Below are 57012 nucleotides of genomic sequence, written 5' to 3'. Positions count from 1 at the left end.
CGGACCGAAGGGGTAAGCGCGGCCGCGAGATCGGCTTGCAGGCCGGGCTCAACCCCTCGCCGAACAAAATCTCGAAAACAACCCCATGCACAGTAGCCAAGTCACGGCCGCACTTCGTATTTTTAAATATTCATTATTTCCGAATTAGAGCTTGACCCATCGGGCAAAACCCGTGGGGATCTCAAGGCCACATCATCCAGACTTGATGCGGGCAGGCTCAATCCTGCCCCTTCCGCGCCCGATAATGGCTCGGCGTCGTGCCGACCGCCTTGCGGAAGGCGCGGTTGAAATTGGCCTGCGAGGAAAATCCCGCGGCAAACGCGATATCGACCAGCGGGCGATCGCTGGTCGACAGGAGCCGCTTGGCGAGATCGAGGCGCTGACGGCTGACATATTCGTGCGGTGCAGTTCCGGTCGCCGCCTTGAAGCTGCGGGAGAAATGCGCCGGGCTCATGCAGGCCACAGATGCAAGGTCCTTCACGGTGAACTCGCGCTCGACGGATGCTTCGATGAATTCCGTGACGCGCGACAGGCGCCTCGCATCGAGCGGTTTCTGCACGGCATAGGATTGCTTCAGCCGGACTGAACTGGCGGCGTAGCTGTGCACCAGATGGGCGGACAAGGCCCGCCCCAGGCTTTCGATCAAAAGGCGGCCTGTGGAGGTCTCCTGCGCGAGCTCCGCGAGAATGCGGTCCGCGACGTGCTCGATGAACATGTCCCGGTCGATGCTCTCGTAGCGGATCGACATGCCCGAGGGATCGATGTCGAGATCCCTGAGCATGGTGTCGTCGAACGGCTTGCCCGGAAGAAAGAGATGCAGGCATTCCTGCATCTGGTCCTCGACGCGGATGAAGTCTTCGCGGATGCCGGCCGGGCAGAGCCAGACGGTGCCTCTCCTGCCGAAGGTGCGCTGCCGCATGCCGGCGCCTTCGCGGTCGACGACCGAGCTGCCGCGGAGCAATATCGCGATCTCGGTGTCGCGCGGCAATTGCGGAGGGAGGTCGCCCGGCTCATGACTCCATCGTTCGGCCAGGAGATGCCCCCACCGCCGGTCGTTGGACGTCTGGAGCATTCTGCCGGTCACATATTTATCGACAGAGTTGCCAAGCATACCCATCGGAAATCTCCGCCAGATCACGCGATGTATGGGTAGAGAGGTATTGCCGGTTCAGGCAATTAGCATGCCAGAGAACCGGCAGGGCGTCCACCGGCCGAGAGCAGTCCGGGACAACAACACCGCACGTTTTGAAAAGCCAGGGCGCGCCCGGCCGCCGCATCCTTCGGACCGTCTTGAATCAGGAAGCGGAGAGATCCATGGCGAGGTCCACGGTCATAGGCGCATGCCCCCACGACTGCCCCGACACCTGCTCCATCCTGACCACGGTCGAGGACGGCAAGGCGATTGCCGTCCGCGGCAATCCTGATCACCCGTTCACGCGCGGACGCCTCTGCGTCAAGGTCAACAATTACGAGGAGCGCGTCTACAGCGACAAGCGCGTCCTCTTTCCGCTGAAGCGGGTCGGCCCGAAGGGCTCCCGGCAATTCCAGCGGATCTCCTGGGACGAAGCCATCGACACCATCGCATCGCGCTGGAAATCAGTGATCGCCGAGCACGGCGCGCAGGCGATCCTGCCCTACAGCTATCTGGGCACGCAGGGCATCATCAACGGGTTGAATGTCGGAGATCCCCTCTTCAACAAGTTAGGGGCGACGGTTCTGGAGCGCACCTTCTGCGACTCTGCCTCTTGCACGGCGTACATGATGACGATCGGGCACACGCCCGGCGTCGACCCCGAAAGCTTCGTGCACTCGAAATACATCATCCTGTGGGCCTGCAACACGCTGAGCACGAACTCGCATCACTGGCCGTTCATCGAGCAGGCAAAAAAGGCCGGCGCCAAGCTCATCGTGATCGATCCCGTCCGCACCCGCACCGCGCGCCTCGCCGACTGGCACATTCCGATCCGGCCCGGCACTGACGCCGCGCTCGCGCTGGCGATGATCCACGTCATCATCAAGGAGAAGCTGGTCGATCGCGATTACGTCGACAAATACACCATCGGCTACGACGAGCTGGTGGACCGCGCGGCGAGCTACACCCCGGAATTTGCGTCGCAGGAAACTGGCATTCCCGTCGACGACATCCTCAAGCTGGCCAGAGAATTTGCGACCACACCGCCGGCCGTCATACGCATCGGCGTCGCGGTCGAGCGGCATGCCGGCGGCGGCCAGACCGTGCGTGCGATCGCCTGCCTTCCGGGGCTGATCGGCGCCTGGAAGCATGTCGGTGGCGGCCTGCTCCAGCTGCCGATCTGGGCCTTCCCGGTCAGATGGGACGTCTTGATGCGGCCCGACCTCCAGCCCGAGAAGATGCGCGTGCTGAACTCCTGGCGCCTCGGCCCGGCGTTGACCGGCGAACTCGGCTTCGATCCGCCGATCAAGGCGCTGTTCGTCTACAACGCCAACCCGATGGCGATGGTGAGCGAACAGGCCAAGCTCGAAAATGGGCTCGGACGCGAGGATCTCTTCACCGTCGTCAGCGAGCACTTCCTGAGCGACACCGCCAGATATGCCGACATCGTTTTGCCCGCAACCACGCAGCTCGAGCAGAAGGACATCATGTTCTCCTGGGGGCACCTTTACCTCTCCTACAACAACCAGGCGATCGCGCCGCTTGGCGAAGCCGTCTCCAACACCGAGCTGTTCCGCCGCCTGGCGCGCGCAATGGGCATCACCGACCCCACTTTCTTCCGGACCGACGACGAAATCATCGAAGCTTCGCTCGACTGGAGCAATCCGGTTCTCGAAGGCATCACGCTCGACGGCGTCAAGACCAAGGGCTATGCGCGCCTCAACATGCCGGCGCCCGCCGACTGGGCGCCGCATCGCGAGGGCAATTTCCCGACCGCCTCCGGCAAGTGCGAATTCAAATCGACGATCGCGGGCGGCGGCAACTTCGTGGTGCCGCTGTTCCGCCAGGGCTACAATGGCGACCAGGATGCCACGCCCGTCGATCCCCTGCCCCACTACATCCCGCCGAACGAGAACCCGCGCACGGCGCCGGTGCTCGCCACGCGCTACCCGCTCAGCCTGATCTCGCCGAAGAGCCACGCCTTCCTGAACTCGAATTACGGCAATCTTCCCGCGCAAACCGCCCAGGCCGGCGAAGAACAGGCGGTGCTTCTCAATCCCGATGATGCCGCACAGCGCGGGATCGTCGCCGGCGCGCCCATTCGCGTGTTCAACGATCGGGGCTCATTCGAAGCCTTTGCGACCGTTTCGTCCGATATCATGCCTGGAGTCGTGGTGGCGCCGTCCGGTTACTGGCAGCGGTCCAATCGCAAGGGCGCGACGGTCCACGTGCTGACGCCGCCGGCGTTCGCCGACCTCGGCCGAGCCCCGACCTTCTCCGACATCCTCGTCCAAGTCAGCGGGGCCTGACGATGACTTATGTGGTCACCGACAATTGCCGGGGGTGCCGATACACCGAATGCGTCACGGTGTGTCCCGTCGAGTGTTTTCACCTCGATGAGTCCATGACCTATATCGATCCGGAAAACTGCATCGACTGCGGCGGCTGCGCGCCGGCCTGCCCGGTCGGTGCGATCGAGCCCGACTATCGCCTCGCAGCCGACAAAAAATTCTGGATCGACGTCAACCGCAAGCGCGCTGCCGAAACTCCCGTCATCAGTGGCCGCCTGCCGGCGCTGCCCGGAGCGGACGAACGCCGGCAGGCGCTGGGCCGATGACAGGCCTCGCTGCAAGCGAAGTCCGCGTCGCCATCGTCGGCAGCGGACCGAGCGGCTTCTACACGGCCGAGGCCCTCTTGCGTTCGGGTGCATCTGTGACGGTCGACATGTTCGAACGGCTCCCGGTGCCGTACGGGCTGGTGCGGTTCGGCGTGGCGCCCGACCACCCGAAGCTCAAGCAGGTGACGGCAGCGTTCGACCGCATCGCCGCCATGCCCGGCTTTCGCTTCTTCGGCGGTGTCACGGTCGGAGACGATGTCACGGTCGACGAGCTGCGTGAGGCCTATAACGCCGTCGTGTTGGCAACGGGCGCCGAACTGAGCCGGCCGCTGGGCATTCCGGGCGAGGCTCTGCCGGGGAGCCACAGCGCCGGCGATTTCGTCGCGTGGTACAACGGACACCCCGATTTCGCCGATCTCAGCTTCAATCTCGACCATCAGGCGGCAATCATCATCGGTCACGGCAATGTCGCACTCGACGTCGCACGCATTCTCGCCAAGACCGCCGACGAGCTGCGACAGACCGACATCGCGCGCCACGCGCTCGAGGTGCTGGCGGCGAGCCGGATTCGCCAGATCTCCATCGTCGGCCGCGGCGCACCGGTGCAGGCCAAATTCAGCGCCAAGGAATTGCGCGATTTCCTCGAATTGAGGTCATGCGACACGCTCGTCGACGACCGCGATGTCACGCCGAAGGACTTCGAACCGCAGCATCCCGCAGATCCGGAGCTGGTCGAGAAGCTGTCGCTGCTGCGCGGATTTTCGCAGCAGACCGCGACCAGGCCGCGCCACTGTGTCTTTCGGTTTGGCTTCTCGCCCTTCGCGATCCACGGACGAGACCGGGTGGAGACCCTCTCGGTGACGCACCGGTCCGGCGCCGTCGAGGACATCGCCGGCGGCCTCGTGTTCGGCAGCGTCGGCCGCAGGACGGCGCCCGTCACCGGCGTACCCTACGACACACATCGCGGCGTTCATGCCAATGCCAATGGACGTGTCACGAACGGGCATTGCGTGATCGAGGGCCTCTATGCCTGCGGATGGAGCAAGCGCGGTCCGAACGGCACGATCGGCACCAATCGCGGCTGCGGCATCGCCACGGCAGAGGCCGTGCTGGCAGATCTTGCGCATCGGCGAGCGCGCCCGGACACGCCGGATGCGCTGCTGGCACGCGTCGTCGGCCGCGTCACCCGCGTCGTGAGCTATCCGGACTGGATGGTGATCGATACTGCCGAGAAATCCAGGGGAGCCCTGCTCGGCAAGCCGCGGGAAAAATTCGTCACAATCCCCGACATGCTCGCAGCGGTGGGCGCGTAACCCCGGAACCGATCGCGCCACCGGACCGCGCTAAAGCGCGATGCGATCAGGATGAATCGTCATCGCGCTTTAGGTTGTTGTTCAAGCATGATCTTTTCGGAAAACCGCTGCGCACTTTTCCGGACCACGCTCGCATCTACTCCTGATCGACGAGATCGTCCTCGAGGATCGCCATCTGGAACTGGAACGAGCGATCGTCGTCCTCGTCGTCGACGAAGAGCACGCCGATGAACTCCTCGCCGATATAGACTTCGGCGGAATCGTCCTTCTTCGGCCGCGGCACGACGCGGATCTTGGGATTGCCGAATACGCGCTTCAAATACGCATCTAACTTTCTGACTTCTTTGACGTCCACGGCAAGTCTCCGATCGAAAATGGTCGGCGGGTTTTAGGACGAGACGCGACGAACCGCCAGCATGAATTGCCAAAGAATTTGGGGACCGAAAGGGCCGGAAATCCGGCCCTTTTCGCCTTCAAAGCCAGGTCTTAAAGCCCCATCGCGTTGATCATCTGATCCATCGTGCGCGACGGTTCGGCGCAGCCGGCCTCGCCGACGACCTTGGCAGGCACGCCCGCGACGGTGACGTTGTGCGGCACGGGCTTGACCACGACCGAGCCGGCCGCGATGCGCGCGCAATGGCCGATCTCGATGTTGCCGAGGATCTTTGCGCCGGCGCCGATCAGGACGCCGTGCCGGATCTTCGGATGACGATCCTCATTCTCCTTGCCGGTGCCGCCGAGCGTGACGCCATGCAGGATCGAGACGTCGTCCTCGATCACCGCCGTCTCACCGCAGACGAAGCCGGTGGCGTGGTCGAGGAAGATGCCGCGGCCGATGCGCGCGGCGGGATTGATGTCGGTCTGGAACACCGCGGAGGCGCGGCTCTGGAGATAATACGAGAAATCCTTGCGGCCTCTCAGATAGAGCCAGTGCGCAAGGCGATGGGTCTGGATCGCGTGAAAGCCCTTGAAGTAGAGCAAGGGATCGATGAAGCGCGAGGTCGCGGGATCACGGTCGTAGACGGCCACGAGATCGGCGCGGAAGGCGTTGCCAAGATCGGGATCGTCGCGCAGCGCGTCCATATAGGCCTGGCGCACCAAGTCGCCCGACAATGCGGAGTGATCGAGCCGCTCGGCGACGCGGTGGATCACCGAATCTTCCAGCCGGCTGTGATGCAGCACGGACGAATAGATGAAAGTCGCAAGCTCCGGCTCGCGACGGACGATGTCCTCCGCTTCGCCCCGGATCCGATCCCAGATCGGATCGAGCGATGCGAGCTTTCCTCCCGGATTGACCTGATGCACTGCCATGGATTTGCTCTTTGGGATTTGCTCTTTCGAGTGGGCTCGTTTTGCCCGCTCTATAGCATAGTTTAGGCGACGAAGTCCTGACCGGCTTGCCTGGGAGTGAACAGCGCCTTGCCCCGCGAAAGCATGCCAAGACGTTGAAACAAAAGATTTTTTTCGAAGCCCCCAAGCGGCAAGGTTGGCTCAAAGTGGTCAGAGTTTTGCCAAATTCAAGTCGGGCGGCGTCAAACTATTGGTGAATTCTCTCCCGACCGTTATTGCGAGCATGGTTCGGGGCGAGGACGGGGAGCAGATTTGAGCATCACCACCGATCAATTGCGCGGGCGCGCCGCGGATACGCTTTGGCTGCGTCTGGCGGCGGTGGCCCTGCCCCTCCTGATGATCGCGCCGGCGTTCTGGAACGGCTACCCGCTGTTGCAATGGGATACCGGCGGCTATCTGGCGCGCTGGTACGAGGGCTATCTCGTCCCGAGCCGCTCCACGGTGTTCGGCCTCTATCTGCACTATGGCGAAAGTTTTGGCTTCTGGATCAACCTCGCGGTCCAGTCGCTGGCAACGCTATGGCTGTTGCAGCTCACCCTGCGCGTGCTCTCGATGATGCAGACCTTTCGCTTCGTCGCGATCAGCCTTGGCCTGATCCTGTCGACCGCGCTGCCCTGGCTTGCGAGCATGCTGCTCACCGACATCTTTGCCGGCCTCTCGGTGCTGTCGCTGTTTCTCCTGGTCGTCGGCGCAAGCCGCACCTCGGCGCTCGAGAAGATCTCGCTGTTCGTCTTCACCGCCTTTGCCGCCGCCACCCACAGCGCCACGCTCGGCGTGCTGCTCGGTCTTTGCGTCGCGGGCTGGATCGCCCGGCCGTTTCTCAAGGAGCGCCTACCGCTGGCGGGATTGGCGCAGGCCAGCCTCAGCATCGTTGCGGGCGGCCTGATGCTGGTCTCGGCGAATTATGCGCTGTCCGGCAAGCTGGCCTGGACGCCCGGCGGTTACGGCGTCGCCTTCGGCCGCATGATGCAGGACGGCATCGTCGCGCGTTACCTCGACGACCATTGCCCGCGCGAACGCTACAAGCTCTGTCCCTATCGCAATGAGCTGCCGGCGACGGCAGATGAGTTCCTGTGGGGCAAGAGCATGTTCAACACGCTTGGCCGCTTCGAAGGCATGAACGAGGAGATGGGTTACATCGTCGTGCAGTCGCTCAGGGATTATCCGGCCTGGCAGGCCGGCGCGGCGTTGCGGGCGATGGGCCAGCAATTGCTGCATGTCGCGACCGGCGAAGGCACCAATGGCTGGATCCCGCACACCCGTGGCATCATCGAGCGCTACATCCCCGCGCAGGCCGCGCCGATGCGCTCCGCGCGACAGCAGAATTGGCAGCTCGACTTCACCGCGATCAACTGGCTGCACGTGCCGGTGGCGCTGGCCTCGATGCTGGCCCTGGTCGCGCTGCTCGGCAACGCGCTGGCAAACCGCCGGCTCGACGACCTGACGCTGCTGGCGGCGACCGTGACGCTGGCCCTGCTCGGCAACGCCTTCATCTGTGCCGTCATCTCAGGCCCGCACGACCGCTATGGCGCGCGGATGGTATGGGTCGCCACCTTCGTGGTGCTGGCGGCGCTGGCGCGGCGGTTTGGCGACGACGTCAAAGCGCCATGAGATTGGAATGAAGAGTCATCGCGCTTGGTTTCGTCCGAGCAGCGAACGCTTTCATCGAAAGCAACACCCGGAACTGACTTGGCGTTCAACAGCCTATCCGCGTCGGCAAAGAACCAGAGTCCGATAGCAGCCCCTGGGCGGACTCCAATCACTCTCGAGCGACCCGCTTGCACGTCCGCTCGTGGGCCCCTTTGCCGACGTTCCAACCCGCCTCGAGCTGAGGTCCGATAACCCTTAGCGGACTCCAGGATGCCGAAAGGTCAGCGCCCGGCGCCGGAATTCCCGCCCGTTCCCAGGAACAAAATTTAATTTATTTAATTTATTTAATATGATTTAATCGCTTTTACCCCTCTGGAGACACTGCAATGCCAGACCAAGACGACGACCGACGGGAATTCTTGAAGACCTGCGGAAAGTTCGCCGCCGTGACGCCGCCGACCATCACCCTTTTGCTATCAACGTCCCTCACGTCCAACGCGATTGCACAGTCTGGCGCGAGGGCGGTTCACCACGACCATCAGCACCATGGCAACAATGGCTGGGGCAATGGCGGCCGCGATGGCAGCCCCAACGGGAAGGACGATAGAGGCCGCTGAGCCGACGCGCGGCCTCCGGAAGGAGACACAATGCACCCCAGGCGCCGCGACGTAGATTGGCACTTCGCCTCCACGATCGTCTCGTTGATATGGCTAGTGATCTTGGCTGCCGCGCTCATAGCGGTGCTCCTCCGAGCCCAATCCTGAACGCACAGGCGAAAAGGGCCTCGGGAAAGCGAGGATCGCGGCTGCCGGAACCACAAATGGGTTACCACGTGTTTCCCGATCGAGCGGAAGGACCGTGTTCCCGGGAGAGGCACCAGCTCGCATCCCGTTGCCCGCGATGGCGGCTTTCCTATCGCACGTCAGTTTGAAGGTCCGCAGGTGTGCACCGCTACCTGGCCAGCGGCGTTGAACTTCAAGACCGCGCTGACCAGGCCTTCACGCACGACGTAAGAGATCAGCGCTCCCTCCTCCGCCTGCTGTAAGTTGTCGAGCTTCGACGCAGGATATTGGATCATCCGATCGACCCAATACGCGCGATGACCTTCGGGCCCTGTAATGGTCTTCGTGCAACCGCAACCGCAGACGATGACCGCGTCTTCAGCGTACATCCGCAAGATCGTGTCAACATCGCCGGCGCGGTAGGCATCTAACCAATCGACCGCCGCGGCCATCGCGTCAAAGGACATACAAGCACCTCGATGCCAAAAATCGAGATTTGGCCGGCGTACCAGCCAAGTCTCTCTTTCGAGAGTTTTGGTGCCCTCGCCAGGTTAGGACCATATGCCGAAAGTCATAGCCTCAACGGCAAGTGGAACGGTTGGACGGGTATCCTGTTTTCCCGCCGCCCATCCCCTAGGGCAACGCAGTCGGCCCGAGCTTGGAGCGGGAGGCGTTGATGAAGGAGTCTTGCGCGATCCTCTTCGCCCAACGGCTGAACGACCTCTCTTCCCGACTCTCAGAACTGGAAGATCTCCGCCTTCGAGTCGAAGAGGCGGAGCGACGCGCCCGGGCTGGGCATAGATTACAGTCGCCTCCCAAAATAGCCGCCTCACGCGGGGGGCATCTTACGTGCAAGCGCCCCGGGTTCGCGCGGACCTGAAGGGAGCGGACAGCCCCTTGTGATGGGACATTTCAGGATAGCGGGGCAACAACCTCCTGGCCTCAGACACCATGCCTCAGCCGCGGCGCGAGAGGAAATCCAGCACGCCGGTCTTGTAGACCTTGTCGCCGACCGCGCGCATGTGGTCGCGGTTCGGAATGTCGAGCACTTCGGAGCCGGGGATGATCGCACCGAGCGCGCTGGCACTTCCTGCGACGTCGTCGGTGGTGCCGACCGCGATCAGCACGGGCACGTCGATACGCGCAGCTTCGTCCCTCGTCATGAGGTCGCGTGTGCCGCGCAGGCAGGCGGCCAGCGCACGGCGGTCGGAGCGGGTCTGATCGGCGAACGCGCGAAAGGTGCGGCCGACGGGATCGGTGACGTCGTCGAGATCTGGCGCTTCCAGCGCCTTGGCGACGTTCTCGCCGGGGCCCGTGCCCTCGATCAGGCCGCCGATGCCGATGCCGCCGAGGATTGCCGAGCGCAGGCGCTGCGGCTCGTTGAGGGAGAGCCACGCCGCCATCCGTCCGCCCATCGAATAACCCATGATGTCGGCCTGCGGGATGGCGAGATGATCCATCAGCGCAAGCACGTCGCCGGCCATGGTCGGGATCGAATACTGCGCGGGCTCGTAGAGCTTTGCGCTTTCGCCATGGCCGCGATTGTCGAGCGCAATCACGCGGCGGCCGTTCTTGCGCAGCTCCGAGACCCAGGTCGGATAGACCCAGTTCACGTTCTTGCTCGAGGCAAAGCCGTGCACCAGGATGATCGGATCGCCCTCGCCTTCATCGAGATAGGCAATTTCAACGGCGCCGTTGTGAAAGCTCGGCATCAGCAGTTCCGTGGTGTTGTGGGGAGTGATTGATCTTAGAGCACGATCCGGCAAAGCGTGCAGCGGTTTTCCGGCAACATCATGCTCAAACAATAGCCTGGAGCGCCGCGCGCCTCACGCCGTGACGGCCGCGTTGGCCAGAGCAGCTTCCGCGGCGATCCGGGCACGGCGAAGCCGCCGCGCCCGTTTGCGATCGCACCAGGCCTGGGTCAGGCGCTCGGTGGTCGCCTTGATGGAGGAGAGAAGGCCGAACAGCGTCAGTGCCGCGCTGAGCAGCCAGAGCGCCAGATTGAACGCGCCGCCGATCAGCAGCAGGGCGCCCCGACCCAAAAGCTTCATGATCGCGCGCGTCTTGCCGCCTTGCGCTTCGGCAAGCCGCGCCGCGCGCGCGACATCCTTGGGACCTTCGGCGATGCGCAGCGTGTCCATCGCCCCGCGCGTGCCGGTCTTCTCGGCGACGCGCGTGACATCCTTGCCGAGCCGGACCAGCGCACCGGCCTTCTCGGCCCGGAACGCCGCCTTGATCGCGCTGACGGTCTCGCCCGGCCGCAGCACCGAGCCTGATACCACCGCATTCCGCAGCGCCGGCGTGTCGACGACCTCGCGCGCGGAACGGCCGGCCCAGACCGCCAGCCCCTCGCCGAGCCGCCCGACTTTGCGTGCATCCTTCACCAGCGTCAGTCCGGCGCGCACCGGCGCGGCACCACCGACGGACACGTAGGTTGCCGCCGTCACCGCAAGGCCGGCCGCCGCAAGCCCGAGCACGAGCCGGTCGGTGTCCTCGCCCATGGCAAGATGCTTGCCCTCGCGCACCACGTCCCTGATGTCGCCGATCACGAAGAGATCGCCCGCCACCGTCCCCGAGAGGCTCGCGACATCGTCGGCATTGCCGGTGACGAGGCCGGTGGCGAAACGTTTGGCGAAATGCGAGGTGGAGCTTTCGGCTTTGACCGCGTCATTGACGCGGCCCAGGAGGTCGTCGGGCAGCGCGATGTTGCGGTCGCGCGCGAGCGCGACAAAACTGTCGGCGAGATCCGCATCGCCGGCGGCGAGTGCGGCCTCGATGTTGTCCTGAACCAGATGGTCGTTCTGCCGCAGCAATGCATCGAGCTTCAGCTCGGAGAGCACGGCCGGATCATCCTGGGCGGCGAGGATCGCGCCGGCCTCGCGCGCGTGCGGTGCTACCTGCGCGAGCATGAAGCCGCACGCGGCGATACCGGTCAACGCTGTGGTGATTCGCAGCCACTTCATGTGGAAAAGCCCGGAAGTCCCTGGGATCCCTTGCGCCGGTCGATTCGTCATTCGGCGCAAATTTGCTCGTCCACAGACATAGTATGCCAAAATTGCGACACAACGTCCCCGACGAAAGAAGGGCTTCTCTCAGGCCTTAAGATTGTGTCGAATTTGCATGAGCAAATGAGCATGGGGCAATTGCGAACCTTTCGGTTCCGCTGGACTAGCAATCATCCACACCCACCAGTATGGTCCGCGGCGCCTTAAAGATGCCGCGTCAGTTCGTGATTGTGTCTGCCGCCATTGCCACTCCAGGATGAGTTACGATGTCCGACCATGTCGTCCCGCACTTCCATAACGATGCCGGTGTCCCCGTCATCGAGATCGGCTCGCAAGAGTTCATGTGCGTTGGCGCCAACCCTCCGTTCGACCATCCGCACGTCTTCCTCGACCTCGGCAACGACAACGAGATCATCTGCCCCTACTGCTCGACGCTGTACCGCTTCGCGGCCGATCTGAAGGCGGGCGAAGCCCGCCCGCCGGAATGCGTCCTGAAGGACAAAGTGGCCTGACCGTTTCCATCGGTCAGGGGTGGCGCTCTCCCGCACGATTGTCATCGCCGGTGCCGGCATCGGTGGACTGACGGCCGCGCTGGCGCTGGCAGCCCGCGGCTTCCGCATCGTTGTGCTGGAAAAGGCCGAGCGGCTCGAGGAAGTCGGCGCCGGCCTGCAACTCTCCCCCAATGCCAGCCGCGTGCTGGTCGAGCTCGGCCTCACCGAGCGCCTCAGGCTGCGCGCCGTCATCCCGGAGGCGGTCTCGATCATGAGCGCGCGGGCCGGCGGCGAGCTTTTGCGCATGCCGCTCGGCGAGGCAGCTTCGCTGCGGGCCGGCGCTCCCTATTGGGTGGTGCACCGCGCCGACCTGCAATCCGCGCTGGCCGGTGCTGTCGCCGATCATCCCGACATCGACCTCAAGCTGGGCGCGACCTTCGAAGATGTCGCGCCTCATGCCAAGGGGCTGACGGTGGTCCATCGCAGCGGCACGATCCGCCGCAGCGATCTCGCCAGCGCGCTGATCGGCGCCGACGGCATCTGGTCGACGGTCCGCCAGCATCTGTTTCCCGAGGTGCAGCCGCGCTTCTCCGGGCTGATCGCCTGGCGCGGCACGCTGGATGCCACGCAACTGCCAAAGGACTACACCGCGCGCCGGGTGCAGCTGTGGATGGGGCCGAATGCCCATCTCGTCGCCTATCCGATCGCGGGCGGACGCCAGATCAACGTGGTCGCTGTGCTGCCGGGCACCTGGAACAGGCCGGGCTGGAGCACGCCCGGCGATCCGCTGGAAGTGATGGACGCCTTCGCCGCGCCGCGCTGGCCGGCCTCGGCGCGGATGATGCTGGCCACGGTCGACAGCTGGCGGAAATGGGCGCTGTTCGGCGTGCCCGACGGCTGCCCCTGGAGCAGAGGTCCGGTGGCGCTGCTCGGCGATGCCGTGCATGCGATGCTGCCTTTTGCGGCCCAGGGCGCCGGCATGGCGATCGAGGATGCCGCGGTGCTCGCCCGGCATCTGAGCTTTGAAGCCGCCGAGAGCACGGCAGGCATCAGTGCTGCGCTGACGCAATACGGCCGTGCCCGTCAGGCGCGGGTGCGGCGGGTGCAGCGGACCGCGCGGCAGCAGGGCCGCATCTATCATCTCGGCGGGCCGCTTGCGGCCGCACGCGATCTTGCGATCCGCGCGCTCGGCCCGGACCGCATGCTGGCGCGGCAGGACTGGATCTACGGCTGGCGGCCCTGATGCGAAGCGCCGCCAGCGCGGCGCCTCAGCGGGACATTTTCCCGGATTTCGAAGCGGGCTTGCCAGCCGCCGCGGGCGACAATTGCGTGGCAGGCGGGGTCGCCTCCGGCGGCGTTTCCCGGCACTTGTTGCGGCGCCAGGCGTCCTCGGCCATTTGCGCCGACCCGCGCACGGCAACATAGTCGTTGCGATAGGCGAGCTCGGACACCACGGCGCCACCCGTCCCGGTCTCCGCCTTCTCCATCAACCCCCGCAAATCGTCAGTGCGCTTGGCGAGCGACTTGCGCTCGGTCTCCAGCTGCTTGCAGTCGTACAATTCGTATTTGGCGGGATCGGCAAAGGCCGGCGCGACCGTCTCGCTCATGCCGGCGCAGCCGGACAGCGCGGCGCCGGCCGCAAGCAGCGCGAGGAGCGCGCCGAAGCCGCGCGGCGAAGTGGAAAACGAAGCAGCCATGCCGGATGAATAGTCCCCGTGGATTGAGAATGCCTAAAGCAACAACAGATGTCCGGATTGAGGCTTTGCCTTGTGCGCCCGGCTCGCTTAAGGAAGAACCGTCCCTCCGGGCTCGCAACGCGCCAATTCCAGACGGCCAGGATGGACTTAAGTGTTTGATCTCGTTGGATCAAGCGGGCATGGCGGAATTGGTAGACGCAAGGGACTTAAAATCCCTCGGTGCGCAAGCGCTGTGCCGGTTCGACCCCGGCTGCCCGCACCACGAGATTTGATGCTCCGCGATGAAGGCGGTCTACCCTCCGCTTCAGCTGAGCGATCATCGAACACGCCTCCGGTGACGTCTCGATCTGCCCAACAGCTCTGTTGCACGGCTTCAGCATCTGAAGATCGCCCTCGCCCGAGTCCAAGCAGCCGCTTCACCGAAAGCAGGCGACGGATCGATGATCGAGGCGGGATTTCAGCGCATCGAGCGCGCGTCGGAGCACATCATGTTCCTGTCGCACGAGCCGTCAACTTTAAGGCGATTGTGCTGCACATGTCCTTGAGAAATGTGGCGCTCGCTGCTAACCCGAGCGAGAACAAGGCGCAGGCTCCATGGCTCAAACCTCCTTTCCCGCCCAGTCCACGACGGAAGGCCTGAAAGTCGGGGCCGATACCTATTCGAGCGCAATCGCCGACGCGCAGAACTACATGAACTGGGTTATCGACCAGTTCCGTCCCTACCTGAAGGGTGCGATCCTCGAGGTCGGGTTCGGGCATGGGCTCTACAGCAGAGTGCTGGGCGAGCTGGGCGATTATTGCGGCGTGGACCACGACCGCGAAAGCGTCGAACGTGCCGCCAAGGCGATGCCCGATCGCAAGTTCGCCGTCTGCGACATTCTGGTCCGCGATCAGCTGAGTTCCCTGTTTCCCCAAGGCGTCGATGCGGTCTTCACCATCAATGTGCTCGAGCACATCGAGGATGACGCCACGGCGGTTGCCAATTTGGTCCAGGTGCTCAAGCCCGGCGGCCATCTCCTGATCAGCGTTCCCGCCCTGATGCTGCTCTACAACGATCTCGATCGCCTGGCGGGACACTGCCGCCGCTACACCACCGCGCGCCTCGCCAAGCTGCTCGCCGATCAACCGGTCGAGCTGGTCCGGCTGAATTACTTCAATCCGATCGGCGGGCTGGGATGGCTTGCCAATCGTCTGAAGCGGCATCAGTCGCTGAACGATGCCGCCGTCAACGGGCAGATCGCCCTGTTCGACAAATATGCCGTGCCGCTGTCGCGGGCGCTCGATCCGCTCTCGCGAAGCTTCTTTGGGCAATCCGTCACCTGCATTGCACGCCGCTTATGATTTCAGTCGTCATTCCTGCGCTCAACGAGCGCAACGGCATCGTTGAAACCATTGATCGAGCCAAGGCGGCCCTCGACGGCGCTCAGCTCACTCCCTATGAGATCATCATTGTCGACGATGGTTCGGCCGACGGCACCGGCGAGCTTGCCGAACAGGCCGGTGCAAAGGTGCTGAGGCATCCCCACAACATCGGCTATGGCCGCTCGCTGAAGGATGGAATTCGCGCTGCGTCCTACGACACGATCGTCATCAGCGACGCGGATGGCTCCTACCCGATGGAGACGATCCCGGCGCTGGTCGCGCGCTTCAACCAGGGGTTCGACATGGTCGTCGGCGCCCGGACCGGGCCCAACTACCGCGAGTCGAGGCTGAAATCGCCATTGCGCGCGATCCTCAAGGCGATCGTCGAATTCACCGCCAACCGCGAGATCCCCGACATCAATTCCGGCCTGCGCGTGTTCGGCCGGCAGGTCGCGATCTCCTATTTCGAGCATGTCAGCGACCTTTTCAGCTTCACGACGTCGCTGACGCTCGCCTACATGATGAACGCGAAGTTCGTCGACTACATCGACATCGACTACAAGGAGCGCATCGGCCGCTCCAAGGTGAACCTGTTCCGCGACTCCATTCGGACGCTGCAATACGTCCTGGAGGCCTGCACCTACTACAATCCGCTGAAGATCTTCGTGCTGCTGGCGATGATGTGCATGGCGCTCGCGCTGGTCTCGCTGATCGGCGGGATCATCCTGCAGGTCGTCAGCGCCTTCGTGCTGGGCGTCGGCGCGATCCTGCTCAGCATTCTCGTCGTCGCCATGGGACTGCTCGCGGTGCTGCTGAAGCAGATCATGAATCAGCGACCATGACCTCCCGCGGCAAGGGAACGCGATGTGCGGCATAGCGGGCATCTTTCATCGTGACGGTCGGCCCGCCGACGGCCGTGCGGTTGCGGCGATGTCGGCAGCGCTGGTCCATCGCGGGCCGGACGGCGAGAGCACCTGGCTGGACGGCCCCGTCGGCCTCGCCCACCGCCGGCTCGCCATCCGCGATCTCTCCGACGCCGGGCGCCAGCCGATGCTCGATGCCTCGGAACGCATCGTCGTCACCTACAATGGAGAGATCTACAACGATCACGAGTTGCGCAGCGAGCTCGAGCGATCGTTCGGCGTCCGCTTTCGCAGCACCTGCGACACCGAGATCCTCCCTTACGCGTATCTCGCCTGGGGTGAGGCGATGTTCGAACGCCTGGAGGGATTTTTCGCGATCGGCCTGTGGGATCGGCAGGAGCGCCGCCTGATCCTGGCGCGCGACGGCATCGGGATCAAGCCGCTGTATTATTCCGAGAACGGCAGCCGCATTCTGTTCGCAAGCGAGATCAAGGGACTTACGGCGGGCGGAGACCTCACCGCGCGGATCGATCCCGTGGCCCTGCATACCTATCTCGCCGCAGGCCATCCAGGGACGCAAACGAGCCTGTACCAGGACATCAAGCAGCTCCCGCCCGGCACGATGATCGGATTCACCGAGCGCGAGCGAACCGAGCGACGCTTCTGGCGGCCGGTGCGTGCGCCTGCGATCCGCGACCTCGACGAAGCCGTTGTCCGGCTGCAATCGACGATCGAGACCGTGGTCAAGAGCCAGATGGTGAGCGACGTGCCGCTCGCCGTGCTGCAGAGCGGCGGCATCGACAGTTCGCTGATCAGCCTGACGCTCGGCCGGCTCGGCTTGAAGCCGCCGCTGTTCACGGCCGGCTTCACCGAGAAAAGCCATGATGAAACCGCGGTGGCGCAGCAGATCGCCACCGCCGCCGGCCTGTCGCTCAACGTCATCGACGGGGAAGCGGGCGAGGATGCCGAGGCGTCGCTGCGGGCGGTGGTCTATCATTTCGACGGCCAATGCGCCGACACGGGCGCGCTCGGCTTCTATCATCTGGCTGGTGCGGTCCGCCGGCATTCCACGGTGGTTCTGTCCGGCGATGGCGGCGACGAATTCTTCGCCGGATATGAGACCTATGCCGCGACCATGATGGCGGAGCGCGCGCGCCACGTCGTTCCGCGCGGCCTTGCCGGCCTGACCGGACGCCTAGCCTATGCGTCGGTGCGCGGCAACGAGAAGCGGCTTCCGGCAGCGGCGCAACTCGCCCGCTTCGCACTCGGATTGGGCGAAGCCGGCAACAGCCCGCATCTGCAATGGCGGCGGCTCGTTCCCCGCTTTCTCGCCGAGAAGATCTATGACCGCGGGATGGCCGATCTTGCATCGACTGACCCGTTCGCGGAATACGCCGAATATTATTCGGAGCCGCATGACAACGTGCTGGATCGGGCGCTGATCGCCGACCAGCGCTTCCATCTGCAAAGCGTCCTCACCAAGGTCGATGCCATGAGCATGGCGCATGGTCTCGAAGTGCGCGTGCCGATCCTCGATCGACGGGTCATGGACCTCGCCGGCAGCCTCGATGTCTCGCTGCTCAATCCCTGGCCCAAGGGCGCACCGAAATATGTGTTGCGCAAACTCGCCGAGCGCCTGGGCATGCCGGGAGAGGCCGCATGGTCGCGCAAGCGTGGCTTCAACGTGCCGATCGCGCAACTGATGCGACGCGGTGGGCTGCGGCCGATCTGCGACCGGGTGCTCGACAGGGAGGCCGACGTTTTTGCGCCCTTCCTGAAACCGGAGGCGATCCGGCTGCTGTGGACTGCGCATCGCGAGGCCAGGAGCGACAATGCGTTCGCGCTGTGGCCGATCCTGACGCTGGGCATCTGGTTGACGGGGCTTGCGACCCCCTCGCCGCGCCGAGCGTAGGGAGCGGGCACATGCCGGACCTGAAGGACCAGACGATCAACGATTTCGGCGAGCAATGGACCGCGTTCCGCGAAAACCCCGCCTATTACGGCTCGGCGGACCTGCTTGCCGATCTGTTCGGTCCGTTGCTTTCCCTCGACGAGGTCAAGGGCAAGCGGATCGCCGATATCGGGAGCGGCACGGGACGCATCGTCAACATGCTGCTCGATGCCGGGGCGGATCGTGTCGTCGCGGTCGAACCCTCCGATGCCATGCTGGTCCTGAAGGACAACACGGCGGCCCGCGCGGAGCGCATCGACTATTTGCAGGCGCCCGGCGACCGCTTGCCGCCCGATCTCGGGCTCGACTATGTGGTTTCGATGGGGGTGCTGCATCACATCCCCGAGCCGGCGCCGGTGGTTCACGCGGCCTATGATGCGTTGCGCCCCGGCGGACGCTGCATCGTCTGGCTCTACGGCTACGAAGGCAACGAGACCTATCTGTCGCTCGCGATCCCGCTGCGCAAGCTCACCGTGCTGCTGCCGCACCGGCTGCTGGTGGTGCTGTCGCATGGTCTGGAATGGGCGCTGACAGCCTATATCGGGCTGTGCCGGATATTGCCGCTACCGATGCGGTCCTACATGCGTTCGGTGCTGGCGAAGTTTCCGCGCAGCGTTCGCCGCTTGACCATCTACGATCAGCTCAATCCCGCCTACGCGAAATACTACACGCGCGCCGAAGCGGAGGCACTGCTGTCGGATGGCGGATTCGGGGATGTTCGGCTCTACCACCGCCACGGCTATAGCTGGACCGTGTCCGGCACCCGGCCCGCATGACGGGCGTCGAGCAGCAGGACCCAGAAGAACATCAGCGCGCTGAAGAGCTGGATGGAATTGTCCTCGGGGGAACTCCCCGTCACGAAGATCAATGAGGGCATCAGGAGACCGACGGTGAGCGCGGCGGCCAGTGCCCTGGCTGGAAGATCGACCAGCAGGATCGCGGCATAGAGCGCGAGCTCGAAGAAGGCATATTCCTTGAGGCGCGGCGAGCTGAGATAGAGCGCAAACATCGCCAGCACCGTGATGCGCATGGCTGCACGGGGGTGATCCATCAGCCAGCGATCCACTCGCGCAGGAAGCGAATCTCCCTCGTGCGCCGGGCGGCTCCCGATCAAGCGCAGGATGGACAGGGCGAACGGCACGAGCACCAGTGCGGTCACGGCGAAGGCATAGGTTGCGAAGATCGCCGGTTTGCTATCGATCAGGCCCACATGCCCCATCAGATCCCGCGCCAGCAGCAGCAGGGACGGATTGCTCTCGAACAGCTCGACGAGGTGCTGGTCCGGAATCTTTCCGGCCACCGCAAGTTGCCAGCTCGCGAACAGATCGGGGTATGCCAGCCGCGATATCAGGATCGGCAAGGCGAAGCTGAACACAGCCATCGCGATCAGCATCAGCTTGCGGCGGCGCGGCAGCGGCAGGAAGTACAGCGCGGCCAGCACGGGAAAGAACACCAGCTTGAACGACATCACGAGGCCGAGCAGCGCGGCGCCGGCGAGGCGCGACGGAAAGCTGCGGTCCTCTGCCGCTCCGGATGCGGGCGGAGAAAGCAGAAGCCTCAGCGCGATCGCGGTCAGCACGCCGCTCAGGATCGCGAAGTTGCCCGACGCCTGGACCCATTCGAAACCGACGAATGCGCCGAGCGCGCAGAGCACCCTGAGCCCAACGTCGCGAGCGCTCGGGCGCGCTCGGCCAAGACCGGGCACGCCAAGACCGGGCAAGCCAAGACCTGGCAAGAGAAGGCCGCAGAGCACGGCCAGCACGGGAAAGATAGTTTTGTAATGAGCGACCAGAATGCCATCCGCGCAAAAGGGACGGAAGGCCTCCAGCGTCACCGGCAGATAGGGGTAAGAGAGCTTGGTGCCCTTCAGGTTCTTGACGAAGTAGGGATCGAGTCCGCCGGCATAGGCATCCACCGCCGCGCAATTGACGCGAGTGTCCCAGCCATATTTCACATCGAGCCCGACGTCGCTGGCGAGATTGCCGATCACCAGAAGCGCGGTCAGTGCGATCAGGCAGGCAAGCCAGAGGTTACGCCTCGAAGCCATGTCGGCCGAGGGCTCCAACCAACGTGCTGTACCGCTGACATCAGACACAATCGGATACCTTGTTTGGCCTGGTTTCTCTCGGCGCCGGCGCGGCGCCTCATCGATCGGCCGCCACAGTGGACAGGAGGCGTTTCCGTTTCATCCCGCCGGACCCGACCTGCCCCGCTCGGCGCCGATCTTTAGGGAGGGATGGTGAATCACTGGTTTCCGGGCCATAGCAGGACCCGCGGTCGGCTCGCGCGGGGGGCTTCCCCTCACCAATTCTTGTCCGCCCCTCCTCCGCCTGCCAGCCATCCCGAAACATGGGTTGTGCAACGCAGCATGAGCGATGGATAAAGTCGCTCAATTTCAGAGGTGAGCTTCTTGTCTGACGTCAATGCCGACGATTGGGTGTCCGCGGGACACCGCCCGATGGGATTTCCAGAATTCGTCATCGTGATCGCGTCGATCATGGCGCTGAATCCGCTTGCGATGGACATGATGCTGCCTGCACTGCCCAATATCGGGGCAGCCTTCAACATTCCCGTCGCCAACCATCTCCAGCTGGTGCTGTCGACCTTCCTGATCGGTTTCGGCGCCGGCCAGTTCGTCATGGGTCCCCTGTCGGACCGCTTCGGCCGCCGGCCGGTGCTGCTCGGCGGCATGGCGGTCTATGCGGTGGCGAGCGTGCTGGCGGTCGCGGCACCCTCATTCGAGACGCTGCTGCTGGCGCGCGCGCTGCAGGGGCTCGGCACCTCGGCCACGCGCGTGATCGCGACCTCGATCGTGCGCGACTGCTATGTCGGCCGCCGCATGGCGAGCGTGATGTCGCTTGCCATGATGGTGTTCATCGCGGTGCCCGTGATCGCCCCCTCGTTCGGACAGGCGGTACTGCTGGTGACGGCGTGGCGCGGCATCTTCGTCGTACTGATGCTGTACGGCCTGCTCGCACTCGCCTGGTGCGTGCTGCGGCTGCCGGAAACCCTCCCCGAGTCCGGACGTAGATCGCTGGCGCCCGCCGATGTGCTCTCGGCATTCCGGCAGACCCTGACCAATCGCCAGACCATCGGCTATGCCACGGCCGCCGGCAGCGTCATCGGCGCGCTCTTTGCCTTTGTCTTCTGCGCCCAGCAGGTCTTCACCGGCATCTATCACCTCGGCCATTACTTCCCACTCGCCTTTGCCGCGATTGCAGCCGGCACGGCCGTCGCCGGCTTCCTCAATGCGAGACTGGTCGAGCGACTCGGCATGCGCGTGATCTCGCATGGCGCGCTGACGCTCTACACAATCGTAGCTGCCGTGATGCTGCTGACGGAAATGCTCGGCATCCTGCCGCTTGCCCTGTTCATGGTGCTCTCGGCTCTGATGATGTTCTCGTTCGGCATGATGGTTGCCAACTTCACGGCGCTCGCGATGGAGCCGCAGGGCCACATCGCCGGGACCGCCTCCTCGCTCTACGGCTCGATCACGACGCTGATCGGAATCGTGGTCGGCATGGCGATCGGACAGAGCTTCGACGGAACGCTATTGCCGTTCTCGATCGGCTTCTTCCTGTCGACGCTCGCTGCGCTCGCGATCGTGCTGGTGGTGGAAAAGGGCCGGCTGTTCAAGCCGCATCATCGTCCCGTCGCTTAAGGAACTTCCCGATCGCCTCGATGTTGTCCTGCAGCAATTCGAGAGGTCACATTCAATGGAACCGGAACACCGGGACGACCACCACGTCGTCGAACGGCGGAAGACGGAACGTTCGGAGCCGAGCGCAGAGCAGGCCACGTTGACGACGCCTTTGGCGAGCGAGGGCCTCGAGCAGATCCGCGACAGTCATTGCTGAGCGCGGAGCCTATTCCGAACCGCGCCTGCTGGCGCTGAAATCATCCGCAGCGCTCTTGGGTATCATCCGCATTCCCCGGGGCCGCACGATCAGAGCGACCACCTCCCGCGAGAGACCGGGCCGCCCCCACAGGGTGGCCCGCACGGTGAACTCGCGCCTGACGAAGTGCCCGGTCTGCGAGGACGCCCACGCCATCCACCGCGTGCAAGATTCCTGGTCGCGGAAACACAGCGCGGCCCAGCCGCGGTCGAGCGACGTCTTGCGCGGCAAGCCCAAGGTCTGTTCGTACTCGAAGGGCGCCGCATGACGTGGATGGTCGGGGCTGTAGAACGCGGAGGCGAAGGCCAGCGAACCATCACCACTCACCGCGCTCAGCGGCACGCCGGTCTGCTCCCGCCACTCGCGCGTCAATTCACTAGCCGCCTGGGCGTAAAGATTCCGGCCCTCCTCATACCCGTGATCATTGCGATAGACGGCATGGATCGGCGCGGCGATCAGGACGGCCGCGAGCGCGACGCCGGCCACGATCACGGTGAGGTTGACCGTGTAGAAGCGCTCGATCGGGTAGCTCGTCCCGCAGACCACGAGAACGGTGAAGAGGAACAGTCCCTGCAGCGCCCATAGCGACGGCAGATCGGTGCCCATCACGAGCGACGTCACCACCGGCAGCACGATCGTGCCCATCGTGACGTAGAACAAGAGCCGCAGGCCCGGGCCCATTGCGGCGAAGTCCGCGGGAAACCGCTTCAAGCGCGTTCCTGCGACGAGCACCCAGAACACGGCCGACATGCTCATCGCCGCCGCCAGCCCCAGCAGAAAGTTTCTCGCCTCGCCGAGTGAGGTCGCAGCGTTGCCGCCGGTGTGCGCCAGCGCGTAGGTGAAGGTCGACGCGCCCGTCGTCGCGAGCCAATAGACGTGAGGTGACAGCGCCGCGAGCCCGACGACGACCGAGATCCAGGGCGAAGCGGAGGTGAAATAAGCGCGCCGCGCCGGGTGCGCCAGCGCGGCAAACGCGAAGCTCGTGACGAGAAAGATCGAATAATATTTGCCGACCATCGCCAGCGCCGTCGTGCATCCCATTGCGACCGCCCACAGCGGGGCGCGCGTCTCGAATGCGCGCAGGAAGCACCAGGTCGCCAGCGGCCAGACCGCCAGCAGCACCGAATTGGCATTGAAGCGCTGGGCATGGAATTGATAGACCGGCGTCAGCATCAGGAGCAAAAGCACCAGGATGCGCTTGTGCCCGGTCACGAATTGCCGCGCGATCCGATCAACGAAGATCAGCGCAAGCCCGGCATTGGCCATCGCCATCAATTGCAACGACCAATCGCTGAGCGGAAAGACAGAGGTCCAGCTGGCGGCAATCCAACCGGTCAAGGGCGGATGCTTGTGATAGCCCCAGGCGAAATGCTGCCCCAGCATCCAGGCCTCGAGCGTATCAGGGTGCAGGCCGCCGCCGGCATAGGCGATCGCCAGATAGAGCGTCCAGATCGCGACGAAGCAGCCGATGAGGAGCGGAACGGCCCAGCCCGCCTCGACGCCATCGAGCCAATGCAGGAAAGGCCGCCGCCAACGTGCCGGCGCGCGATCGGACCGTTCGGCCATCGCCTGGAATGCAAAATCGATCGGCACGGGAATCAGGTTGAGGAGGGAAAGTGATGCGTAAGGACGACGCATCTATTTCAAGATTGAAACAAATAGCAATGACTGGAAACTGGAAAGGTTAAAAGCCGCAACGCCTTTTCCGCCGGCGCAAGACCACAAAAGACAACGGCGCCGCTGATGACAGCGGCGCCGCGTGGTGAAGACGACGAAGGCTACGTGAATTCGCCTCCCTTACTCCGACTTGTCGACGTTCCAGAACAGCGGCGTCGCCGGGCCGTCGAGCACGCCGGTCAGCGATTTGCGCCAGCCGCTCGGCAGCAGGTATTGCCCCAGCGGGATGTAGATCACCTGCTCATAGGCTTCCTTCTGGATGTCGGCGGCGATCTTCTTCTGCTCGTCGATCGACGGCGCGCGGACGAACGCGTCCTTGAGCTGCTCGATCTTGGCGCTTTCCGCCCAGCCGAACCAGCCGCCCTTCTTGCCCTGGCCGCCGATCGAGAGATTGGCGATCGGGTTGGAGACGTCGGCCGCGACCCAGTTGGTGAAGAACATGTTCCAGCCACCCTCCTTCGGCGGCTTCTGACTGGCACGGCGGCTCACCACCGTCTGCCAATCGGTCGCTTGCAGATCGACCTTGAAGCCGGCTTCGCGCAGCAGCTGGGCCGCGACGATGGGCTGGGCCTTGAGCGTGGTGACGTCGCCGGGCGCCATCACCACGACCGGGGTGCCGTCATAGCCTGACTCGGCGAGCGCCTTCTTGGCCTCCGCCATGCCATTGCCCTTCACCAGGGTCTCGGCGCCGACCTCGGTCGCGAACGGCGTATCGCAAACGAAGAACGCACCGCAGATCTTCTGGTACTTGGCATTGCCGACCAGCGCGTCGAGAACGTCCTTCTGGTTCATCGCCAGAAGAGCGGCACGTCGCACCTTCACGTTGTCGAACGGCGGATAGAGGAAGTTCATCCGGCCGAGCGTCTGAAAGCCGAACTTGTTCGAGACCTCGATCGTGATCTCCTTGTTTGCCTCCAGCACCGGCAGCATGTCGTAGGGCAGGTTTTCCATGAAGTCGATGTCGCCCGACTGCAGCGCGTTCACGGCGGTCTGCGAGTCCGGCATGGTGATCCATTCGACGCGGTCGACCTTCGCCACCTTGCCGCCGGAGGTCCAGCTCGCCGGCTCCTTGCGCGGCACGTAGTCGGTGTTCTTGACGTAGACGGCCTTCACGCCGGGCTGGAATTCCGATGCCACGAACTTGAAGGGGCCCGAGCCAATCTGCTCGGGGATCTGCTTGTCCGGCGGCGTCTCGGCGAGGCGCTTCGGCATCATGAAGGCGACGCGCGAGGACGGCTTGCCGATGGAATCGAGCACGAGGCCGTAGGGCTCCTTCAGCTTCAGCGTGATGGTCTTGGCGTCGGTCGCCTCGATGCTCGCGGTGAAGTCCAGGAGCTTCTGGCCCATGCCGTCGACCGCGGCCCAGCGCTTCAGCGAAGCGACGCAATCTTCCGCCGTCACCGGCGCACCGTCATGCCACTTCAGGCCGTCGCGCAGCGTGAAGGTGTAGGTGAGCTTGTCGTCGGAGATCTTCCAGTCCGCCATCTGCGGCTGGATCTTGAAGCTCGAATCGGGAGCCACCAGCGTGTCGTAGACCATGTAGCCATGGTCACGCGTGATGTAGGCCGTGGTGAAGATCGGATCGATGATGCGCAGATCCGAATGCATCACCGCCGTAATGGTCTTGCCGGCTGCAAGCACTGGCGAGGCAAGCGCCGTCGAAAGCGCAACGACAGACAGCGCAAGTTTGGAGGCAAACGCGCGAGGCCCCCGGCGCATGAAGTGGAACATAAAAAGTTTCTCCTGACGTGAAACTGTTCAAAGGCAGGTTATTGGTTAAGCATGCGGCTCGTTCCTTGGGCGAACTAACCTCATGCAATGCCTTTATCTTTCGAGACTTGCAGACAGTGCCGAGCGCGTCAATCCGGTTTCGCTGCAAGCCCTGGCGGCGCGGGCACGGGCTCCACAAGGATCGGTTTGGCTCTACAACACTCTCCACTCGTCCTGCCCCGCAGCAATGCAATGCGCATTCCATCTTTCGAAGCTTGAGAGACATTGAGATGAATCCAGCCAATCTTCCTTTCGATTCCGAGGCGATGCTCCAGGGTCTGCGCGGCTGGGTCGAATGCGAAAGCCCGACCTGGGACGCCGGTGCGGTGAATCGCATGCTCGATATCGCAGCGCGGGATATGGCGATCATGGGTGCGACGATCGAGCGCATCGCCGGCCGGCAAGGTTTCGGCGGCGTGATCCGCGCGCGCTTTCCGCATCCGAAACAGGGCGAGCCGGGCATCCTGATCGCCGGCCATATGGATACCGTCCACCCGGTCGGTACCATCGAGAAGCTGAAATGGCGGCGCGAGGGCAACCGGTGCTACGGCCCCGGCATCTACGACATGAAGGGCGGCAACTACCTCTCGCTGGAAGCGATCCGGCAACTGGCGCGTGCATCCTTCACCACGCCGCTGCCGATCACCGTGCTGTTCACGCCGGACGAGGAAGTCGGCACGCCCTCGACGCGCGACATCATCGAGGCGGAAGCCGCGCGCAACAAATATGTGCTGGTGCCCGAGCCCGGCCGTGCCGACAACGGCGTCACCACCGGACGTTACGCCATCGCGCGCTTCAATCTCGAGGCGACGGGCCGGCCGAGCCACGCCGGCGCGACGCTGTCGGCGGGACGCTCGGCGATCCGCGAGATGGCGCGGCAGATTCTCGCCATCGACGCGATGACGACGGAGGACTGCACCTTCTCGGTCGGCGTCGTGCATGGCGGGCAATGGGTCAACTGCGTTGCCACGACCGCCACCGGCGAAGCGCTCTCCATGGCCAAGCGGCAGGCCGATCTCGATCGCGGCGTCGAGCGGATGCTGGCGCTGTCGGGCACGGCCAACGATGTCTCCTTCAAGGTCACGCGCGGGGTGACGCGTCCGGTGTGGGAGCCGGATGCCGGCACCATGGCGTTGTATGAGAAGGCGCGCGGCATCGCCAAGTCGCTTGGCGCCGAACTGCCGCATGCGAGTTCCGGCGGCGGCTCCGACGGCAACTTCACCGGTGCGATGGGAATCCCGACGCTCGACGGCCTGGGCGTGCGCGGAGCCAATGGCCACACGTTAGAGGAGTATATCGAAGTCGAGAGTCTCGTTGAGCGCGGCCGGCTGATGGCCGGGCTGCTTGCGACGTTGGAGTGACCGGATTGGATGAGCGCGCGTGGCGCGCCGCGATATTTCGTCTGGCGGGCACGCTCCGCTGGCCCCCTTGAAGAGGGGTCGCCAAAACAGCTGACCGCACTGCAAAAACTGTGGCCCTGATGGCACGGGAATTGCTGAAATGTTAGGCTGGTGGCAGAACAGGCTATGACCGCTGCCGCCGATTTACTCTAATCTGACGGATCCAACTTGCTCGGATATCTCCTTCGCCGAATCTTCGCCGCCGTGCCCGTGATGGGCGTCGTCGCGCTGTTCGTCTTCCTCCTGCTCCGCCTCACCCCCGGCGATCCCGCCGCGATCCTCGCCGGCGACAATGCAACGCCGGAACGGCTCGAGCGCATCCGCACCTCGCTCGGCCTCAACGAGCCCTTGATCGTGCAGTTCATCACCTGGGTGAACAAGCTGCTGCACGGCGATCTCGGGACCTCGCTGATCTCCAATCTGCCTGTCATGAAGATGATCGGCCAGCGCGTCGAGCCGTCGATCTCGATTGCGCTGTGTACCATCATCCTCGCCGTGATCGTGGCGGTTCCCCTCGGCGTGATCGCCGCGTGGAAGCACGGCACCTGGATCGATCGCTTCGTGATGGGGCTTTCCGTGCTCGGCTTCTCGGTGCCGGTGTTCGTGGTCGGCTACATCCTGATCCAGATCTTCGCGATCGAACTGCGGTGGGTGCCGGTGCAGGGCTTCCGCAGCATCTTTAACGGCTTCGGACCGTTTTTCGAGCGCATGATCCTGCCGACCTGCGCGCTCTCCTTCATCTACATCGCGCTGATCGCGCGCATGACGCGCGCGGCGATGCTCGATGTGCTCGGCGAGGACTATGTGCGCACGGCGCGCGCCAAGGGCATCAACGAGGTCGCCGTGATGATGCGGCACGCGCTGCGCAACGCCGCCGTGCCCGTCATCACCGTGATCGGCACCGGCTTTGCGCTGCTGATCTCCGGCGTCGTCGTCACCGAGAGCGTGTTCAACATTCCCGGCATCGGCCGCCTCACCGTGGATGCGGTGCTGGCGCGCGACTATCCGGTGATCCAGGCGATGATCCTGCTGACGTCGCTGATCTATGTCGTCGTCAACCTTCTCATCGACGTCGCCTACACCCTGCTCGATCCCCGGATCCGGTACTGAGGCAAGGATAAGGACAAACATGTCGGTCGATACCCTTCCCCAGTCCTCCATTCCGATCACGTCGCCGCTACGGCCGCGCTTCGGCTTCCTCACCTCGACGCCGATCATCGCCACGGCGACAGTCTTGCTCGCACTGATCATCCTGATCTCGATCCTGGCGCCGCTGATCGCGCCGCATGATCCGATCCAGCTCGCGCCGTCGCAACGGCTCAAGCCGTCGTCCGCGCAATTCCTGCTCGGCACCGATGCCTATGGTCGTGACCTGTTGTCGCGCGTCGTTTATGGCGGCCGCATCTCGCTGCTGATCGGTATCGGCTCGGCGATCCTGTCGATCGTCATCGGCCTTGCGATCGGCCTCGTCTCCGGCTTCTTCAAGCTGGTCGATGCCGTGCTGATGCGGGTCATGGACGGCCTGATGGCGATGCCGAGCATCCTGCTCGCGATCGCCGTGGTGTCGCTGTCCGGTGCCAGCCTCTGGACCGTGCTGATCGCGATCACGATCCCCGAGATTCCGCGCGTGGCGCGCCTGGTCCGCTCGGTCGTGCTGTCGGCGCGCGAGGAGCCTTACGTCGAGGCGGCGATCTCGGTCGGCTCGTCCTTGCCGAAGATCATGTGGCGGCATCTGATGCCGAACACGGTGGCGCCGCTGATCGTCCAGGGCACCTATATCTGCGCCAGCGCCATCCTCACCGAGGCGATCCTCTCCTTCCTCGGCGCCGGCATCTCGCCGGAGACGCCGACCTGGGGCAACATCATGGCCGAGGGCCGCCAGTACTTCCAGATCAAGCCGTCGCTGATCTTCTGGCCGGGCCTTCTGCTCTCGATCGCCATCCTCAGCATCAATCTGATCGGCGACGCCGCCCGCGACGCACTCGATCCGCGCATGAAGCAGCGGGAAGGCAAGTGATTTGTCTCGCCGGCCCTGCCCCTTATTCCGTCATTGCGAGCGAAGCCAAGCAATCCAGTCTGCATCCGCGGAAGGACTTCTGGATTGCTTCGTCGCTTCGCTCCTCGCCATGACGATGGAGTGACCTGATGACCAACACCGTCCTCGACATCAACAACCTCGTCGTCTCCGTCGGCAAGAAGCCGGGTGGCCCAAAGATCATCGACGGCATCTCGATCCAGGTCCGCGAGCGCGAGACGCTGTGCCTCGTCGGCGAAAGCGGCTCGGGCAAGTCGGTGACCTCGCTGACCACGATGGGCCTCTTGCCGAAGGGCACGCTGGTTCCGACCAGCGGCAGCATCAAGCTGGTCGGCGAAGAGCTGCTCACCGCGACCGACCGCCGCTTGCGCCAGCTCCGCGCCACGCAGATGGCGATGATCTTCCAGGAACCGATGACCGCGCTCAATCCGGTGGTGCCGGTCGGCCGCCAGATCGACGAGGTGCTGCGCGCGCATACCAATCTCGACGCCAGGGCCCGCAAGAAGCGCATCCTCGACATGATGGAGCAGGTCCACCTGCCCCAGGTCGAGCGCATCTTCGCCTCCTACCCGCACCGCCTTTCCGGCGGTCAGCGCCAGCGCATCATGATCGCGATGGCGCTGGTGCTGGAGCCGAAGCTCTTGATCGCGGACGAGCCGACGACCGCGCTCGACGTCACCACGCAGAAGCAAATCCTGTCCCTGATCCGCGAGCTCCAGCGCGATCACGGCACGGCCGTTCTGTTCATCACCCACGACATGGGCGTGGTCGCCGAGATCGCCGACCGCGTCGCGGTGATGCGGCAGGGCCGGCTGGTCGAAACCGGCCCGCTCGAGACCGTGCTGCGCAATCCGACCATGGAATACACCCGCAATCTGCTCTCGGCGGTGCCGAGCCTGGTGCCGCGGCCGCCGCGCGAGGAGAGCCGCGAACCGGTGGTGCTGGAGGCCAACGATCTCAGCAAGGTCTATAAAGAGCGCGCCTTCTTCGGCAAAGGCCGCGAAGTCGTCGCCGCCGACAAGGTGACGCTGACGCTGCGCAAGGGCCGCACGCTCGGCATCGTCGGCGAAAGCGGCTCCGGCAAGTCGACCGTGGCGCGCTGCATCGTCCGCCTGATCGATCCGACCTCCGGCGGCGTGCGCCTCGCCGGCCGCGAGATCGCCGGCATCTCGCGTCGCCTGCTGCAGCCGCACCGGCAAAAGATCCAGATCGTGTTCCAGGATCCCTATCGCTCGCTCAACCCGCGCGTCACCGTCGGCGAGAGTATTGCGGAGGGCCCGATCAATTACGGCGTCGCGCATGCCGATGCGATGAAACGTGCCCGCGAGCTGCTCGAGCTCGTCGGCCTGCCCGCTGACGCGGTATCGCGCTATCCGCACCAGTTCTCCGGCGGCCAGCGCCAGCGCATCGCCATTGCGCGCGCGCTCGCGCTCGATCCGGACGTGCTGGTCGCGGATGAGGCTGTCTCCGCGCTCGACGTCTCGGTGCAGGCGCAGGTGCTGGAACTCTTCGACGAGATCCAGAAACGTCTCGGCATCGCGATCCTGTTCATCACCCACGATCTGCGTGTCGCAGCGCAGATCTGCGACGAGGTCGTGGTGATGCAGCACGGCCGCGTCGTCGAGCAAGGCCCGGCTGCCGAGGTGCTGACGCATCCGAAGGAGGCCTACACCAGGGCTCTGCTGGACGCCGCTCCGGGGCGCGACTGGGATTTTGCGAACTTCCGGCCGGTGTCGGAGGGCGTGGCGGCCACGGCGTAGCGACACTCACCGCTGTCATTCCGGGGCATCGCGAAGCGATGAGCTACGGTGCGCAATTGCGCACCTGAGAATCCATCGCGCCTCAGAGTCTGTCGTCGGATGGATTCCGGGCTCGCGCCCAAGCGGGCGCGCCCCGGAATGACGGCGGAGCAGCATTCCCAAAACAGCTTGACCCTATGCGCGGCGCGAGTGCGTCCCACCTTGCTCTCGCCGCAGGGCCAAGGCTAACGTCGCGCCCTCTTGATTGATTGGACCGAACTGAATGACACGCATCGCCGTCGGCGGCTTCCTGCACGAGACCAACACCTTCGCTCCCACCAAGGCGACCTTCGCCGACTTCCAGCATGGCGGCGGCTGGCCGGCGATGACTGAAGGCGCCGACGTGCTGAAGGTGATGCGGCGCATCAATGTCGGCCTTGCCGGCTTCGTCGACAGCGCCGAGGCCAACGGTTGGGAACTTGTTCCGACGATCGCCTGCGGCGCGAGCCCGTCGGCGCACGTCACCAGGGACGCCTTCGAGCGCATCGTGAAGGTGATGGTCGACGGCATCAAAGCTGCCGGCCCGCTCGATGCGGTCTATCTCGACCTGCACGGCGCGATGGTGACCGAGCATCTGGACGACGGCGAAGGCGAGATACTGGCGCGCGTGCGCCGCGTCATCGGCAAGGACGTTCCGCTGGTCACGAGCCTCGATCTGCACGCCAACGTCACGCCCGAAATGATCGCGCATGCCGACGCGCTGATCGCCTACCGCACCTACCCCCATGTCGACATGGCCGAGACCGGCCGCGCCTCTGCGCGACATCTCGCGCTGCTGCTCAAGTCCAAGCAGCGCTTTGCCAAATCGTTCCGGCAATTGCCGTTCCTGATCCCGATCAGCTGGCAATGCACCAACGACCAGCCGACCAAAGGCATCTACGAGAAGCTCGCCGTGCTGGAGAGCGATGCGGTTCCGACGCTGTCTTTTGCGCCGGGCTTTCCCGCCGCCGATTTCCGCGATTGCGGCCCCAGCGTGTTCGCCTATGGCAGGACGCAAGCGGATGCCGACCGCGCCGCCGACGCGATCGTCAAGCTGATCGAAAGCCATGAGGATGATTTCGACGGCAAGATCTGGTCGCCCGACGAGGGCGTGCGCCAGGCCATGGAACTTTCAAAGAGCGCGAGCAAGCCGATCATCATCGCCGACACCCAGGACAATCCCGGTGCCGGCGGCGATTCCGACACGACAGGCATGCTGCGCGCGCTGGTGCGCAACAAGGCGAGCGCCGCGACCGGGGCGATCTACGATCCGGTCTCGGCCAAGGCCGCGCATGATGCCGGCGTCGGTGCCACCGTGACGCTGTCGCTCGGCGGCAAGTCAGGCATCCCCGGCGACGAGCCCTATCGCGAGACCTTCGTGGTCGAAAAGCTGTCCGACGGCCGCTTCATCGCGCCGGGCCCTTACTATGGCGGCCGCGAGATGGAGATGGGTCCCTCGGCAGCCTTGCGCATCGGCGACGTCCGCGTCGTCGTCTCCTCGCACAAGGCGCAGCTCGCCGACCAGGCGATGTACCGCTATGTCGGCATCGAGCCGACCGAACAGAAGATTCTGGTCAACAAGAGCTCGGTGCACTTCCGCGCCGATTTCGAGCCGATCGCGGAAAAGCTGATGATCTGCGCCGCGCCCGGCGCGATGCCGGCCGACACCGCCACCCTGCCCTGGACGCGTTTGCGGCCGGGCATTCGCATCAAGCCGAACGGCCCCGTTTTCTCGCCTCCCTCAAGCTAACTGGACAGAACCCATGCCCACGATCGACCGCATCGACGGTTACGCCGACGAGCTCACCGCCATCCGCCGCGACCTGCACGCCCATCCCGAGATCGGATTCGAGGAAGTGCGCACCTCCGGCATCGTCGCCGACAAGCTGAAGAGCTGGGGCATCGAGGTGCATCGCGGTCTCGGCGGCACCGGCGTGATCGGCGTGATCAAGGGCAAGGGTTCGGGCAACAAGCGCATTGGCCTCCGCGCCGACATGGACGCGCTGCCGATGGAAGAGAACACCAATCTGAAGTGGAGCTCGAAAATCCCCGGCCGCTTCCACGGCTGCGGTCATGACGGCCACACCACCATGCTGCTCGGCACCGCGCGCTACCTCGCCGAGACCAAAAACTTCGACGGCACCGTCCACCTGATCTTCCAGCCGGCCGAGGAAGGCCTCGGCGGCGCCCGCGCGATGATCAAGGACGGGCTGTTCGAAAAATTCCCCTGCGACGAGCTGTACGGCCTGCACAACGCGCCCGACCTCAACCACGGCGAGATCGCGATCCTGCCGGGCCCGGCGATGGCCAGCGCCGACTTCTTCGACCTGCGCATCACCGGCTATGGCGCGCATGGCGCGATGCCCGAGCGCTCCAAGGACGCGGTGGTCATCGCGACCACGCTGGCGCAGGCGATCCAGACCATCGTCAGCCGCAATGTCGAGCCGCTGCAGGCCGCGGTGGTGTCGATCACCCAGATCCACGCGGGCTCCGCCTACAACGTCATTCCCGGCGACGCGCATCTTTGCGGCACCATCCGCACCTTTTCGAAGGAAGTTCGCACCCTGGTCAGCGAACGCATCCGCACCATCTGCGCAGGCATCGCAAGCGCCTACCAGTGTGTGATCGACGTCGACATCCGCGACACCTTCGGCGTTCTGGTCAACCAGGTCGAGCAGTCCAAGGTGGTCGAGGACGTCGCGCGCACCATCGTCGATCCCGCCAACGTGATCACCCGCGCCCAGCCCAAGATGGGCAGCGAGGATTTCGCCGACATGCTGGAGACCATTCCCGGCGCCTATTTCTGGGTCGGCCATGATGGCAACGTGCCCGTGCACAATCCCGGCTTTGTGCTCGACGACAAGATCCTGCCGATCGGCGCCAGCATGTTCGCCCGCATCATCGAAACGCGCATGCCGGTGGGCTAGCGATGCATAAGAAGAGCGTCGAAGATGCCGTCACCTCGCTGCACGATCTGTCCGCGGTCGATCTGATCGCAGGCTATCGCGCCAAGCAATTCTCGCCGAGCGAGGTGCTGGAGGATTTGCTCACGCATGTCGCTGCGTGGGAGCCGCATCTGAAGGCGCTCTATGCGTTCGATCCCGACGGCGCACGCGAGGCCGCCAAGGCCTCGACCGCGCGCTGGACCGGCGGCGAGCCGTCCGGCGCGCTCGACGGCGTGCCGGTCACGGTGAAGGACAACATCGCGACCAAGGGCGTGCCGGTGCCGCTGGGCGCTGCCAGCGTCAAGCTCGTGCCGGCCGAGAAGGATGCCCCGCCCGCCGCGCGCCTGCGCGAGGCCGGCGCGGTCATCTTCGCCAAGACCACCATGCCCGATTACGGCATGCTGTCGTCCGGACTCTCCAGTTTCCACGCACTCGCGCGCAATCCTTGGGATCTCTCGAAGAATCCCGGCGGCTCCAGCGCGGGCGCAGGCGCTGCGGCCGCGGCCGGCTACGGTCCGCTGCATCTCGGCACCGATATCGGCGGCTCGGTCCGCCTGCCCGCGGGCTGGTGCGGCCTCGTCGGGTTGAAGCCGAGCTTCGGCCGCGTGCCGATCGACCCCACCTATGTCGGCCGCGTCGCCGGTCCGATGACCCGCACAGTCGACGATTGCGCGCTGATGATGAGCGTGATCGCAAAGCCCGACCGGCGCGACGGCATGAGCCTGCCCGCCGAGCCGCTGAACTGGAAGGGAGCAGAGAAGTCTCCGCGCAAACTCCGCATCGGGTTGATGCTCGATCCCGGCTGCGGCCTGGCGCTGCAGAAACCAGTGCGCGAGGTCGCGGTGAAGGCGGCGAAAGCGTTCGAATCCGCGGGCAGCGTCGTGACCGAGGTCGACGGCATCCTCACCCGCGAGATGCTCGACGGCCTCGACAACTTTTGGCGCGCGCGGATGTGGGATGATCTGGCCAGGTTGACGCCGGCCGAGCAGGCGAAGGTGCTGCCTTATATCTTCAAATGGGGCGCATCCGGCGCAAAGCTGTCGGGCGTGGATGTCATCCGCGGCTTCAACCAGACCATGGCGATCCGCGCGGCGGCGTCGAAGCTTTTCTGCGAGCTCGATTACGTGATCTCCCCGACCGCACCGAACGTGAACTATCCGGCGGACTGGGCCTCGCCGACCAACGACCCCATGAAACCGTTCGAGCACATCGCCTATACCGTGCCATGGAATATGTCGGAGAACCCTGCCATCTCGATCAACGGCGGCTTCGACGCCAAGGGTTTTCCCATCGGCGTGCAGATCGTCGGCCGCCGCTTCGACGACATCGGCGTGCTCGGCATGGCCAAGGCTTTTGAGGGCCTACGCGGGCCGCAACGACCCTGGCCGAAGCCGCCGGCTAACTAATCGCACCGTCGTCATTCCGGGTTGCGCCCTCTTGGCGCAAGCCCGGAATCCATTCATCAGCACTACTGATGCCGAGAGATGGATTCCGGGCTCGCGCTTCGCGCGCCCCGGAATGACGTGGTAGAGAGACCGATAAAGAAACAAGGAAGGAAACCGCCATGGCGTATGAGACGATCAAATACGAGGTCGCCGAGCAGATTCTCACCATCACGCTGAATCGGCCCGACAAGCTCAACGCCTTCAACGCGCAGATGCAAGGAGAGCTGATCGACGCGTTCGACGCCGCCGACAAGGACGACAACGTCCGCGCCATTATCGTCACCGGCGCCGGCCGCGGTTTTTGCGCCGGCGCGGATCTGTCGTCCGGCGCCGACACGTTCGACCGCGACGCGCGGCGCGGCCCCGTCAAACGTTTCGCCGACGGCAAGGTGGACTACAGCGATCCGCAGGTGCGCGACGGCGGCGGCCAGGTGACCTTGCGCATCTTCAAGTGCCTCAAGCCCGTCATCGCCGCAGTGAACGGTCCTGCGGTCGGCATCGGCGTCACCATGCAGCTCGCGATGGACATCCGCATCGCTTCGGATGCCGCGCGGTTCGGCTTCGTGTTCTCCCAGCGCGGCATCGTGCCGGAGGCGGCCTCGAGCTGGTTCCTGCCGCGTATCGTCGGCATCTCGCAGGCGCTGGAATGGTGCTATTCGGGCCGCGTCTTCCCGGCGCAGGAGGCACTGGCGGGTCGTCTCGTCAGCAAGGTCGTCGCCCCTGACGATCTCCTGCCGACCGCCCGCGCGCTCGCCAAGGAATTCGCGGCGAAGACCGCACCGGTGTCGGTCGCGCTGATCCGCCAGATGATGTGGCGCATGATGGGCGCCGACGATCCCATGGAAGCCCACAAGGTCGACAGCCGCGGCATCTACGCCCGCGGCCGCTCCGACGACGTCAAGGAAGGTGTGGTGTCGTTCCTGGAAAAGCGCCCCGCGCAGTTCAAGAACAAGGTGTCCAGCGATATGCCGGACTATTTCCCGTGGTGGACGGAACGGGAGTACAAGTAACGCTCTCGTAGGGTGGGCAAAGCGAAGCGTGCCCACGCACTTTTCGCCATCGAGAGAGATGGTGGGCACGGCGCAAGAGCGCCTTTGCCCACCCTACGGCACTTTCACTCCATCACCAGCGCCACGCGCCCGATCGCCTTGCGGTCGAGCAGCAGCCGCATCGCCTTTGCAAACTCCTCCAGCGGCAACCGATGCGAGACGTTGGGGCGCAGCTTGCCCTCCTCCGCCCATTGCAGCAGCGCCTTCAGGCGCGCCTCTCCCAGCGCAGGGTTCTTTCGTACCGCCTCGCCAGCGCGCACGCCGAGCACGCTGGCGCCCTTGATCAGCAGGAGGTTGGTCTTGGCCGAGCCGATGCCGCCGGTGAAGCCGATCACCAGCAGCCGCGCGCCCCAGGCGATGCAGCGCATCGAGTCTTCAAAAACCTGACCGCCGACGGGATCGAACACGACGTCCGCGCCGCGACCGTCGGTGATGCGTTTAACGGCGTCGCGAAACGGCTCGCGGTCATAGCGGACGAGATGATCGGCGCCGCGGGCCTTGGCGATGGCGAGCTTCTCGTCGCTGGACGCCGTCGCGATCACGGTCGCGCCCAGCATCTTGCCGATCTCGACGGCCGCCAGTCCCGTGCCGCCGCCGGCGCCATGCACCAGCAGCACCTCTCCCGGCTCGATCCGCCCGCGATCGATCAGCGCATGATAGGCCGTGCCATGGCCGGCAAGATAAGTCGCAGCCTCGGCGTAGTCGAACGTCGACGGCTTAGGGGTGAGCTGCGACGGCGCGACGATGGCTTCGTCGGTGAATGCGCCGTGCCGCATCTTCACGATGACCTTGTCGCCAACAGAAACGCCCTTCGCCTCCGCACCCAATTCGGTCACGTCACCGGCAGCTTCCATGCCGGGCGTGAACGGCAGCTCCGGCTTGAGCTGATATTGGCCGGCGGCCATCAGCACATCAGGAAAATTCAGCCCGGCCGCGCGGATCGCGACCCGCACCTCGCCCGGCTTCAGAGCGCGCGACGGAAACTCTTCCAGCCGCAAGGTTTCGGGCTCGCCGAGCGAGTGGCAGACGACGGCGCGCACCATCAGGCCGCACTCGCCTTGCTGCGCTTGAGCGCCTCGCGGATCAGCGGCAGCCGGTCATTGCCGAAATACATGTCGGTCTTGTTGACGAAAATCGTCGGCGAGCCGAAGCCGCCGCGCGCGACGACCTCTTCCGTATTCGCCTTGAGCTGATCCTTGATCGCTTGCTCGGCGATGCCGGCGAAGAATTTCGGCTCGTCGATGCCGACCTTCCTGCAGATCTCGGCGAGCACGGAGTCCTGCGAGATATCTTTGTCCTCGCCCCAATAGGCCTCGAACACGGCGGTCGCGAACGGCACCATGTCCGCGGCCAGCCAGATGCAGCCGCGCATCGCCTTGACGCTGTTCACCGGAAACACCGTCGGGGGCATCTTGATCGCAAGGCCAGCCGACCGCGACCAGTCCTGAAGATCCTTCTTCATGTAGCGCGCCTTCAGCGGCACCGGCGTCTCGCGCTGCGCGTAGACGCTCGGATTGACCGTGTTGAAGATGCCGCCGACCAGGATCGGCCGCCAGACGATCTCGACGCCCAGCTCCTTGGCGAGCGGCCGGATGTTGTGGAAGGCGAGATAGGTCCAGGGGCTGGAGCAGTCGAAGAAGAACTCGATCATGGCGTTTCCTTTGCTCTCGTCATTCCGGGGCGCGCCCTCTTGGGCGCGAACACGGAAACCATTCGCTCCTGGCTCTACGGCCCGATGGATTCTCGGGTGCGCAATTGCGCACCATAGCTCGCGACTTCGTCGCGCCCCGGAATGACGGCGTGGCCGTCACTTCCTTCCCAACACTTCCTTAGCCCTTTGGCCGAACATGATCTTGCGTGATTCATCGTCGAACGGCTCTTTCACGAATTTTCCGATCGCAAGCCCCGCCTGCACCTGCGGCCTGGCGCGGACCTCGGCATACCAGCGTTTGACGTTCGGATAGTGGTCGAGCGTAAAGCCCTGCGCCTTGTGGGTCATGGTCCAGGGGAAGCAGGCGATGTCGGCAATGGAATAGTCGCCGGCGACATAGGCGCCGGTCTTCTCCAGCTGCCGATCGAGCACGCCGTAGAGCCGGGCCGCCTCGTCGCGGTAGCGCTCGATCGCATAGGGGATCTTCTCCGCCGCATAGAGCGCAAAATGCCCGTGCTGGCCGAGCATCGGCCCGAGGCCGGCCATCTGCCACATCACCCATTGAATTGTGGCGGAACGCCCGCGCAAGTCGGCGGCCAGGAAGCGGCCGGTCTTTTCCGCGAGATAAATCAGAATTGCGCCGGTCTCGAACACAGAGAACGGGCCGCCACCGTCGGCGGGTGCGTGATCGACGATCGCGGGGATGCGGTTGTTCGGGGAGATCGCCAGAAACTCGGGACTGAACTGCTCGCCGGCGCGGATGTCGACGGGCTTCACCTTATAGGGAAGTCCGAGCTCTTCCAGCATGATCGAGATTTTCCAGCCGTTCGGCGTCGGCGCGTAATGGAGATCGATCATGACCTTTCCCTCGGCATCCTTTGGCCTTCCCTGTCGATGCCGCCAGCTAAAATAACGACTTTTGTTGTTCTGTACCTCGACGTTAGGACATGGCAGGAAGGGGCGCAACACAACCTGCCGGGAGGGCCGCCATGCTGTTTCCAACCACGATCGCCGGCTCCTTGCCGAAGCCGGAATGGCTTGCCGAGCCCAATATGCTCTGGGCGCCCTGGAAGTCGCAGGGCGACGAGTTGCTCCGCGCCAAGCGCGACGCGACATTGATCTGGCTGAAGATCCAGGAGGACGCCGGAATCGACATCCTCACCGAGGGCGAGCAGGCCCGCCAGCATTTCGTGCACGGTTTTCTGGAGAAGATCGACGGCATCGATTTCGCGCACAAGGTCGAGATGGGCATCCGCAAGGACCGCTACAAGGCGATGGTGCCGCAGGTGGTCGCCCCGCTCCGGCTCAAGGGCCGCGTCCATGCCTTCGAGGCGCGCGCGGCGCGCACGCACACGAAGAGGAAGCTGAAGTTCACCCTGCCCGGCCCGATGACCATCATCGACACCATTGCCGATCGCTACTATGGCGATCGCGTCAAGATGGCGTTTGCCTTTGCCGAGTTGCTCAACGAGGAGGCCCGGGCGCTGCAGGCCGACGGCGTCGATCTCGTGCAGTTCGACGAGCCCGCCTTCAATGTCTACATGGACGAGGTCAACGATTGGGGCATCAAGGCGCTGGAGCGCGCTGCGCAGGGCCTCACCTGCGCCACCGCCGTGCACATCTGCTACGGCTACGGCATCAAGGCCAACACCGACTGGAAGGAAACGTTAGGCAGCCAATGGCGGCAGTATGAGCAGATCTTTCCGGCGATCGACGCCAGCCCGATCCAGCAGGTCGCGATCGAATGCCGCAATTCGAAAGTGCCGCTCGATCTGCTGGCGCTGCTCAAGAACAAGATCGTGCAGGCCGGCGTGATCGACGTTGCCAGCGACACCGTGGAGACCGCAGAGGATGTCGTGAGGGTGATCGACGCGGTGTCGAAATTCGTGCCCAAGAGCAACATCATCGCCACCACCAATTGCGGCATGGCCCCGATGCGGCGCGAGATCGCCGAAGCCAAGCTGATGGCGCTCGGCGCCGGCGCCGCGCTGGCGCGCGAGAGGCTGGGGTGATGGCGGTGATCCGCCGGCCGCCCTGCTAGTCCAGCGCGGTCGGATGCAGCGCCGGTTGATATCCGGCGCGCAACGCATGCAGTGTGGACGGGGGCGTCAGCAGCATTGGGCTGTCCAGCTCGGTCCTTGCGCGGGCATAGCCGGCTGGCGACCATAACAGCGCCCTTCCCTGCACCACCAGAAAGCTCTCCTCGCCCCGTTGAACCATCGCGCCGTCGGGCAATTCTGCCAGCGGCACCGGCACTGCGTGCAGGCGCTTGCGGCCATGATCCAGACGCTCGAGGTGGAGCTGGGCGTCCATCGCCTTCGCACTCACCTTGCTGACGCCATTCCCCGTCTCCCACGCCGCGCGGAAGCGGTTGGCATCCTCGCGCCGGCAGAAGAAGCAGGGTCGGTGACCGGCGGCGAAGGCGGTAGCTTCATCGAGGAAGAACAGCTCGGTCCAGCTTCTGCGCGCCATCACCGGGCGTCGCCAGCCGCGGAATTCGCACAGGCATGTGATCCAGGCCGGCGACGACCAGCGCTTCTTCAGGAGCGTCTTCGTCGCGGGATCGTGGATGATGCCGCGATTGCCGGTGAACGTGCCGCGATGCGGGGTGGCGATGATGTCGCCGAGCGGTGTGACGCGGTTTTGCAGGGGCATGGCCGTCTCTCCCCGTCATTGCGAGGAGCGAAGCGACGAAGCAATCCAGACTGCTTCTGCGGATACATCTCTGGATTGCTTCGCTTCGCTCGCAATGACGACGGCAGTCACGCCGCGCCGTCGCGCAGCGGCGGATGGTAGGACAGCGCGGTGTCCCAGGGGAAGAAGATCCAGGTGTCCTGCGAGACCTCCGTGATGAAGGTGTCAACCAGCGGGCGGCCCTTCGGCTTGGCGTAGACGGTGGCGAAATGCGCGTCGGGCAGCATCTCGCGCACCAGCTTGCCGGTCTTGCCGGTGTCGACGAGATCGTCGACGATCAACAGCCCCTTGCCAGTGCCACCACCAAGCTTCATGGCCTGTTCCGAAATACCCTTGAGAACCTGGAGGTCCCCCTGCTTGTCGTGGTCGTAGCTGGCGACGCAGACCGTATCGATGATGCGCACGCCGAGCTCGCGCGCCACGATCGCGGCCGGCACCAGGCCGCCGCGGGTGATCGCGATCACGGCGTGGAACGGGCCGACCTCGTTGAGCCGCCAGGTCAGCGCCCGACAGTCGCGGTGGAACTGGTCCCACGAGACCGGGAAGGCCCTGCCCGCCCGCTCCTGCGCACTCAGTTCCGGTGCTTCACCTGCCATTGTCGTCTCCTGCTTCGCCTGCCGGCAAATTCCCTGCTAACGAGTGATGTTCAATCCTGCCAGCATTTCCTTCACCGCGCTCATGGCTGCCGCGAGCTTGTCAGCATCGCGCGAGCGCACCACGAGGTTCGTATTCGGCTTCTGCTCTTCGTCCATGAAGGGGTAGCTGCCGATGATGGTGTCGGGATGGGCGGCGGCGATCGCGCGCAAGGGGCTGCCGATGTCGCCTTCCCGCGCATTGGCGCGGACCGATTCGGAGAGCATGCGCACGCCCGATTTCAGCTTGGGCGAGACGATGTCCATCATCGCCTGCATGATCGAGGGCACGCCGGCCATCACGATGACATTGCCGATCTTGAAGCCGGGCGCGAGGATGGTCGCGCTCTGGATCAGCTCGGCACCGTCGGGGATGCGGGCCATGCGCAACCGGGCCTCGTTGAGATCCTGCTCGCTCCAGCGCTCCTTGAAACGGGCGACCACCTCCGGATGGTGGTCGATGCCGACTCCGAACGCCTTGGCGACGCTGTCGGCGGTGATGTCGTCATGGGTCGGCCCGATGCCACCGGTGGTGAAGACGTAGGTGTAGCGATGCCGCAGTGCATCCAAGGCAGCGATGATATCGGACTCGTCATCGGAGACGACCCGGACCTCCTTCAGGTCGATGCCGATATTGGTCAGGTATTCGGCGATGAAGCCGATATTCTTGTCCTTGGTCCGGCCGGACAGGATTTCGTCCCCAATGACCAGAATGCCCGCCGTGACGATCTCGCTCATAACTTAAGTCCCTCACCTGTGGCGCCGACTTTGCCGAGGTAACGCGTTGAAGTCACGCGGTTTTGCTGTCGAAATAAGCAGTCCTCAGCCATTTTTTCAGGCAAGCCGCCGGCCATCCCCGACAAATGCTGCCAGTCCATGCTTATCGCGCTGGCCCGGCCCTTGCTACCACATGAAAGTCATGCACTCTTGCCGCATGGTCAGGACGTTGCGGCTTCACCAGGGCCTGGCGACCTGTCCATTGGCGCAACGCCTTGCGGAGAACAGTCGGCATCTATGGCAGTCGCGTTTGATGAAATGAATATTCCGGGCGGGGACCTTCGCCCCGCCTACCAGGAGCTGGCGCGCTGGCTCAAGGAGACGCCTCCCGAGGCGCTTGAATATCGCCGCCAGGAGGCCGAGCTGCTGTTCCGCCGCATCGGCATCACCTTCGCGGTCTATGGAGAGGCCGAATCCACCGAGCGCCTGATCCCCTTCGACGTGATCCCGCGGATCATGTCGGGCAAGGAATGGGCACTGCTGGAGAAGGGCCTGAAGCAGCGCGTGCGCGCGCTCAACATGTTCCTGCGCGACATCTATCATGGCCGCGACATCCTGCGCGCCGAGATCGTGCCCGACGATCTGATCTTCCAGAACCCGGTGTTCCGGCCCGAGATGAACGGCCAGCAGGTGCCGCACGACGTCTATGTGCACATCGCCGGCATCGACATCGTCCGGGTCGATGCCAACGACTTCATCGTGCTGGAGGACAATGCGCGCACGCCGTCCGGCGTGTCCTACATGCTGGAAAACCGCGAGATCATGATGCGGTTGTTTCCGGATCTGTTCGCCCGCCACAAGGTGGCGCCGGTCGAGCGCTATCCGGACGAGCTGCTCTCGGCGCTCCGCTCCGTCGCGCCGCTCAGCGCCTCGGGCGAGCCGACGGTCGCCCTGCTCACCCCCGGCGTCTACAACTCGGCCTATTACGAGCACTCCTTCCTCGCCGACAAGCTCGGCATCGAGCTGGTCGAGGGCCGCGATCTCATCGTCAAGAACAACGAAGTGTTCATGCGGACGACCGAGGGCGTGAAGCGGGTCGACGTGATCTATCGCCGCGTCGACGACGACTTCCTCGATCCCCTCACCTTCCGTCCCGATTCCGCGCTCGGCGTGCCCGGGCTGATGTCGGCCTATGCGGCCGGCAACATCACGCTCGCCAACGCCGTCGGCACCGGGATTGCCGACGACAAGGCGATCTACTCCTACATGCCGGACATCGTGAAATTCTATCTCGGCGAGGAGCCGATCCTGAAGAACGTGCCGACCTGGCGCTGCCGCGAGCCGAAGGACCTCGCCTATGTGCTGGATCATTTGAGCGAGCTCGTCGTCAAGGAGGTGCACGGCTCCGGCGGCTACGGCATGCTGATCGGGCCCGCCGCGACGAAGGCGACGATCGAAGCGTTCCGCGAGAAGCTCAAGCGCGAGCCCGAAGGTTTCATCGCGCAGCCGACGCTGGCGCTCTCGACCTGCCCGACTTGCACCGCAAGCGGCCTCGCCCCGCGCCACGTCGATTTGCGCCCCTTCGTGCTCACCGGCAGCAAGAGCACGACCATCGTGCCGGGCGGCCTGACACGCGTCGCGCTGAAGGAAGGCTCCCTGGTGGTGAATTCGAGCCAGGGCGGCGGCACCAAAGACACCTGGATCCTGGACGAGTAGTCAGATGCTGTCGCGTACCGCCGAAAACCTCTACTGGCTCGCCCGCTACGTCGAACGGGCCGAGTATCTCGCGCGCACCATCGATGCGACGCTGCGCGTCACCGCGCTTCCCGCCGCCTATATCGGCAAGACCAATGAATGGGACTCGGCGCTGCTCACCGCCGGCGTCGCTGCCAGCTTCTATCAGACCTACGAGGAAGCCAACGAGCACAACGTCGTCGACTACCTCTCGTTCTCCGTGGACAACCCATCCTCGATCAGGAACTGCATCGAGGCGGCGCGGCTGAACTCGCGCTCGGTCCGCACCGCGCTGACCAGCGAGATGTGGGACACCATCAACTCGGCCTGGATCGAGCTTCAGGCGGTCTGGAGCAAGGGCACCTCGACGCGCGAGGACCTCGCAAAATTCCTGCGCTTCGTGCAGGAGACCTCGCTGCGCTTCGACGGCTCGGCGTACCGGACCATGCTGCGCAACGACGCCTACTGGTTTTCGCGGATGGGCGTGCATCTGGAGCGCGCCGACAACACCGCGCGCATTCTCGACGTGAAGTATCACGTGCTGCTGCCCGAGGAGGAGCATGTCGGCGGCCCGCTCGATTTCTATCAGTGGAGCTCGATCCTGCGCTCGGTCTCGGCGCTGACGGCCTATCACTGGGTCTATCGCGAGACGCTGAAGCCGTGGCTGATCGCGGACCTGCTCATCCTCAACGACACGCTGCCGCGCTCGCTGGCCAGCTGCTACGGCAATCTCGTGCGCAACCTCGACCAGATCGGTGTCGCCTATGGCCGCCAGGGCCCGGCCCAGCGCCACGCCCGCGGCATCCGCAACCGGCTGGAACACAGCAATATGAACGACATTTTCCAGCATGGCGTGCATGAATTCATTCAGGAATTCATCACCGACAATTCCAGGCTGGGCGAAATCATCACGAAGCAGTATTTGATCTGATGTCACCCGGCTGACGACATGGGATACCGTCATGGCCGGGCTTGTCCCGGCCATCCACGTTCTTGCTTTCGCGCGACGAGGAAGAAAGTGGATCCCCGGGACAAGCCCGGGCACGACGAGCTTCTTTGCGGCGACAGTCGGGCCTAACCACTAACGACACGGTCCACCATGCGCCTGCGAATCCTGCACACCACGACCTATCGCTACGAGCCGGCGGCCACCAGCGTGATCCAGATCCTGCGCATGACGCCCGGCAGCCATGACGGGCAGTATGTGGCGGAATGGCAGATCGACGTCTCCACCGACACCAAGCTCGACACCCACGAGGACGCCTTCGGCAACGTCACCCATGTGCTGTCCTGCGGGCCTGTCGGCGACATCAAGATCACCGCAGAAGGCCTGATCGAGACCCACGACACCGGCGGCGTGCTGCGCGGGACCGACGAGCGTTTTCCGGCCGGCATGTTCTTGCGCGCCACCGATCTCACCTCGGTCAATCCGGCGATGATGGCGGTTGCGCGCCAGTTGCGCAGCGAGGCCGAGAGCGACACGCTCGGCTTCCTGCATACGCTGATGACCGAGATCGGCGATCACATGACCTTCGACGAGGACCCGACCAACAGCGGAACCTCGGCGGCGGAGGCGTTCACGCTCAAGCGCGGGGTCTGCCAGGACTACGCGCACATCTTCATTGCCTGCGCCCGCACCGGCGGCGTACCGGCGCGCTTCGTCTCCGGCCACTTCCTGCGCTCGGACGGCACGGTGCATCAGGACGCCGGCCATGCCTGGGCTGAAGCCTACGTTCCCGATCTCGGCTGGGTCGGATTCGATCCCGCCAACAGCATCTGCGCCACCGACGCCCATGTCCGCGTCGCGATCGGCCTCGACTATCTCGGCGCAGCCCCGGTGCGTGGCACCCGCTATGGCGGCGGCGCTGAGACGCTGGCCGTGGCCGTGAAGGTCGAGCAGGCCGGCCGCGGCGGGCCGTCGCAATCGCAATCCCAACGGCAGAGCTAGGCGCAGCCGTCCGAAGCATGGGTCGTGCTACACTCGCGGGGATCGAAGCTGCCCCCCGCGAGGTACCAATGGCCACTGTAAAGCTGCTTTCGGACGATGAACTCTCCACCGAAGCGCGCGCCGTCTTCGACGATATCCGCAAGGTGCGGAAGTCGGACTTCGTCAACAATTTCTGGCGCGCGTTGGCGCATGATCCGAAGACGCTGCGCAGGACGTGGGAGAGCATCAAGGAGGTGATGGCTCCCGGCGCACTCGATCCCAAGGTCAAGGAAATGCTTTATGTCGCGGTTTCCATCGCGCATGGCTGCAGCTACTGCATCCATTCGCACACCGCCGCTGCACGGGCCAAGGGCATGACGGAGGCCGAATATGCCGAGATGCTCGCCATCGTCGGCATGGCCGCGGAGACCAACCGGCTGGTCACGGCACTCGGCGTGCCGGTTGACGAGGCGTTTCTCGTGGATGCGGCGGATTGAGTGACAGAGCTAGCTGCCGCTCCCCGGAATGACGACCTTCCCATGGGAATCGGGGGTTGGACCGGCCTCCGAAATTGGCTAGTAATTCCGCGCAAACGCGTTCGGGGACTGGAAATGACCTATTGTTGCGGAATCCTGGTTCGGGACGGTCTGGTGATGATCGCCGACACCCGCACCAATGCCGGCCTCGACAACGTCTCGACCTTCCGCAAGCTGCACATCTTCTCGAAGCCCGGCGAGCGCATCATGGCGATCGCCAGCGCCGGCAACCTCGCCATCAGCCAGTCGGTGCTGTCCACGCTGACCGAAGGCCTGGAGGACCCCAACACGGGTGAGGTCGAGACGCTGATGAACGCGCCGACCATGTTCCAGGCCGCCCAGCGCATCGGCCGGGCGATCCGCGCCGTGCACGCCACCGAAGGTCCCGCGCTGAGATCCGAGGACGTCTCGTTCGACGTCTCGTTCCTGTTCGGCGGCCAGATCAAGGGCTCGCGCATGCGCCTGTTCATGATCTACACCGCCGGCAATTTCATCGAGTGCACCACCGATACGCCGTACTTGCAGATCGGCGAGCACAAATACGGCAAGCCCGTGCTCGACCGCGCCATGCATTACGACGTCGAGCTGTACGAGGCGCTGAAGACCGGCCTGATCTCGATGGATTCGACCATGCGCTCCAATCTCGGCGTCGGCCTGCCGATCGACGTGCTGGTGGTGCGCGCCGATGCCTGCGAGGCCGATCTCAACCATCGCATCGAGGCGGGCGAGCCCTATTTCCACGATCTGCGCTCGCGCTGGTCGGCGGCGCTGCGCGCGGCGCACCAGAACATTCCGCGGCCGCCCTACAAGAACGAAAAAGAACCCAAAACCTGACAGCATGAGAAAAGGCAGGAAACAATGAGCGAAGCAAAGAAGATCGCAGTGGTGACGGGCGCCGGCACCGGTGTCGGGCGCGCCGCGTCGCTGGCATTGATGAACACCGGCTTCACCGTGGTGCTGGTCGGCCGCCGGCTCGACATGCTCGAGGAGACGGCAAAGCTCGGCCCCGCCGGCAAAAGCCTGTGCGTCACCGCCGACATGACCAAGCCTGATTCGATCGCGGCACTGTTCGACAAGGTGAAGGCGACCTACGGCCGCCTCGACGTGCTCTTCAACAATGCCGGCATGGGCGCCCCCGCCGTCAACTTCGAGGATCTCGGCCTCGAGCAGTGGCAGGCGGTGGTGAACACCAACCTCACCGGGCCGTTCCTGTGTACCCAGCACGCCTTCCGCATCATGAAGGACCAGACCCCGCGCGGCGGCCGCATCATCAACAACGGCTCGATCTCGGCGCATGCGCCGCGGCCGTTCTCGGCGGCCTACACCTCGACCAAGCACGCCATCACCGGCCTGACCAAGGCCAGCAATCTCGACGGCCGCATGTACGACATCGCCGTCGGCCAGGTCGACATCGGCAACGCCGCGACCCCGATGACCGATCGCATGGTCAACGGCCCCGGCGTGCTGCAGCCTGACGGCACCACCAAGCACGAGCCGCGCATGGATGCGAAAGCGGTCGGCGATGCCGTGGCCTACATGGCCGGCCTGCCGCTCGATGCGAACGTGCTGACCATGACGGTCATGGCGACCAAGATGCCGTTCGTTGGACGGGGCTAAAGCTAAAATTGCGAAAACAACCCCATGCACAGTAGGGATCTCTTTGATTCCTCTGTGCTTTGTCCGAGACTTTCGGGGGGCATCCAGTCCCGTGCCCCGGACGCTGCGCGGCATGCAATGACGCGCTGCTGAGCCGGGGCCAATGCCTCCGCGATCTCGTGCTTGGCCTCCTGGGTCCCGGCTCAGCGGCGCGTCACTTCGTGCCGCACCGCGTCCGGGACACGAGACATTCCCCTACTCCAAGCTCTCCACCTGCCGCAGGCTCGGAAACAGCTTCATCCACAAAAGCGCCACCGCAACGGTGGCAACGCCGCCGAGCACGGCGGCCGGCATGGCGCCGAGCAGTGCGGCGGCCACTCCGCTTTCGAACTGGCCGAGCTGGTTCGAGGCGTTGATAAAGAGGAAGTTCACCGCGCCGACCCGGCCGCGCATCTCGTCGGGTGTGGACAGCTGCACCAGCGAGAAGCGGATCACGACGCTGATCGTGTCGGCAGCACCGAGCACGGCGAGCGCGAGCACCGACAGCCACATCCAGGAGGACAGCGCGAATACGATGGTGGCGAGGCCGAACACGATCACGGCCTGGAACATGCGCAGGCCCACGTGCCTCGAGATGGCGTGACGTGCCAGCACCATGGTCATCAGGAGCGCACCGACCGCCGGCGCGGCACGGAGCACGCCGAGCCCGACCGGACCGGTCTGCAGGATGTCGCGGGCATAGATCGGCAGCAGCGCGGTGACGCCGCCGAACAGCACCGCGAACAGGTCCAGCGAGATGGTGCCAAGGATCGCCGGATTGCTGCGAATGAAGCGAACGCCGGCAAAGATGTTGTCCGAGTCCATCCCCTGCTTCGCGATCGCCTGCGGACGCGGCCGGATGAAGCCGGTCAGGATCATGCCGAAGATCCAGAACAGCACCATCATGGCATAGGCAAGATGCGGGGCGACCGCATAGGCGAAGCCGCCGAGCGCCGGGCCGGTGATGGTCGCGACCTGCGCCGCCCCGCTGGAGACTGCGGTGGCACGCTGAAGCGAGCCCTGCGGCGCGATCAGCGGCAGCAGCGCCGCCGTGGTCGGGCTCTCGAACGCGCCGGCAATGCCGAGCACGAAGGTCGCGATGAAGATCTGGACTTCGCCGACCGCGCCGAGATAGGTGATGATTGCGAGATAGAGCGCGGTCGCCGCTTCAACGAGCTGGCAGAGCTGGACCACCCGCTTGCGCTCATAGCGGTCGGCGGCGTGGCCGGCGACGAACACCAGGAGCGCGGTGGGCAGGAACTGCACGAGGCCGACCATGCCGAGGTCGAAGGCCGAGCCGGTGAGATCGTAGATCTGCCAGCCGATCGCGACCGCCGCGATCTGGCTGGAAAAGCGCGACAGGCTGCGCGAGAGCAGGAAGAACAGGAACGCGCGATGGGCGAGGAGCGCGCGGGCGCTGACCGGCGGATGTCCGGAATTTAGCTGCTCTGGCATCGCCTTTTGGGTCACCCTCGGACCGCTCTCCCCCTCACTGTCGAAGGCCCCCGCGTGGCCGAGGTGGCCCCGCTTGTCAACAGTGGGCCGCTTCTGGCGGCTGCCGGCATTGCCTTTGCAGCGCCGGCCCGGCCATAATCATTGAGGGTTTGGGGACATCATGCTGCGTTTGCAATCGGCACTCGGCATTTTCGCATTGCTGTTGATCGCCTTCGCATTGGCGGAGAATCGGCGCGCCGTGTCGCTGCGGCAGGCGGCGATCGGCCTCGTCGCCACGTTCGTCACCGCGATCGTGCTCCTGAAGCTGCCGGTCGTCGCGCACGCCTTCGGCGCCATCAACGATGCGGTCGGCGCGATCTCCGCGGCCTCGCGCGCCGGCTCCGCCTTCGTGTTCGGCTATGTCGGCGGCGGCGCCCTGCCCTTCGACCTCAAGGTGCCTGGCGCCGATTTCATCCTGGCGTTCCAGGCGCTGCCGATCGTGCTGGTCATGAGCGTGCTGACGACGCTGCTGTTCTATTGGCGCGTGCTGCCGCCGATCGTGCGCGGCATGGCCTGGCTGCTGGAGCGGACGCTCGGCGTCGGCGGCGCGGTGGGCCTCTCGACCGCCGCCAATATCTTTCTCGGCATGGTCGAGGCGCCGCTGTTCGTGCGGCCGTATCTGAAGCAGATGACCCGCAGCGAATTGTTCCTGGTGATGACCGGCGGCATGGCCGGCATCGCCGGCACCGTGCTGGTGCTCTATGCGACGCTCCTTGCTCCTCTCATTCCCGACGCGGCCGCGCACTTCGTCATCGCCTCCGTGCTGGGCGCGCCGGCCGCGATCCTCGTCAGCCTGATCATGGTGCCTGAAACCTCCAACACGCGTACCGGCGGCACGCTCGAAGATCCGGAGATGGAAGTCTCCAGCACGATGGATGCGATCGTGAAAGGCACCAGCGCGGGGATCGAGCTGCTGATCAATATCGTCGCCATGCTGCTGGTGCTGGTGGCGCTGGTCTATCTCGTCAACGCCATGCTCGGCCTGCTGCCGAATGTTGGCGGCGCCGCGATCTCGTTGCAGCGCCTGCTCGGTCTCGTGATGGCGCCGGTGTGCTGGCTGATGGGGCTGCCATGGGATCAGGCGGTGACGGCCGGCAGCCTGATGGGCACCAAGACCGTGCTCAACGAATTGATCGCCTATGTCGACTTTGCGAAGCTGCCGGGCGATGCGCTCGACCCGCGCTCGCGACTGATCATGCTCTACGCGATGTGCGGCTTCGCCAATTTCGCCAGCCTCGGCATCATGATCGGCGGCTTGGGCGTGATGGCGCCGGAGCGGCGCGAGGAGATCAACGCGCTGGGATTGAAGTCGATCGTATCAGGAACGCTGACGACGTGCTTGATGGGGGCGGTGGTGGGGGTCATCACGTGACCCGTGGTGATGCCGTAGCCTGGTCAACTGCACAATTTCGACTTCTGCAAGATGCGGCGCACCTCGGCCAGCTTGGCACGGCAGGGCTCGACCGCCATGGCCTTCGCCTCGCTCGTTCGTCCCTGCGCCCACAGCAACACCGCCATCAAGCCCTGCGCCCCGGAGCGCACCGGCCCACCCGCCACATCTGAAGCGGCGAGCGACAGGGCGGTTCGCGCTTCCGTCTCGGCGGCACTGAGGTTGGCTTGTTCCAGGAAGAAGACCGCACGGAACACGTGGGCCCGCGCGTCTTTTGGGTAGCGGGTGACGAGATCGAACGACCGGCTGACCATCTCGTCAGCCTTCGTCGGCACTTCCGACGTGCGGATATAGTGCACGGCATCGGCCATGTAGGACGAATAATGAACGGCGGCGAAGCCGGCGCAAATCAGAGATCCGAGGGATGCTGCAAGCAACGTCATGCCGGCGCTCCGCGGCAGGCTGTCATAGGACCAGAAGGCGAGCCACGGCGTGATCGCAAGCGCGGCACCGGCCACCGCACCGCCTGCATGGGCATAATAGTTGACATTGCCCGAGGCGCCGAAGGCCAGCGGCAGCAGTGCGGGAACACCGAAGAAGAGCGACGTCTTCAGTCTCGATATGGTTTGATCGGCGTCCGCTTCGGGCTCGAAGCTCGCGACGAACAGCGCGGCGATGAGCCCGGTGATGGCGCCGGACGCGCCCACGCCCACCGTGCCGGGGCCATTGCCCAGCAGAGAGCCGACCTCGCCCGCCACTGCACTGGCGACGAAGATCAGCGCAAACCAGCCACGGCCGATCAGAGACTCCAGCCTGACGCCGACGATGAACAACCCAATGCAGTTGCTGACGAGGTGCCACCCGCTGCCGTGCAGCAGCGGCGCAAGGCCAATCCTCCACCACTCTCCTCGTCCGACAACGAGATCGTAGCCCGACGCGCCCTGGGCGATCAGCGAGCGGACGTCGAGGTCACCATCCCGCGCAACGTCGATGGCCAGACTGCGTTGCAGAGCGAAGATCAAAAGCAGACCGAAAATCAGGCCAATGGTGAGGAAAGGGATATCGGCCAGAAGCCTGTTATCGCCAAAAAGCGTCCCTTCGCTGGGCAAGGGCCGAGCGGGGTCGCGCACGATCTCCCGCACGGTCGGCGCGGCGACGGGTTGAAACGACGCTCTTGACGGCGGCGCCGTAACGCCGCGTCGGCCAAAAGTGTTGGTCGCCATGAAAGCACTCCCGCGTTTTCACATCCTTGAGTTGCCGCGAGAGGTATTTTCGATTGGTTAGCGCCCGCCCTGCAGGTCAGCTGAAACCATCCGACTGGTAATTGCCCGGTTTCCCAGATCGCGTGCTTTTTAGCGATCGTGACGGGAACGCTGACGACGTGCTTGATGGCGGTGTGGGGGCTGGAGTCGCGACGGTCCTGCAGCCCGGATGGAATGCAGCGCAATCCGGGCTACGTACCCATCACAGCAATGACGTAGGAGAGAGATCGGCCTACGCCTTCAATTCCACCGTCCTGAACTCCGCCGGCAGGATCACCTCCAGCAGTTCGACGTCATCCGAATAATCCAGGATCATGTGCTTGATCTTCGGCGGCTGGGTCCAGGCGCTGCCTTCTTTCATCAACGTCTCGCCCTGCCCGTCCATATAAGTCTTCACCCAGCCCTTGAGCACGTAGACCATCTGGAAGTCGACGTCGTGAAAATGCAGCTTTGACACCTCAGCCGGATCGCAAGGACCTTGCAGCCGGATCACGTGCGCTTGCGCGAGGCCATGGCTAGCGTCGGCGATGCCGAGGTCGCGGTATTTCGCGTAAGCGCGCAGGCCATCGGCCTTGAAGTCTTCCTTGCGGTGATGGCTGATCGCGATGCGCTGCCTGGGACGTGCGGGCTTCTTCGGTACGGCAGTGCGAGCCTTTGCCTTCACCGCCTTGCGTGCCGAGGATCGCGCCGCCGCTTTGGCGCCGCTCCGCTTCTTCACTGCGGTCTTCGTTGCGGGTCTTGATGCCTTTTGCTTGACCATTGTCTGCCTCCCTGATCTGAGCGCGCCCGCCGGACGGGTACAACCCGAGCACAGATTATCCAGTCTTGGATGAGGCGGCAATTGCCGGGCGCAAGGCTAGCGGCTCGATGACCCGATCGGTCGTAGCTTGTCCCAAGCTGTCGTGGCGAACGGCCGTCGTCTCGTATTCGTCCTCCCGCTGAATTAATCTCGAAGAGAGATTCTGGGGGATTGAAGCCATGGGCAACAGCGTAGGTCAGCGTGCATTTCAAAATGCCCGGCTTCAGAAACGGCAAAAGGCCGAAGTGCTGCCGTTGCTCGGGCATGCGCTCCAGCTACACAAGATCGGGCTTCTCGCCGAGGCCCAGGCTGCCTATCGGCAACTCCTGCAGCTCGCGCCCAACCAATTCATGGCGCTGCACATGCTCGGTGCTTTGGAGTCCGACGCCAAGAATTTTCAGCAAGCCGAAATCCTGCTGAGCCGGGCGGTCGCCGTGGATCCGCAATCTGCCGATGCTCATATGAGGCTGGGCGTCGCGCTCAACGGGCTGCGGCGTCACGACGAGGCCTGCGCGAGCTATCGAAAGGCCCTCGCCTTGCGGCCCAACCACGCCGCAACCCTCTCCAATCTCGGTAACGCGAGCGTGGCCCTCGATCTTCACGAGGAGGCGCTTCACAGCTACGACAAGGCGATCGCACTCGACGCAAGCCTTGCCGAAGCCCACAACGGCCGGGGTTGGGCGCTGTGCCGTCAACGCAATTATGACGAGGCCGTCGCAAGCTTGAACCGCGCGCTGTCGATCAAGCCCGACTATGCCGCGGCGCTGGCGAACCGTGCCACGGCTTTACGGGAACTTCAGCGATTTGACGAAGCGCTGGCAGACGGCAATCAGGCAATTGCGCTGGCACCCGACGACGCGAATGGGTGGCTCGCGCGGGCCAGTGTCCTGCTCCAGATCCAGCAAATTGCCCACGCATCCCACGACTGCCAGCAGGCGCTGGCGATCGATCCCGATTCCATTCAAGCTCACCTGGTGCTGGGTCTTTGCCTCGCCGGACTTGGCCGGGTCGACGAAGCCCTCGCCAGTTTCGACAGAGCCCTCGACATCCAGCCTGACCTGCAGAGCGCGATCTCCAACAAGATATTCACGCTCGATTTTGCGGGGGACGCCACCGTTGAACGGCATCAGCAGGCGCGTCAGGTGTGGTGGGAGCGTGTCGGCGCGAAAATCGCTTCAGGCGCGGCGGGCCCGCATGACAACAACCGCGATCCGGACCGCCGTCTGGTGCTCGGCTATGTCTCGTCGGATTTCAACGCGCATTCGGCTGCGTTGATTTTCAAGCCGGTGCTCCAACACCATGACCGGGCACAGTTCGAGGTCGTGTGCTACGCTTGTTCGTCGAAAGTGGATGCGACGACCGGTGAATTTCAGGGGATCGCCGATCGCTGGCGCGACGCCTCGCAATGGACCGAAGATCGCCTCACCGCCGAGATCCGCGCCGACGGCATCGACATCCTGATCGATCTGTCCGGCCATACCAGAGGCAACCGCCTCGGCGTGTTTGCGCGCAAGCCTGCACCGATCCAGGTGCACGGCTGGGGTCACGGCACTGGCACCGGGCTGCCGACGATCGATTATCTGTTCTCGGACCCGGTCGCGATTCCCTTCGAGGTTCGGCATCTGTTTGCGGAGACCGTTGTCGACCTGCCGTGCTTCGTGACGCTGGCCTCGCTGCCGACCGAGATTCCGCGGGCACCTACGCCGGCGATCTCGAACGGCTTCGTCACCTTCGGCGTCTTCAACCGCATCAGCAAGATTTCGGACGAGGCGGCGCAAGTCTGGTCCAGGATTCTCGAGCGGGTGCCGGGCTCGCGACTGCTGATCAAGGATGTTGCGCTGGACGACCAGCTGGTCCGCGAAAATTTGCTGGCGCGGTTCGAGGCTTGCGGATTGCCGGCCGAACGCGTCGATCTGCTCGGCGCCACCTTGCGAAGCGAACATCTGGCATCGTTCAATCGCGTCGATATCTGCCTCGACCCGTTCCCGCAGAACGGCGGCGTCAGCACGTGGGAAGCCTTGCAGATGGGCGTGCCGGTGGTGGCGAAGCTCGGCAACAGCCTGCCCAGCCGTGCTGCCGGCTCCATCCTCACCGCTCTCGGCTTGCCGGACTGGGTCACGGACAGCCATGAGGCGTATATCGAAATCGCAACGAGCCGAGGTTCTGAGATCAGCGAGCTCGACAGGTTGCGCCGCGAGCTGCCCGACAAGATCCGGGCCGCAGCCGCCAGCAACCCCGTCTCATACGGGCGAGCGGTCGACGAGGCCTATCGCGCGATGTGGAGACGCTATTGCAGCGAGGGCGCCTGATCGCCCCTCAGGCGATCCCGGGAATAGTGCGTTCGTCCGACGAGCTGCAAGGGAGATATCGGTAGGGTTGGCAAAACGACTGGTCCGCCATAGCTCGAAGAGCGACGGCGGAAGCGTGCCTACCTTCCGCGCGCGATCATGGAGAGATGGTGGGCACGGCGCTTAAGCGCCTTGGCCCACCCTACGAGACCGATATTCGTCTCAATGCAGCCGGAACACGCCATCCACGGCGCGCAGCTCGGCCGGCTTGATCAGCTTGGAGTGCGCGACGGTGACCGAATGGAGGGGACCGTCCAGCTTTTCCTGCCAGAAGGCCAGGAAATCCTTCAGCGCCGGGAATTTCGGAAACATGTCGTAGTTCTGCCAGACGTAGGTCTGGAGCAGCGAGGGATGATCCGGCATCCGGTAGAGGATTTGTGCCGTCGTCAGCCCGTAACCTAAAAGCTGTTTCCGAAAGTCCTCGGAAACGCCCCCACTCCGCACGCCCATGCCAACCTCCTTTGCAGGAGCGCATTCAAGGGGCGGCCTGGTCGGTGTGCGCCTTACGAGCCACCCGGTACTGATGCGCTCACATGAGAGAAATGTGACGCAAACTGACAACCCATCTCAAGCCCAAAAGTTTAACAAGCTGTTGAAATTCAATGCGTTAGCAGCAGATGGATCACCGTGCTAATACGGCTCGGCCTCGGTTAACGATGGAAAAGAGATTCTGGCAGTCCGCGCTTCCGGGTGCTGATTTTTCTGCTAGAAGCCCTTGCTCCCGCAAAATTCCTGTCCTATTTCAGCCTCGCCTGTGCTAGCACTCGCGGGCACAGATTGCTAACAGACGAAAATCATCAACTCGTGCAAATGCTTAGGAGAGCTGCATGAAATTCCGTCCGCTTCACGACCGCGTCGTGGTCAAGCGCATCGACGCAGAAGAGAAGACCGCCGGCGGCATCATCATCCCCGACACTGCCAAGGAAAAGCCCTCCCAGGGCGAAGTCGTCGCCGTCGGCCCCGGTGGCCGCGACGAAGCCGGCAAGCTGATCCCGATCGACCTCAAGGTCGGCGACCGCGTGCTGTTCGGCAAGTGGTCCGGCACTGAAGTCAAGATCGACGGCGTCGATCTCTTGATCATGAAGGAAAGCGACATCATGGGCGTCCTCGACGTCCCCGCTTCCAAGAAGAAGGCGGCCTAAGAGCCCCTCTCTCCCTCCAGTCAACCTCAAGGAAAATTCCAGATGGCAGCCAAAGAAGTCAAATTCTCGGTTGAAGCGCGCGACAAGATGCTGCGCGGCGTCGACATCCTCGCCAACGCGGTAAAGGTCACGCTCGGTCCGAAGGGCCGCAACGTCGTGCTCGACAAGTCGTTCGGCGCTCCCCGCATCACCAAGGACGGCGTCACCGTCGCCAAGGAGATCGAGCTCGAGGACAAGTTCGAGAACATGGGCGCCCAGATGGTGCGCGAAGTCGCCTCCAAGTCCGCTGACGCGGCCGGCGACGGCACCACCACCGCCACCGTGCTGGCCCAGGCGATCGTGCGCGAAGGCGCCAAGTCGGTTGCCGCCGGCATGAACCCGATGGACCTCAAGCGCGGTATCGACCTCGCGGTCGAGGCCGTCGTTGCAGACCTCCAGAAGAACTCCAAGAAGGTCACCTCGAACGACGAGATCGCCCAGGTCGGCACCATCTCGGCCAACGGCGACCAGGAGATCGGCAAGTTCCTCTCCGACGCCATGAAGAAGGTCGGCAACGAGGGTGTCATCACCGTCGAGGAAGCCAAGTCGCTCGAGACCGAGCTCGACGTCGTCGAGGGCATGCAGTTCGACCGCGGCTACATCTCGCCCTACTTCGTCACCAACGCCGACAAGATGCGCGTTGAGATGGACGACGCCTACATCCTCATCAACGAGAAGAAGCTCTCCTCGCTGAACGAGCTGCTGCCGCTGCTCGAGGCCGTGGTGCAGACCGGCAAGCCGCTGGTCATCGTCGCCGAGGACGTCGAAGGCGAAGCCCTCGCGACCCTGGTCGTGAACCGCCTGCGCGGCGGCCTGAAGGTCGCGGCCGTCAAGGCTCCGGGCTTCGGCGATCGCCGCAAGGCC

Annotated in this window: 52 protein-coding genes and 1 tRNA gene (1 of these 53 only partly in view); 33 read left to right on the top strand and 20 right to left on the bottom strand. The window is 64.4% G+C overall.

The genetic code is table 11. The features are described from left to right. Positions 1–16, top strand: partial view of a hypothetical protein gene (locus XH81_RS14460; RefSeq protein WP_028141156.1) — the 3' portion only. The gene continues 692 nt to the left of window position 1, outside the view; 16 of the gene's 708 nt are visible here — the last part of the coding sequence; its start codon lies beyond the left edge, outside the window; its stop codon occupies positions 14–16. A gap of 201 nt (positions 17–217) precedes the next feature. On the opposite strand, the gene XH81_RS14455 is transcribed toward XH81_RS14460, so the two are convergent. Beyond that, positions 218–1117, bottom strand: a complete 900-nt coding sequence (locus XH81_RS14455; protein WP_244429180.1) for an AraC family transcriptional regulator — start codon at positions 1115–1117, stop codon at positions 218–220. A 197-nt stretch (positions 1118–1314) separates the two neighbouring features. Between XH81_RS14455 and XH81_RS14450 the strand changes: the two genes are divergently transcribed. Genes XH81_RS14450 through XH81_RS14440 form a run of 3 tightly spaced genes read left to right on the top strand, consistent with a single transcriptional unit; the run spans position 1315 to position 5062 of the window. Further along, on the top strand, positions 1315–3441 hold the full coding sequence (locus tag XH81_RS14450; protein ID WP_028141158.1) for a molybdopterin-containing oxidoreductase family protein: 2127 nt from the start codon (positions 1315–1317) through the stop codon (positions 3439–3441). Between the two features lie 2 nt (positions 3442–3443). Next, positions 3444–3749, top strand: a complete 306-nt coding sequence (locus XH81_RS14445; RefSeq protein ID WP_028141159.1) for a ferredoxin family protein — start codon at positions 3444–3446, stop codon at positions 3747–3749. Then, on the top strand, positions 3746–5062 hold the full coding sequence (locus XH81_RS14440) for an FAD-dependent oxidoreductase (protein ID WP_028141160.1): 1317 nt from the start codon (positions 3746–3748) through the stop codon (positions 5060–5062). Before XH81_RS14445 ends, XH81_RS14440 begins: the two co-directional genes overlap by 4 nt. Before the next feature lie 136 nt (positions 5063–5198). On the opposite strand, the gene XH81_RS14435 is transcribed toward XH81_RS14440, so the two are convergent. Continuing rightward, a complete protein-coding gene (locus XH81_RS14435; protein WP_007602550.1) occupies positions 5199–5417 on the bottom strand; it encodes a DUF3126 family protein in 219 nt (72 codons plus the stop codon). Positions 5418–5548: 131 nt separating this feature from the next. Continuing rightward, positions 5549–6373 carry a serine O-acetyltransferase gene (gene cysE / locus XH81_RS14430; RefSeq protein WP_028141161.1) on the bottom strand — a complete coding sequence of 275 codons (825 nt, stop codon included), beginning with the start codon at positions 6371–6373 and terminating at the stop codon, positions 5549–5551. 291 nt (positions 6374–6664) lie between these two features. On the opposite strand from cysE, the gene XH81_RS14425 reads away from it, so the two are divergent. Then, positions 6665–8023, top strand: a complete 1359-nt coding sequence (locus XH81_RS14425; protein WP_028141162.1) for a hypothetical protein — start codon at positions 6665–6667, stop codon at positions 8021–8023. Between the two features lie 365 nt (positions 8024–8388). After that, positions 8389–8619, top strand: coding sequence for a hypothetical protein (locus tag XH81_RS14420; protein WP_038949924.1), 231 nt, complete (start codon positions 8389–8391; stop codon positions 8617–8619). Positions 8620–8924: 305 nt separating this feature from the next. Here the strand turns inward: XH81_RS14420 and XH81_RS14415 are convergent, their stop codons facing one another. The 3 genes from XH81_RS14415 to XH81_RS14405 all read right to left on the bottom strand — a co-directional run bounded on the left by XH81_RS14415 (position 8925) and on the right by XH81_RS14405 (position 11747). After that, on the bottom strand, positions 8925–9251 hold the full coding sequence (locus XH81_RS14415) for a nuclear transport factor 2 family protein (RefSeq protein ID WP_028141163.1): 327 nt from the start codon (positions 9249–9251) through the stop codon (positions 8925–8927). A gap of 489 nt (positions 9252–9740) precedes the next feature. Next, entirely contained in the window at positions 9741–10496 is a 756-nt protein-coding gene (locus tag XH81_RS14410; protein WP_028141164.1) for an alpha/beta fold hydrolase, read from the bottom strand. 114 nt (positions 10497–10610) lie between these two features. Beyond that, positions 10611–11747 carry a hypothetical protein gene (locus XH81_RS14405; protein ID WP_028141165.1) on the bottom strand — a complete coding sequence of 379 codons (1137 nt, stop codon included), beginning with the start codon at positions 11745–11747 and terminating at the stop codon, positions 10611–10613. 308 nt (positions 11748–12055) lie between these two features. Between XH81_RS14405 and XH81_RS14400 the strand changes: the two genes are divergently transcribed. After that, on the top strand, positions 12056–12301 hold the full coding sequence (locus tag XH81_RS14400) for a zinc-finger domain-containing protein (RefSeq protein ID WP_007602543.1): 246 nt from the start codon (positions 12056–12058) through the stop codon (positions 12299–12301). 19 nt (positions 12302–12320) lie between these two features. Next, the gene (locus XH81_RS14395) at positions 12321–13523 is read left to right on the top strand and encodes an FAD-dependent monooxygenase (RefSeq protein ID WP_028141166.1); all 1203 of its coding nucleotides are present in this window, start codon (positions 12321–12323) and stop codon (positions 13521–13523) included. 25 nt (positions 13524–13548) lie between these two features. Here XH81_RS14395 and XH81_RS14390 read toward each other — a convergent pair whose 3' ends face one another. Next, positions 13549–13977 carry a hypothetical protein gene (locus tag XH81_RS14390; RefSeq protein WP_028141167.1) on the bottom strand — a complete coding sequence of 143 codons (429 nt, stop codon included), beginning with the start codon at positions 13975–13977 and terminating at the stop codon, positions 13549–13551. Between the two features lie 173 nt (positions 13978–14150). On the opposite strand from XH81_RS14390, the gene XH81_RS14385 reads away from it, so the two are divergent. The 5 genes from XH81_RS14385 to XH81_RS14365 all read left to right on the top strand — a co-directional run bounded on the left by XH81_RS14385 (position 14151) and on the right by XH81_RS14365 (position 18929). After that, a tRNA-Leu gene (locus XH81_RS14385) sits at positions 14151–14239 on the top strand. A gap of 332 nt (positions 14240–14571) precedes the next feature. Then, on the top strand, positions 14572–15318 hold the full coding sequence (locus tag XH81_RS14380) for a class I SAM-dependent methyltransferase (protein WP_049802007.1): 747 nt from the start codon (positions 14572–14574) through the stop codon (positions 15316–15318). Beyond that, positions 15315–16181, top strand: coding sequence for a glycosyltransferase family 2 protein (locus tag XH81_RS14375; RefSeq protein ID WP_028141168.1), 867 nt, complete (start codon positions 15315–15317; stop codon positions 16179–16181). The genes XH81_RS14380 and XH81_RS14375 overlap by 4 nt, the downstream gene beginning before the upstream one ends. 22 nt (positions 16182–16203) lie before the next feature. Further along, positions 16204–18114 (top strand): asparagine synthase (glutamine-hydrolyzing), encoded by a 1911-nt coding sequence (gene asnB, locus XH81_RS14370; protein ID WP_028141169.1) that lies wholly within the window; start codon positions 16204–16206, stop codon positions 18112–18114. A gap of 11 nt (positions 18115–18125) precedes the next feature. Next, positions 18126–18929 carry a class I SAM-dependent methyltransferase gene (locus XH81_RS14365; RefSeq protein WP_028141170.1) on the top strand — a complete coding sequence of 268 codons (804 nt, stop codon included), beginning with the start codon at positions 18126–18128 and terminating at the stop codon, positions 18927–18929. On the opposite strand, the gene XH81_RS14360 is transcribed toward XH81_RS14365, so the two are convergent. Continuing rightward, positions 18893–20200 carry a hypothetical protein gene (locus XH81_RS14360; protein WP_049802011.1) on the bottom strand — a complete coding sequence of 436 codons (1308 nt, stop codon included), beginning with the start codon at positions 20198–20200 and terminating at the stop codon, positions 18893–18895. The two genes, XH81_RS14365 and XH81_RS14360, sit on opposite strands and share 37 nt — an antisense overlap. Positions 20201–20563: 363 nt before the next feature. Here XH81_RS14360 and XH81_RS14355 point away from each other — a divergent pair, with 363 nt between their 5' ends. Then, positions 20564–21814: a multidrug effflux MFS transporter gene (locus XH81_RS14355; RefSeq protein WP_271596262.1), complete on the top strand. Its 1251-nt coding sequence runs from the start codon at positions 20564–20566 to the stop codon at positions 21812–21814. A gap of 205 nt (positions 21815–22019) precedes the next feature. Here the strand turns inward: XH81_RS14355 and XH81_RS14350 are convergent, their stop codons facing one another. Both XH81_RS14350 and XH81_RS14345 read right to left on the bottom strand, forming a co-directional pair. Further along, the gene (locus tag XH81_RS14350) at positions 22020–23687 is read right to left on the bottom strand and encodes a glycosyltransferase family 39 protein (protein WP_049802010.1); all 1668 of its coding nucleotides are present in this window, start codon (positions 23685–23687) and stop codon (positions 22020–22022) included. A 159-nt stretch (positions 23688–23846) separates the two neighbouring features. After that, entirely contained in the window at positions 23847–25457 is a 1611-nt protein-coding gene (locus XH81_RS14345) for an ABC transporter substrate-binding protein (protein WP_028141174.1), read from the bottom strand. Between the two features lie 269 nt (positions 25458–25726). Here XH81_RS14345 and XH81_RS14340 point away from each other — a divergent pair, with 269 nt between their 5' ends. The 8 genes from XH81_RS14340 (at position 25727) to XH81_RS14305 (ending at position 36109) form a co-directional block, all read left to right on the top strand. Further along, positions 25727–26857, top strand: a complete 1131-nt coding sequence (locus XH81_RS14340; protein WP_028141175.1) for a M20/M25/M40 family metallo-hydrolase — start codon at positions 25727–25729, stop codon at positions 26855–26857. Between the two features lie 207 nt (positions 26858–27064). Further along, positions 27065–28006: an ABC transporter permease gene (locus tag XH81_RS14335; RefSeq protein ID WP_028141176.1), complete on the top strand. Its 942-nt coding sequence runs from the start codon at positions 27065–27067 to the stop codon at positions 28004–28006. A gap of 19 nt (positions 28007–28025) precedes the next feature. Continuing rightward, on the top strand, positions 28026–28913 hold the full coding sequence (locus XH81_RS14330) for an ABC transporter permease (RefSeq protein ID WP_028141177.1): 888 nt from the start codon (positions 28026–28028) through the stop codon (positions 28911–28913). Positions 28914–29041: 128 nt separating this feature from the next. Continuing rightward, the gene (locus XH81_RS14325; protein WP_095426169.1) at positions 29042–30691 is read left to right on the top strand and encodes an ABC transporter ATP-binding protein; all 1650 of its coding nucleotides are present in this window, start codon (positions 29042–29044) and stop codon (positions 30689–30691) included. 262 nt (positions 30692–30953) lie between these two features. Next, complete coding sequence (locus XH81_RS14320) at positions 30954–32459, top strand: M81 family metallopeptidase (RefSeq protein WP_028141179.1); 1506 nt, start codon at positions 30954–30956, stop codon at positions 32457–32459. Between the two features lie 13 nt (positions 32460–32472). Continuing rightward, the gene (locus XH81_RS14315; RefSeq protein WP_028141180.1) at positions 32473–33636 is read left to right on the top strand and encodes a M20 aminoacylase family protein; all 1164 of its coding nucleotides are present in this window, start codon (positions 32473–32475) and stop codon (positions 33634–33636) included. A 2-nt stretch (positions 33637–33638) separates the two neighbouring features. Further along, a complete protein-coding gene (locus tag XH81_RS14310; RefSeq protein WP_028141181.1) occupies positions 33639–35060 on the top strand; it encodes an amidase in 1422 nt (473 codons plus the stop codon). A 158-nt stretch (positions 35061–35218) separates the two neighbouring features. Next, positions 35219–36109 (top strand): crotonase/enoyl-CoA hydratase family protein, encoded by an 891-nt coding sequence (locus XH81_RS14305; RefSeq protein WP_028141182.1) that lies wholly within the window; start codon positions 35219–35221, stop codon positions 36107–36109. A 104-nt stretch (positions 36110–36213) separates the two neighbouring features. On the opposite strand, the gene XH81_RS14300 is transcribed toward XH81_RS14305, so the two are convergent. From XH81_RS14300 to XH81_RS14290, 3 genes are all read right to left on the bottom strand, one after another. Further along, positions 36214–37191 carry an NADPH:quinone oxidoreductase family protein gene (locus XH81_RS14300; protein ID WP_212475387.1) on the bottom strand — a complete coding sequence of 326 codons (978 nt, stop codon included), beginning with the start codon at positions 37189–37191 and terminating at the stop codon, positions 36214–36216. Beyond that, on the bottom strand, positions 37191–37799 hold the full coding sequence (locus XH81_RS14295) for a 2-hydroxychromene-2-carboxylate isomerase (RefSeq protein ID WP_095426165.1): 609 nt from the start codon (positions 37797–37799) through the stop codon (positions 37191–37193). The genes XH81_RS14300 and XH81_RS14295 overlap by 1 nt, the downstream gene beginning before the upstream one ends. Positions 37800–37955: 156 nt before the next feature. Next, positions 37956–38657 carry a glutathione S-transferase N-terminal domain-containing protein gene (locus XH81_RS14290; protein ID WP_271596261.1) on the bottom strand — a complete coding sequence of 234 codons (702 nt, stop codon included), beginning with the start codon at positions 38655–38657 and terminating at the stop codon, positions 37956–37958. A 131-nt stretch (positions 38658–38788) separates the two neighbouring features. Between XH81_RS14290 and XH81_RS14285 the strand changes: the two genes are divergently transcribed. Further along, the gene (locus XH81_RS14285) at positions 38789–39811 is read left to right on the top strand and encodes a methionine synthase (protein ID WP_038973673.1); all 1023 of its coding nucleotides are present in this window, start codon (positions 38789–38791) and stop codon (positions 39809–39811) included. 25 nt (positions 39812–39836) lie between these two features. On the opposite strand, the gene XH81_RS14280 is transcribed toward XH81_RS14285, so the two are convergent. From XH81_RS14280 to XH81_RS14270, 3 genes are all read right to left on the bottom strand, one after another. Further along, a complete protein-coding gene (locus XH81_RS14280) occupies positions 39837–40454 on the bottom strand; it encodes a hypothetical protein (protein WP_038973674.1) in 618 nt (205 codons plus the stop codon). A 107-nt stretch (positions 40455–40561) separates the two neighbouring features. Beyond that, positions 40562–41089, bottom strand: coding sequence for a xanthine phosphoribosyltransferase (gene gpt, locus XH81_RS14275; protein ID WP_028141188.1), 528 nt, complete (start codon positions 41087–41089; stop codon positions 40562–40564). Positions 41090–41125: 36 nt separating this feature from the next. After that, the gene (locus XH81_RS14270) at positions 41126–41863 is read right to left on the bottom strand and encodes a competence/damage-inducible protein A (RefSeq protein ID WP_038949938.1); all 738 of its coding nucleotides are present in this window, start codon (positions 41861–41863) and stop codon (positions 41126–41128) included. Between the two features lie 276 nt (positions 41864–42139). Here XH81_RS14270 and XH81_RS14265 point away from each other — a divergent pair, with 276 nt between their 5' ends. The 6 genes from XH81_RS14265 (at position 42140) to XH81_RS14240 (ending at position 47656) form a co-directional block, all read left to right on the top strand. Then, a complete protein-coding gene (locus XH81_RS14265) occupies positions 42140–43558 on the top strand; it encodes a circularly permuted type 2 ATP-grasp protein (RefSeq protein ID WP_038949939.1) in 1419 nt (472 codons plus the stop codon). Positions 43559–43562: 4 nt separating this feature from the next. Then, positions 43563–44507, top strand: a complete 945-nt coding sequence (locus XH81_RS14260; RefSeq protein ID WP_028141191.1) for an alpha-E domain-containing protein — start codon at positions 43563–43565, stop codon at positions 44505–44507. A gap of 168 nt (positions 44508–44675) precedes the next feature. Further along, complete coding sequence (locus XH81_RS14255; RefSeq protein WP_038949940.1) at positions 44676–45524, top strand: transglutaminase family protein; 849 nt, start codon at positions 44676–44678, stop codon at positions 45522–45524. 68 nt (positions 45525–45592) lie between these two features. After that, complete coding sequence (locus XH81_RS14250; protein WP_028141193.1) at positions 45593–46000, top strand: carboxymuconolactone decarboxylase family protein; 408 nt, start codon at positions 45593–45595, stop codon at positions 45998–46000. A gap of 114 nt (positions 46001–46114) precedes the next feature. Next, entirely contained in the window at positions 46115–46873 is a 759-nt protein-coding gene (locus tag XH81_RS14245) for a proteasome-type protease (RefSeq protein WP_028141194.1), read from the top strand. 24 nt (positions 46874–46897) lie between these two features. Continuing rightward, on the top strand, positions 46898–47656 hold the full coding sequence (locus tag XH81_RS14240) for an SDR family oxidoreductase (protein ID WP_028141195.1): 759 nt from the start codon (positions 46898–46900) through the stop codon (positions 47654–47656). Positions 47657–47890: 234 nt separating this feature from the next. On the opposite strand, the gene XH81_RS14235 is transcribed toward XH81_RS14240, so the two are convergent. After that, positions 47891–49129, bottom strand: a complete 1239-nt coding sequence (locus XH81_RS14235; RefSeq protein ID WP_271593537.1) for an MFS transporter — start codon at positions 49127–49129, stop codon at positions 47891–47893. Positions 49130–49289: 160 nt separating this feature from the next. On the opposite strand from XH81_RS14235, the gene XH81_RS14230 reads away from it, so the two are divergent. After that, positions 49290–50540 (top strand): NupC/NupG family nucleoside CNT transporter, encoded by a 1251-nt coding sequence (locus XH81_RS14230; RefSeq protein ID WP_038949944.1) that lies wholly within the window; start codon positions 49290–49292, stop codon positions 50538–50540. A 23-nt stretch (positions 50541–50563) separates the two neighbouring features. On the opposite strand, the gene XH81_RS14225 is transcribed toward XH81_RS14230, so the two are convergent. Continuing rightward, positions 50564–51781, bottom strand: coding sequence for a rhomboid family intramembrane serine protease (locus XH81_RS14225; RefSeq protein ID WP_271596260.1), 1218 nt, complete (start codon positions 51779–51781; stop codon positions 50564–50566). A 271-nt stretch (positions 51782–52052) separates the two neighbouring features. Beyond that, complete coding sequence (locus tag XH81_RS14220; RefSeq protein ID WP_271596259.1) at positions 52053–52580, bottom strand: cupin domain-containing protein; 528 nt, start codon at positions 52578–52580, stop codon at positions 52053–52055. Positions 52581–52798: 218 nt separating this feature from the next. Here XH81_RS14220 and XH81_RS14215 point away from each other — a divergent pair, with 218 nt between their 5' ends. Then, positions 52799–54928, top strand: a complete 2130-nt coding sequence (locus tag XH81_RS14215; protein WP_152102737.1) for an O-linked N-acetylglucosamine transferase, SPINDLY family protein — start codon at positions 52799–52801, stop codon at positions 54926–54928. 201 nt (positions 54929–55129) lie between these two features. Here the strand turns inward: XH81_RS14215 and XH81_RS14210 are convergent, their stop codons facing one another. Beyond that, complete coding sequence (locus XH81_RS14210) at positions 55130–55417, bottom strand: usg protein (protein WP_028141201.1); 288 nt, start codon at positions 55415–55417, stop codon at positions 55130–55132. Between the two features lie 377 nt (positions 55418–55794). Between XH81_RS14210 and XH81_RS14205 the strand changes: the two genes are divergently transcribed. Together XH81_RS14205 and groEL are read left to right on the top strand one after the other, a co-directional pair. Further along, the gene (locus XH81_RS14205; RefSeq protein ID WP_014494241.1) at positions 55795–56109 is read left to right on the top strand and encodes a co-chaperone GroES; all 315 of its coding nucleotides are present in this window, start codon (positions 55795–55797) and stop codon (positions 56107–56109) included. A 42-nt stretch (positions 56110–56151) separates the two neighbouring features. Further along, on the top strand, positions 56152–57012 hold an 861-nt coding region (gene groEL / locus XH81_RS14200), incomplete at its 3' end, for a chaperonin GroEL (protein ID WP_271596258.1).

Source organism: Bradyrhizobium sp. CCBAU 25360, from assembly GCF_028128695.1.
GTDB classification, from domain to species: Bacteria; Pseudomonadota; Alphaproteobacteria; order Rhizobiales; family Xanthobacteraceae; genus Bradyrhizobium; species Bradyrhizobium ottawaense.
This window is presented reverse-complemented; position numbering and strand designations above follow the sequence as displayed.

Bases quoted from the DNA above. Each gene is read 5' to 3' on its own strand.
- XH81_RS14365 (WP_028141170.1), top strand. From the start codon at position 18,126: ATGCCGGACCTGAAGGACCAGACGATCAACGATTTCGGCGAGCAATGG.
- XH81_RS14455 (WP_244429180.1), bottom strand. From the start codon at position 1,117: ATGGGTATGCTTGGCAACTCTGTCGATAAATATGTGACCGGCAGAATG.
- XH81_RS14220 (WP_271596259.1), bottom strand. From the start codon at position 52,580: ATGGTCAAGCAAAAGGCATCAAGACCCGCAACGAAGACCGCAGTGAAG.
- XH81_RS14310 (WP_028141181.1), top strand. From the start codon at position 33,639: ATGCATAAGAAGAGCGTCGAAGATGCCGTCACCTCGCTGCACGATCTG.
- XH81_RS14225 (WP_271596260.1), bottom strand. From the start codon at position 51,781: ATGGCGACCAACACTTTTGGCCGACGCGGCGTTACGGCGCCGCCGTCA.
- XH81_RS14290 (WP_271596261.1), bottom strand. From the start codon at position 38,657: ATGATCGATCTCCATTACGCGCCGACGCCGAACGGCTGGAAAATCTCG.
- XH81_RS14380 (WP_049802007.1), top strand. From the start codon at position 14,572: ATGGCTCAAACCTCCTTTCCCGCCCAGTCCACGACGGAAGGCCTGAAA.
- XH81_RS14255 (WP_038949940.1), top strand. From the start codon at position 44,676: ATGCGCCTGCGAATCCTGCACACCACGACCTATCGCTACGAGCCGGCG.
- XH81_RS14360 (WP_049802011.1), bottom strand. From the start codon at position 20,200: ATGGCTTCGAGGCGTAACCTCTGGCTTGCCTGCCTGATCGCACTGACC.
- gpt (WP_028141188.1), bottom strand. From the start codon at position 41,089: ATGGCAGGTGAAGCACCGGAACTGAGTGCGCAGGAGCGGGCGGGCAGG.
- XH81_RS14230 (WP_038949944.1), top strand. From the start codon at position 49,290: ATGCTGCGTTTGCAATCGGCACTCGGCATTTTCGCATTGCTGTTGATC.
- XH81_RS14235 (WP_271593537.1), bottom strand. From the start codon at position 49,129: ATGCCAGAGCAGCTAAATTCCGGACATCCGCCGGTCAGCGCCCGCGCG.
- XH81_RS14210 (WP_028141201.1), bottom strand. From the start codon at position 55,417: ATGGGCGTGCGGAGTGGGGGCGTTTCCGAGGACTTTCGGAAACAGCTT.
- XH81_RS14320 (WP_028141179.1), top strand. From the start codon at position 30,954: ATGACACGCATCGCCGTCGGCGGCTTCCTGCACGAGACCAACACCTTC.
- XH81_RS14325 (WP_095426169.1), top strand. From the start codon at position 29,042: ATGACCAACACCGTCCTCGACATCAACAACCTCGTCGTCTCCGTCGGC.
- XH81_RS14405 (WP_028141165.1), bottom strand. From the start codon at position 11,747: ATGAAGTGGCTGCGAATCACCACAGCGTTGACCGGTATCGCCGCGTGC.
- XH81_RS14205 (WP_014494241.1), top strand. From the start codon at position 55,795: ATGAAATTCCGTCCGCTTCACGACCGCGTCGTGGTCAAGCGCATCGAC.
- XH81_RS14285 (WP_038973673.1), top strand. From the start codon at position 38,789: ATGCTGTTTCCAACCACGATCGCCGGCTCCTTGCCGAAGCCGGAATGG.
- XH81_RS14260 (WP_028141191.1), top strand. From the start codon at position 43,563: ATGCTGTCGCGTACCGCCGAAAACCTCTACTGGCTCGCCCGCTACGTC.
- XH81_RS14350 (WP_049802010.1), bottom strand. From the start codon at position 23,687: ATGCGTCGTCCTTACGCATCACTTTCCCTCCTCAACCTGATTCCCGTG.
- cysE (WP_028141161.1), bottom strand. From the start codon at position 6,373: ATGGCAGTGCATCAGGTCAATCCGGGAGGAAAGCTCGCATCGCTCGAT.
- XH81_RS14240 (WP_028141195.1), top strand. From the start codon at position 46,898: ATGAGCGAAGCAAAGAAGATCGCAGTGGTGACGGGCGCCGGCACCGGT.
- XH81_RS14315 (WP_028141180.1), top strand. From the start codon at position 32,473: ATGCCCACGATCGACCGCATCGACGGTTACGCCGACGAGCTCACCGCC.
- XH81_RS14340 (WP_028141175.1), top strand. From the start codon at position 25,727: ATGAATCCAGCCAATCTTCCTTTCGATTCCGAGGCGATGCTCCAGGGT.
- XH81_RS14295 (WP_095426165.1), bottom strand. From the start codon at position 37,799: ATGATCGAGTTCTTCTTCGACTGCTCCAGCCCCTGGACCTATCTCGCC.
- asnB (WP_028141169.1), top strand. From the start codon at position 16,204: ATGTGCGGCATAGCGGGCATCTTTCATCGTGACGGTCGGCCCGCCGAC.
- XH81_RS14280 (WP_038973674.1), bottom strand. From the start codon at position 40,454: ATGCCCCTGCAAAACCGCGTCACACCGCTCGGCGACATCATCGCCACC.
- XH81_RS14420 (WP_038949924.1), top strand. From the start codon at position 8,389: ATGCCAGACCAAGACGACGACCGACGGGAATTCTTGAAGACCTGCGGA.
- XH81_RS14215 (WP_152102737.1), top strand. From the start codon at position 52,799: ATGGGCAACAGCGTAGGTCAGCGTGCATTTCAAAATGCCCGGCTTCAG.
- XH81_RS14345 (WP_028141174.1), bottom strand. From the start codon at position 25,457: ATGTTCCACTTCATGCGCCGGGGGCCTCGCGCGTTTGCCTCCAAACTT.
- XH81_RS14270 (WP_038949938.1), bottom strand. From the start codon at position 41,863: ATGAGCGAGATCGTCACGGCGGGCATTCTGGTCATTGGGGACGAAATC.
- XH81_RS14445 (WP_028141159.1), top strand. From the start codon at position 3,444: ATGACTTATGTGGTCACCGACAATTGCCGGGGGTGCCGATACACCGAA.
- XH81_RS14305 (WP_028141182.1), top strand. From the start codon at position 35,219: ATGGCGTATGAGACGATCAAATACGAGGTCGCCGAGCAGATTCTCACC.
- XH81_RS14390 (WP_028141167.1), bottom strand. From the start codon at position 13,977: ATGGCTGCTTCGTTTTCCACTTCGCCGCGCGGCTTCGGCGCGCTCCTC.
- XH81_RS14250 (WP_028141193.1), top strand. From the start codon at position 45,593: ATGGCCACTGTAAAGCTGCTTTCGGACGATGAACTCTCCACCGAAGCG.
- XH81_RS14450 (WP_028141158.1), top strand. From the start codon at position 1,315: ATGGCGAGGTCCACGGTCATAGGCGCATGCCCCCACGACTGCCCCGAC.
- XH81_RS14330 (WP_028141177.1), top strand. From the start codon at position 28,026: ATGTCGGTCGATACCCTTCCCCAGTCCTCCATTCCGATCACGTCGCCG.
- XH81_RS14265 (WP_038949939.1), top strand. From the start codon at position 42,140: ATGGCAGTCGCGTTTGATGAAATGAATATTCCGGGCGGGGACCTTCGC.
- XH81_RS14415 (WP_028141163.1), bottom strand. From the start codon at position 9,251: ATGTCCTTTGACGCGATGGCCGCGGCGGTCGATTGGTTAGATGCCTAC.
- XH81_RS14440 (WP_028141160.1), top strand. From the start codon at position 3,746: ATGACAGGCCTCGCTGCAAGCGAAGTCCGCGTCGCCATCGTCGGCAGC.
- XH81_RS14300 (WP_212475387.1), bottom strand. From the start codon at position 37,191: ATGGTGCGCGCCGTCGTCTGCCACTCGCTCGGCGAGCCCGAAACCTTG.
- XH81_RS14245 (WP_028141194.1), top strand. From the start codon at position 46,115: ATGACCTATTGTTGCGGAATCCTGGTTCGGGACGGTCTGGTGATGATC.
- XH81_RS14400 (WP_007602543.1), top strand. From the start codon at position 12,056: ATGTCCGACCATGTCGTCCCGCACTTCCATAACGATGCCGGTGTCCCC.
- XH81_RS14375 (WP_028141168.1), top strand. From the start codon at position 15,315: ATGATTTCAGTCGTCATTCCTGCGCTCAACGAGCGCAACGGCATCGTT.
- XH81_RS14410 (WP_028141164.1), bottom strand. From the start codon at position 10,496: ATGCCGAGCTTTCACAACGGCGCCGTTGAAATTGCCTATCTCGATGAA.